At 60.5% G+C, this 45,032-nt stretch carries 37 protein-coding genes and 3 pseudogenes; 27 read left to right on the top strand and 13 right to left on the bottom strand.

Going from position 1 to position 45,032, the window contains the following annotated elements; genetic code table 11:
• Window positions 1-691: 691 nt before the first annotated feature.
• Entirely contained in the window at window positions 692-1,783 is a 1,092-nt protein-coding gene (locus tag AAGW05_RS17200) for an IS110 family transposase (protein ID WP_411805781.1), read from the bottom strand.
• 338 nt (window positions 1,784-2,121) lie between these two features.
• On the opposite strand from AAGW05_RS17200, the gene AAGW05_RS17195 reads away from it, so the two are divergent.
• Window positions 2,122-3,549, top strand: a complete 1,428-nt coding sequence (locus AAGW05_RS17195) for an IS4 family transposase (RefSeq protein ID WP_411805780.1) — start codon at window positions 2,122-2,124, stop codon at window positions 3,547-3,549.
• Between the two features lie 216 nt (window positions 3,550-3,765).
• Here the strand turns inward: AAGW05_RS17195 and AAGW05_RS17190 are convergent, their stop codons facing one another.
• Window positions 3,766-4,773 carry an AsnC family transcriptional regulator gene (locus AAGW05_RS17190; RefSeq protein WP_411805779.1) on the bottom strand — a complete coding sequence of 336 codons (1,008 nt, stop codon included), beginning with the start codon at window positions 4,771-4,773 and terminating at the stop codon, window positions 3,766-3,768.
• 164 nt (window positions 4,774-4,937) lie between these two features.
• On the opposite strand from AAGW05_RS17190, the gene AAGW05_RS17185 reads away from it, so the two are divergent.
• The 4 genes from AAGW05_RS17185 to AAGW05_RS17170 all read left to right on the top strand — a co-directional run bounded on the left by AAGW05_RS17185 (window position 4,938) and on the right by AAGW05_RS17170 (window position 8,925).
• Window positions 4,938-6,314: an MFS transporter gene (locus tag AAGW05_RS17185; protein ID WP_411805778.1), complete on the top strand. Its 1,377-nt coding sequence runs from the start codon at window positions 4,938-4,940 to the stop codon at window positions 6,312-6,314.
• Window positions 6,315-6,396: 82 nt separating this feature from the next.
• Window positions 6,397-7,626 carry a M20 family metallopeptidase gene (locus AAGW05_RS17180; RefSeq protein WP_411805777.1) on the top strand — a complete coding sequence of 410 codons (1,230 nt, stop codon included), beginning with the start codon at window positions 6,397-6,399 and terminating at the stop codon, window positions 7,624-7,626.
• Between the two features lie 71 nt (window positions 7,627-7,697).
• A complete protein-coding gene (locus tag AAGW05_RS17175; RefSeq protein WP_411805776.1) occupies window positions 7,698-8,345 on the top strand; it encodes a nitrilase-related carbon-nitrogen hydrolase in 648 nt (215 codons plus the stop codon).
• Window positions 8,346-8,367: 22 nt separating this feature from the next.
• Complete coding sequence (locus AAGW05_RS17170) at window positions 8,368-8,925, top strand: IS3 family transposase (protein ID WP_411805775.1); 558 nt, start codon at window positions 8,368-8,370, stop codon at window positions 8,923-8,925.
• Window positions 8,926-9,020: 95 nt separating this feature from the next.
• Here AAGW05_RS17170 and AAGW05_RS17165 read toward each other — a convergent pair.
• The 6 genes and pseudogenes from AAGW05_RS17165 to AAGW05_RS17140 form a co-directional block, all read right to left on the bottom strand.
• A pseudogene (locus AAGW05_RS17165) lies at window positions 9,021-9,557 on the bottom strand (IS3 family transposase); the annotation flags it as partial.
• Window positions 9,558-10,091: 534 nt separating this feature from the next.
• Entirely contained in the window at window positions 10,092-11,858 is a 1,767-nt protein-coding gene (locus AAGW05_RS17160) for an acetyl/propionyl/methylcrotonyl-CoA carboxylase subunit alpha (RefSeq protein ID WP_411805784.1), read from the bottom strand.
• A gap of 22 nt (window positions 11,859-11,880) precedes the next feature.
• The gene (locus AAGW05_RS17155; protein WP_411805774.1) at window positions 11,881-13,476 is read right to left on the bottom strand and encodes a 5-oxoprolinase/urea amidolyase family protein; all 1,596 of its coding nucleotides are present in this window, start codon (window positions 13,474-13,476) and stop codon (window positions 11,881-11,883) included.
• Window positions 13,473-14,231: a LamB/YcsF family protein gene (locus AAGW05_RS17150; RefSeq protein ID WP_411805773.1), complete on the bottom strand. Its 759-nt coding sequence runs from the start codon at window positions 14,229-14,231 to the stop codon at window positions 13,473-13,475. Before AAGW05_RS17150 ends, AAGW05_RS17155 begins: the two co-directional genes overlap by 4 nt.
• Before the next feature lie 31 nt (window positions 14,232-14,262).
• Complete coding sequence (locus AAGW05_RS17145; RefSeq protein WP_411805783.1) at window positions 14,263-15,024, bottom strand: amino acid ABC transporter ATP-binding protein; 762 nt, start codon at window positions 15,022-15,024, stop codon at window positions 14,263-14,265.
• 126 nt (window positions 15,025-15,150) lie between these two features.
• A pseudogene (locus AAGW05_RS17140) lies at window positions 15,151-16,677 on the bottom strand (ABC transporter substrate-binding protein/permease); the annotation flags it as partial.
• Window positions 16,678-16,838: 161 nt separating this feature from the next.
• On the opposite strand from AAGW05_RS17140, the gene AAGW05_RS17135 reads away from it, so the two are divergent.
• Complete coding sequence (locus AAGW05_RS17135; protein ID WP_411805772.1) at window positions 16,839-17,537, top strand: GntR family transcriptional regulator; 699 nt, start codon at window positions 16,839-16,841, stop codon at window positions 17,535-17,537.
• Window positions 17,538-17,546: 9 nt separating this feature from the next.
• A complete protein-coding gene (locus tag AAGW05_RS17130) occupies window positions 17,547-18,395 on the top strand; it encodes an urea carboxylase-associated family protein (RefSeq protein WP_411805771.1) in 849 nt (282 codons plus the stop codon).
• A gap of 545 nt (window positions 18,396-18,940) precedes the next feature.
• On the opposite strand, the gene AAGW05_RS17125 is transcribed toward AAGW05_RS17130, so the two are convergent.
• From AAGW05_RS17125 to AAGW05_RS17115, 3 genes are read right to left on the bottom strand one after another with little or no spacing between them, the layout of a single operon-like run.
• Entirely contained in the window at window positions 18,941-19,129 is a 189-nt protein-coding gene (locus AAGW05_RS17125) for a hypothetical protein (RefSeq protein WP_411805770.1), read from the bottom strand.
• Between the two features lie 53 nt (window positions 19,130-19,182).
• Window positions 19,183-19,317 (bottom strand): hypothetical protein, encoded by a 135-nt coding sequence (locus AAGW05_RS17120; RefSeq protein WP_411805769.1) that lies wholly within the window; start codon window positions 19,315-19,317, stop codon window positions 19,183-19,185.
• A gap of 9 nt (window positions 19,318-19,326) precedes the next feature.
• Window positions 19,327-20,613: an ROK family protein gene (locus AAGW05_RS17115; protein ID WP_411805768.1), complete on the bottom strand. Its 1,287-nt coding sequence runs from the start codon at window positions 20,611-20,613 to the stop codon at window positions 19,327-19,329.
• Between the two features lie 98 nt (window positions 20,614-20,711).
• Here AAGW05_RS17115 and AAGW05_RS17110 point away from each other — a divergent pair, with 98 nt between their 5' ends.
• The 9 genes and pseudogenes from AAGW05_RS17110 to AAGW05_RS17070 form a co-directional block, all read left to right on the top strand.
• Window positions 20,712-22,001, top strand: a complete 1,290-nt coding sequence (locus AAGW05_RS17110; RefSeq protein ID WP_411805767.1) for an ABC transporter substrate-binding protein — start codon at window positions 20,712-20,714, stop codon at window positions 21,999-22,001.
• Between the two features lie 85 nt (window positions 22,002-22,086).
• Window positions 22,087-22,983 (top strand): carbohydrate ABC transporter permease, encoded by an 897-nt coding sequence (locus tag AAGW05_RS17105; RefSeq protein ID WP_411805766.1) that lies wholly within the window; start codon window positions 22,087-22,089, stop codon window positions 22,981-22,983.
• Window positions 22,976-23,881: a carbohydrate ABC transporter permease gene (locus tag AAGW05_RS17100; protein WP_411805765.1), complete on the top strand. Its 906-nt coding sequence runs from the start codon at window positions 22,976-22,978 to the stop codon at window positions 23,879-23,881. Before AAGW05_RS17105 ends, AAGW05_RS17100 begins: the two co-directional genes overlap by 8 nt.
• A 32-nt stretch (window positions 23,882-23,913) precedes the next feature.
• Window positions 23,914-25,257 (top strand): alpha-L-fucosidase, encoded by a 1,344-nt coding sequence (locus AAGW05_RS17095; RefSeq protein ID WP_411805764.1) that lies wholly within the window; start codon window positions 23,914-23,916, stop codon window positions 25,255-25,257.
• Window positions 25,254-26,126, top strand: coding sequence for an ROK family protein (locus AAGW05_RS17090; RefSeq protein ID WP_411805763.1), 873 nt, complete (start codon window positions 25,254-25,256; stop codon window positions 26,124-26,126). Before AAGW05_RS17095 ends, AAGW05_RS17090 begins: the two co-directional genes overlap by 4 nt.
• Window positions 26,127-26,164: 38 nt before the next feature.
• Complete coding sequence (locus AAGW05_RS17085) at window positions 26,165-27,583, top strand: sulfatase family protein (protein ID WP_411805782.1); 1,419 nt, start codon at window positions 26,165-26,167, stop codon at window positions 27,581-27,583.
• The gene (locus tag AAGW05_RS17080; protein ID WP_411805762.1) at window positions 27,580-29,154 is read left to right on the top strand and encodes a M81 family metallopeptidase; all 1,575 of its coding nucleotides are present in this window, start codon (window positions 27,580-27,582) and stop codon (window positions 29,152-29,154) included. The genes AAGW05_RS17085 and AAGW05_RS17080 overlap by 4 nt, the downstream gene beginning before the upstream one ends.
• Window positions 29,155-29,170: 16 nt before the next feature.
• Window positions 29,171-29,884 carry a copper homeostasis protein CutC gene (locus AAGW05_RS17075; RefSeq protein ID WP_411805761.1) on the top strand — a complete coding sequence of 238 codons (714 nt, stop codon included), beginning with the start codon at window positions 29,171-29,173 and terminating at the stop codon, window positions 29,882-29,884.
• A 166-nt stretch (window positions 29,885-30,050) separates the two neighbouring features.
• Window positions 30,051-30,413, top strand: a pseudogene (locus AAGW05_RS17070) (transposase); the annotation flags it as partial.
• A gap of 569 nt (window positions 30,414-30,982) precedes the next feature.
• Here the strand turns inward: AAGW05_RS17070 and AAGW05_RS17065 are convergent.
• Window positions 30,983-31,642, bottom strand: coding sequence for a GntR family transcriptional regulator (locus tag AAGW05_RS17065; protein WP_411805760.1), 660 nt, complete (start codon window positions 31,640-31,642; stop codon window positions 30,983-30,985).
• A gap of 160 nt (window positions 31,643-31,802) precedes the next feature.
• Here AAGW05_RS17065 and AAGW05_RS17060 point away from each other — a divergent pair, with 160 nt between their 5' ends.
• From AAGW05_RS17060 to AAGW05_RS17010, 11 genes are all read left to right on the top strand, one after another.
• Entirely contained in the window at window positions 31,803-32,855 is a 1,053-nt protein-coding gene (locus tag AAGW05_RS17060; RefSeq protein WP_411805759.1) for a Rieske 2Fe-2S domain-containing protein, read from the top strand.
• A 9-nt stretch (window positions 32,856-32,864) separates the two neighbouring features.
• Window positions 32,865-33,308 carry a hypothetical protein gene (locus AAGW05_RS17055; protein WP_411805758.1) on the top strand — a complete coding sequence of 148 codons (444 nt, stop codon included), beginning with the start codon at window positions 32,865-32,867 and terminating at the stop codon, window positions 33,306-33,308.
• The gene (locus AAGW05_RS17050) at window positions 33,305-34,354 is read left to right on the top strand and encodes a succinylglutamate desuccinylase/aspartoacylase family protein (RefSeq protein WP_411805757.1); all 1,050 of its coding nucleotides are present in this window, start codon (window positions 33,305-33,307) and stop codon (window positions 34,352-34,354) included. Before AAGW05_RS17055 ends, AAGW05_RS17050 begins: the two co-directional genes overlap by 4 nt.
• Window positions 34,355-34,415: 61 nt before the next feature.
• Complete coding sequence (locus tag AAGW05_RS17045; RefSeq protein WP_411805756.1) at window positions 34,416-35,342, top strand: ABC transporter substrate-binding protein; 927 nt, start codon at window positions 34,416-34,418, stop codon at window positions 35,340-35,342.
• A gap of 15 nt (window positions 35,343-35,357) precedes the next feature.
• Entirely contained in the window at window positions 35,358-36,302 is a 945-nt protein-coding gene (locus tag AAGW05_RS17040; RefSeq protein WP_411805755.1) for an amino acid ABC transporter permease, read from the top strand.
• Window positions 36,303-36,307: 5 nt separating this feature from the next.
• A complete protein-coding gene (locus AAGW05_RS17035) occupies window positions 36,308-37,090 on the top strand; it encodes an amino acid ABC transporter ATP-binding protein (protein ID WP_411805754.1) in 783 nt (260 codons plus the stop codon).
• 24 nt (window positions 37,091-37,114) lie between these two features.
• Window positions 37,115-38,080, top strand: coding sequence for a PDR/VanB family oxidoreductase (locus tag AAGW05_RS17030; RefSeq protein ID WP_411805753.1), 966 nt, complete (start codon window positions 37,115-37,117; stop codon window positions 38,078-38,080).
• A 266-nt stretch (window positions 38,081-38,346) separates the two neighbouring features.
• Window positions 38,347-39,357, top strand: a complete 1,011-nt coding sequence (locus AAGW05_RS17025) for an alkaline phosphatase family protein (RefSeq protein ID WP_411805752.1) — start codon at window positions 38,347-38,349, stop codon at window positions 39,355-39,357.
• Between the two features lie 290 nt (window positions 39,358-39,647).
• Entirely contained in the window at window positions 39,648-40,109 is a 462-nt protein-coding gene (locus tag AAGW05_RS17020) for a hypothetical protein (RefSeq protein WP_411805751.1), read from the top strand.
• Window positions 40,110-41,447, top strand: coding sequence for an MFS transporter (locus tag AAGW05_RS17015; protein WP_411805750.1), 1,338 nt, complete (start codon window positions 40,110-40,112; stop codon window positions 41,445-41,447). It abuts the gene before it with no gap.
• Window positions 41,440-43,143: a TIGR03767 family metallophosphoesterase gene (locus AAGW05_RS17010; RefSeq protein WP_411805749.1), complete on the top strand. Its 1,704-nt coding sequence runs from the start codon at window positions 41,440-41,442 to the stop codon at window positions 43,141-43,143. Before AAGW05_RS17015 ends, AAGW05_RS17010 begins: the two co-directional genes overlap by 8 nt.
• 802 nt (window positions 43,144-43,945) lie before the next feature.
• Here the strand turns inward: AAGW05_RS17010 and AAGW05_RS17005 are convergent.
• Entirely contained in the window at window positions 43,946-44,806 is an 861-nt protein-coding gene (locus tag AAGW05_RS17005) for a universal stress protein (protein ID WP_411805748.1), read from the bottom strand.
• Between the last annotated feature and the right edge of the window lie 226 nt (window positions 44,807-45,032).

Genomic DNA, 45,032 nt, shown 5'->3' with positions numbered 1-45,032 from the left:
ACCCTGCTATATCCGGAGTCCTGGGCTTTTGGATACCAAAGCGGCGGCACTGCGGAGCCCAACCTCGATATAATTGATGCAAGGTCATATATCCCACTGGGCACGATGATCCTCTACATATCGCGGTTCGTGCGCCTCGAATTCAAGACCGACTCATTGGAAATTCATTAAATTGGCTGACAAGTGGGGAGTCTTTAGTACCATTCATTGTCTTGACACTGCCCTGACAACGAGGGTTAAGAACGACTTTTTGACATCTCAAAACTGTGGAGCGCGTCGACAGCGGGGCTAACCCCAATACCAGTTACTTAGCTTTTTTGGGTAGGCGTTTGAGTGGCCGTCGCCACCGGCGCTCCTCATTGACGGAGCCATGGGCGTGGCCGTCATCAGGACTGATGGCCTCGAACGGCGCGACGCATCGCAGTTTAGCCCACGGTCTTGGGCTGGGAATGATGCCCCGCCGGCGGACTCGTTCATCACTGAACCACACCAAAAAGTCGCCATAGTGGCCCGGCTAGTCCCAATGCCGTGAAGTTAAGCGATCACTACCGTTGTCAACTTCGCGGCGTCGTCGGGTGATTGGCTGCCTTTGAGCGTGTTCGGTGCCGGGCATCTGTAGTGCTGCATTGTTCTGTCTTAAGATGTGGAACGCCCTTTTAATGCAGCGGAACTCCTGACTCTTCTATGTCTGTCAAGCCGCTTCCTGAACCTTTTTTGCCTCGGCTGCAGTATTCAAGATTCTGAACACACGTCGGGCTAGGTAGCGCTTGACGCAGCGGCGGATCTCCCTGTCGCTTTTGCCCTCGGCGCGACGCTTCTCGGCGTAGTCGCAGGTTTCAGCGTCATAGGTCATCCTGGTGATCGCAGCCATGTGTAAGGCGCTGTTGAGCCGCCGATCACCCCCACGGTTCAATCGATATCGCACGGTATTTCCTGACGAGGCAGGGATGGGATTCACGCCGGCCAGACAAGCGAAGGCAGCCTCGCTACGGACCCGTCCCTCATGCGACCATGCCACCAAGCACTTCGCTGCGGTCACCGCGCGAAAGCCCTTGATCTCAAGTAAAGGCGCTGCCTCGCTGACCTCGACCAGCTCATCCAGCTTCTGCTCATTAGACTTCAGCTGCTCGCCGAGGTCCTGTATGTGTTTGGCGAGGCGGACGGCCTCGGCACGGGCGATGCTCAACGCCAGTTCTTCCTCGCGTTCGCGCCACCGGGAGATCTCCTCGATCTGGACCGGGGTGAGCTTCTTGCGGGCATCGATACCGAGGCCGTTGCTGCGCACCAAAGCATTCAATGCGTTGATCGACCTGGTCTTGTCCTTGGCCATAGATTCACGGGCCGTGACCAGGATCCGTAAGCCCTGTCGGATCCCTTCATTCAGGCGCGGGCGGCGCAGTTTCTCAACCGGCAACGGCAGCACGGCCATGGCCATCCGATGGGCATCCAAGGCATCAGTTTTACCGACTCCGCGGTTCTTCTTCGCATCCATGCGGGGAGCCTCCGCGACGGGGAAGCCGTGGGTGGCTACGGTGCCGGCAAGGATCGCCCCGTAGGACGCAGCGCCTTCGATCACCCAGAGAGTATCGGCGTCGGCGTTGGTGCGACGGGCGACCCATGTGATGGCCCGGTTAATGCCGGCTCCGGTTGTCGGGAATGACTGGGTATCCAGCAAGGCGCCGTTGGTTGCGTTAAGGATGGCGTAGACGTGGTTGCGGGCGTGCGTGTCGACACCTACGACAAAGGGGTGGCAATGGGAGACGATAGACATGGCGGTCACCATACTTTTCCTCTTGTGATGGACTTGGTTAGTGGCCGTGAAGGCCGGTACCAGCCCGGGTAGGAATCACAACGGAACAGAACTGTGATGGGTCACGCCCGTAAGGGTGGACAATCTTCTAATCAGGCTACCGTCGTGGGCCGGATTGGTACCGGCCGACCACACATCTGAACGGACAAGTCAGGAGAATGACACCCTGAGGGTCAGTTAAACATTGAGTCACGTTCTTGGCGTGGTGCGGCCGGTATCTATCCTGCCAGCTAGTCCCAGACCAGCTACCAACAACTCTCACAGTTAAACATGTGAATGTTCAAGCCCACATGTTGCACAGGAGTTCCTACGTGCCATCGTCTCATTCCCTGACCGTCCATGACCAATCCATGCCTGGCCACGCACAGCCCACACCATTGACGCCTTGGGTACGAGGGACCATCTGGTCCCCGGGGCACCTAGGTGAGCTCAGCGGGCACCTGCCTGTTGAGCTGGTGGATACGGCTTTGGAGGCGACTGGTAAGCGTGAACGTCGCACCCGGGCCCTGCCCTCGCGTGTCATCGTGTATTTCGTGTTGGCACTGGCTTTGTTCCCCGAGCTGGGGTACAAATCGGTGTTCAGCAAACTCTGCCTGGGCACCGGGGTGCTGGGCACGGTCACCGCCAGCGCGTTGGCCCAGGCACGCCGGCGGATCGGCAGTGCACCCCTGCGGTGGATCTTCGAGCTGCTGCGCGGGCCGGCACCGACCATCACCGGTGAAGGGTCCTGGTTCGGTGCCTGGCGAATCTGCGCGCTGGACGGCACGATCCTGACCCTGCCCGATACCGAGCCGATCCTGACCAAGTACACCAAACAGGCCGGATACCATGGTGGCACCGGGTACCCCCAAGCCCGGGTGGTGGCATTGATCGCCTGCGGCACCCGCAGCATTATTGATGCCGTATTCGGGCCCACCAGTGTTGGGGAAACGACCTACACCCCGGCCCTGCTGCCAAGCATGGGGGCTGGGATGATCATCCTGGCCGACCGGAACTTCGCCGCCGCGGCCCTGCTGCACCGGATCAGTGACACCGGGGCGCACTACCTGGTGCGGGTGAAGAACGCCCGCCACCTACCCATCCACCAGATCCTGGCGGACGGGTCCTACCTCTCGGTGCTGGCCGGGCACAGGATCAGGGTCATCACCGCGACCATCACCTTGCACACCACCAACGGGCAACGCACCGACACCTACCGGCTGGTCACGACCGTGACCGACCCGGCCCAAGGCACAGCCGGGGAGTTGATGGGCCTCTATCACGAACGCTGGGAAATCGAGACGGCCTTCCGCGAGATCAAATCCACCATGTTCCGCGGCAGGGTGCTGCGATCGCGCACCCTGGAGTTGGTCGAGCAGGAAATCTACGCCCTGTTGATCGCAGAGCAGCTGCTACGCACCGTCATGAGCGAGGCCACCAACGCCGAACCCGGACTGGATCCGGACCGGGCCAGCTTCACCATCGCACTAACCACGGCCAGAGACACCATCATCCTCGGACCCGAACCCCGTGCCTGCCCCGGGCCCGGCTGGCATGCACTGGCAGGACGGATCGGAGAACACCTCCTGGCAAACCTCCTACCCCCACGCAGGCTACGCACCGGCCCAAGGACCGTAAAACGAGCCATCTCGAAATACCAGGCCCGCGCCACCAAACCCCACGGCCCCACCCAACCAGCCCGCCTGACCATCCAAGTCATCCACCCCAACAAAGGATTGACAACAGAACCCACTGCTTAACTTCACGGCATTGCGGCTAGTCCACCTCTGCTTGGGGCATGTGGAAAGCCAATTCGAGGGCGATGTACTTGCCTTGCTTCCCGGAAAGCACCAGCGCGAAAAGCGCAATTGTAGACACAGCAGACGCGATGATTCCACTTGAAAACCGTTGACGCCCTCGCGCATATGACGAGGCCCCGGCCTCATTGGCTGGGAACTCAATGGATGCTCGGTCTTCTATGGCCGCACAAGCCCAACAATCTCACCCGTCGCGCAACCGCTGGCATCCAGGAGGTGTCCCAAATGCTTGTAAACGCGGATAACAATGGATCTGTCCACTACGCACGCCCCCTTGAGCTTGCGCTCGAGCTCGGCCTCAAGACGCAGGGTGTCGGACTTACTGCGGGCTGTTAGGGCCACGATGAGGTTGTACTGGCCGAAGGTCACTGCCGCGAACTGTAGCTCTGGCATGGATAGCCAACTGTTATCGGTGTTGAGCAGCGAAATACTCGGTACCTGAAGAAAATACCAGCTCACCACCGGCCAATTCGAGTAGTTTTGGGAGACATGCACCCGGAGGTCCAACATACCCTGCATCCGCATGGTTGCAATGGAATCACCAACCCGCTGCTGGCTGATGCCCAGTGATCCCGCCAATTCCGTCTTGGTCATACGGACATTCCTCTCCAAAAGACTCACAATTTTGGAAGCCGTGGGGGTCGGAACAATCTTTGCCGCAGCGGATCGAGGTGGCCTATATCTTGGTACGCGTTCGGCTTGCGAGGTGGAAAGCGCCCGCAGCGTCCATTCCGAGCCAAGCTTGAGTGTTGAGTTCAAGATGTACGTTCTTATGGATCGCACTCCCGGCAGCTTCCCAAGACGATTCAAGATGAAATCAGCCAACTCATCATCGTCCTTGGCCTTTAACGTCATGACAATGTCGCGCATTCCGCTGGTGAGGTCGATTGAGGAGATCGCCGGGTCCTGACTTGCGCGCTGTGCGGTGGTGAGCACCTCACCGGGACGGCATTCGACCTCAACAATGGCCACGCTGTTGCTTCGGAAGTCGTACAGCATAGCAACGGGCCACGCGAGGCCATGCGCCACGATTCGATCCCACCGGCGCGCCAGGGTCAGGGAGTCAAGCCCGATTATGGTGCTCAATGAGGTCCATGAAACCCTGGGCTCGATCTGGAGCGCGTTGATAATTTGCAAATCTACGTCGTCCAGTTCGTTTTTTCTCATATATGTGCTCATTCCAATGAAAATTTTTCGTTTTTTCACACGTTTTCATGCCACGTGTCACTGTAATACAACTCACCGCTATACGAGCGTTGCCGAAGGAGATACGCATGGATGCAGTACTGGAGTGGCCGGTTAAAAGCCCCCGCACAAGTTTAAGACTGCTTGTGCCCATTCTGATTGCCTTGGAATTTTTTTCAGGGCTTGCCCAGGGCTGGATCATTCCGCTCTTGGGCCAGATCTCGAAGGCCTATGATGTGCCTATTGGCGCCACCAGCTGGGTCTTGGCAGTAGGCCTGCTTTCCTCTGCTGTTTCGGTACCTCTGCTCTCGGTGATGGGGGATCGTTTTGGTCACCGTAAGCTCTTGATCGTCTCGGTTGTACTCGCCGCGGCGGGCTCCATCCTGATTGCGCTGGGGTCCAACTTCGCATTGGTCCTTGCTGGCGCGGCCATTCAAGGTCCCGTCGCAGCGTTCCTTCCCTTGGCGATGGCCCTATTGAAAACTCATCGGGCGCATTCGGCAAACAAGGATGTGGGGTTGATTGTTGGAACCCTGACCTTTGGTGTGGCCGCGGGAAGTATCTTGGGCGGGTTCGCGATGGATGCCATTGGTCAGCTTCACCTGGTGCAGCTGATCCCTGCGGTGGCCCTCACCGCTTTCATTCCCTTGGTGGCACTCGTAGTTCCCAAGAGCAACCCTGATTCCGCACGCAGCGTTGACTGGCTCGGGGCCGCCTTGTTGGGCGTTGCTTTGGTGGGAATCATGTATGGACTCTCCGAAGCACCCCACAAGGGCTTGCTTTCGCTATCCACCTTGATCCCTCTGCTAGTGGGTATTGCTGCCTTGCTGGCGTTTTTGAAGGTTGAACGCCTAGCCAAAGACCCGCTCGTCGATATTCCAGCCATGCGCTCGGCGCGACTTACCAGCCCGCTCATTATCGGATTCCTCGTCGCTGTGACGATGTTCGGCAACCAATCCCCCCCGGTCCTATTTCTTACCGCCTCCCCCGAAACGCTTGGGTACGGTAACGGCTTGGGCGCTTCCGGTGTGGGAGTCGTGGTGGCAATTTCCTCAGCCACCCTCACTCTCGGCGCTTTTTTGTCCTTTGCCCTGTCGCGAACACTAGGCCGAACCCGCGCATTGGTGATTTCCTGCCTGCTTTCGGCCGCAGCGATGCTGTGCATGGCTTTTGTGCCCTCCTCAACCGTGCTTTTCACGGTGTGGCTGGCGGCTAGTGGCATCGGGACAGGCGTCGTGTTGGGTGTTCTTCCCGGCATGGTGATCGAACGCTCATCCGAGTCCGCGGCAGCTTCCGTTGCAGGGGTCTACAACACGGCGCGCACCATTGGCGGTTCGCTGGCCGGGGCGTTCGTCGCCTCAATCACCACCTTGCTTGTTGTCTCATCGAACGGCGACCAGAACAGCGCTGCTCCTTCGTTTGAGGCGTTCCAAACCATTTGGGTCACCTTCGCCGCAGTCAATATCCTCGCCGCGGTGGTCTCGGCCCTCACCGCACGCAAAACCAATGGTGTGCACAACTAAGAACCGTGGATCCCGGACTGCCCGGATACCCGCTAAAACTGCCTCCCGACTTGAACAAACTGAACCATTCTAAGGAAGATACGTGAACACGCAGCAAAATATTCGTCTTTCCATTACCGATAACATGATGGTGCACGAGGATTCCTTGCTCGCCTTGAGTCGTCGAATCAGTGATCGGCCCGAGCTTGCCTTCGAGGAGCATTACGCTTCGGCCGAGGTGGCGAAGATGTTGGAAAACGAAGGTTTCGCTGTGACCCGTGGCGCTTATGGGCTGCCCACCGCACTGGAAGCGGTATACGGGCGCGGTGAATGCACCGTGGCCATCGTTGCAGAATACGATGCGTTGCCTGGCATCGGTCACGGTTGCGGACACAATATCATCGCCGGGGCAGCGATGGGTGCGGCCCTTGCCCTGAAGCCGGTGGCGGAAAGCCTCAATTTGCGCATCAAGGTCTTGGGGACCCCGGCCGAGGAAAAGGGTGGCGGAAAGATCCTCATGCTCCAGCGCGGCGCGTGGGACGACGTTGACTTCTCGCTGATGGTGCATGGAGCCACAGGCCAGCAATACTCTTGCTCCGCTTCTATCACCCAGGCCTATGAACACTTGGATGTCACTTTCACCGGTAAGAGCGCCCATGCCGCGGCGGCACCTCACCAAGGTGTGAACGCAGGATCCGCCGCCACCCTGGCGCAGGTTGCCATTGGATTATTGCGCCAGCAATTGAAGCCAAGCGTGGTGGTCGCCTCGTTCATCGTCAGTGGCGGGGCGGCAACCAATGTGATTCCCGGGGAAGCGAACCTGCAGGTGGAAATCCGCGCTCTGGATAATGAGGATTGGGCCGATGCCAAGGAACGGGTCCGTGATTGCCTGCGCGGCGCAGCACTGGCCACGGGGTGCCAACTTTCAATGGAACAGACAGAGGAACCCTACGCTCCAATGCTGCAAGATGAAGCAATGGCCGGATACTGGGACCGGAACCTCGAAGGGCTGGGGTATAGCATTGCCGCTCCGGAAGGGGCAATGGGTGGCTCAACGGATATGGGCAATGTTTCCCAGTTCCTACCCTCGATCCATCCCATGATTGCACTTCGCGATTGCAAAGCGGTGATGCATACCGCAGACTTCGCGCAGGCTGCGGTTTCCTCGGCGGGGGATGAAGCCTTGCTCAACGGCGCCCTGGGTCTGGCCCTGACCGTTGCCGACGTTGCCAACAACAAGGAACTGGTCGCCCGGTTGCGTCAGCAACGCCAGACTCGCCTCTCTGCAGGGACCCCCGCCCAGCATTTGCTGGCCGTCGCCGCAGGCGACTAGCCATGCCGAATATTGGTTTGCTGCCGGAGTCAGGATTGAGAATCGCCGTAATGTAGGCATCCAGTCGGGTCTTGGAGCTGGAGTCCAACCTTGAGATGCTCAAACGCGCAGCACGTGAGGCCTCAGCTGCCGGAGCCGACTGTCGGGTCACGCCCGAGCTTTTCATCTGCGGATACGCCCCAGCCATGCTGCAGGAACACTTGAGTCCGGAATTTGTGCAGAAAATCGATGCCGGGGCCCAACAGATTGCCCGGGAATTTTCGATGGCGCTGGTTTACTCGGTGCCAAGACGCAGATCGGAGGGTTGGCACATCGCAGCAATACTGCTCGATGGCCACGGCAAAAAACTGCTCGAATACCTGAAAGTGCACCTTTACGGGGAGGAAGAACGCTCGGTCTTCCTCCCCGGGAGCCAACCCCCTGAGGTGGCTTCACTGCATGGATACGGAGTGGGACTGCTGGTCTGCTACGACGTCGAGTTTCCCGAATCGGTGCGTCGGCTGGCCGAAGCGGGTGCTGATGCCGTGTTGGTTCCCACCGCCCTTGGTGCCGGTTATGACGATGTGCCTCAAGTGCTCTTGCGTGCCCGAGGGCTGGAAAACCAGGTCATGATCGCCTACGCAAACCACACCGGATGCGCGCCGAGCTTCGATGGGACGGAGCTGGCTCTGGGCGGGGGCAGCGTATTGAACCGCCCCGGGTTTAGTGGAGGGTGTTGATTCCTTAAAAGGATGAGCCCTCATGGCACCACCTAAGAAGTATCCTGATGAGCTTCGCCAGCGAGCAGTCCGCCTCGTGATGGACGTCCAGAAGAACCCTGTTGACCGGCGTAGAGCTGCTACTCGTATCGGCACGCAGTTGGGTATCCCGGCTGACACGATCCGTGGATGGGTTCGCACGGTGGAGATTGATCAGGGTGTGCGTCCTGGTATGAGCACCGATGATGCCACCCGGTTGGCCGAGTTGGAGCGTGAGGTTGCTGAGTTGCGGCGGGCGAATGCGATCTTGAAGTCCGCATCTGCTTTCTTCGCGGCGGAGCTGTGCGCCCCTTCAAGCTACCCCGCAGCGAAGGCACGCCCCGAGTCGAAGCGGGCCGTCAGCGACGCCGTGACGACCGAGAAAATCAAGGCGGTGCACCAGGAAAACTACAGTGTGTACGGGGCCAGGAAGATCTACGCCGCCCTGAACCGCGCCGGCCACAAAGTGGCGCGGTGCACGGTAGAAGGGCTGATGCGCCGGGCCGGGCTTCATGGTGTGCGTCGGGCCAAAGGGCCACGCGCGACCGTACCAGGGCCCTAATCCGATCGGCCGGCAGATCTGGTCCGCAGGCAGTACATTGCTCCGGCACCGAACTGCCTCTGGGTCGCAGACATATAGTGCCGACGTCGGCGTTATATGTCGCCGACAAAGTTGATCCCTGGGCGGTCGGCGGTGAAATCCCGTCTAACCAGGTCTTTCTTGGCGGCTGCCGCTTAGGAGTCAGCGACCGTCGTAGTGCTGAAGGGTCGTGGCTGGCACGGAACCGGGCCCTCTTGCCCTCATGATTTGGCGCACGAGCTCCGGGGAGCATTCGGTTTCCTCAGCCTGAGGGTCGGCGTGGATCCGGCGCTACCCGTGCGTCCTCTTGGATTCCTCAAGGAAATGCTGCACCCGGGCAGCCAACGCCTGCCTGCGGGCCGTAGCGGATGAGACCGGGCGGGAACGCCAAGGGTAGAAACCCGAGCGGGAGACCTCCAACCACCGGCACATCTTCAGCACTGCCGGGGCCTTTGGAACGCGGCCTCATCTTTCAGCTCCTGGTTTTCGCGTTCGAGTTCCTTTAGCCGGGCACGGTCAAAGACTTTCGACTCCGGCTCCGTCTCGGTGCCCACGCCGTAATCGGTGGCCACGGTCTTAATGAGTTTGGACGAGTCGATGACTTCGCGGCACAGTTCATACTAAAATTCTTGGCCGAACCTGCGTCGGGTTGATGACCTTTCGGTGATTCCTCATTCCGGTAGTCCCCATCATTTCATGGGGTGCCGCTGTCCGAAATCTCCAAAGCAGCCCAATGCCCAGCGGTGCCCGACTGAAGGAGTTCTCATGCCTATTCAGATTACCCACGTTCGGCCTGCGGCCAACGGCGCCGTGTACGAATCCATCACGCACTACAAGTAGTTCAACGATGCTGATGGGGCCATCGGCCACATGGACAAACCCGCGTTGGTTACGTGGGGTGATACGGCTGGCATGTAGGCCTATGTCGGCAGCGGATCATCACAGGCTGCGGTGGGTGTTGTTCGTCCGCAAATCGGATTGCCCAACCTCAAGACGCATGCCAACGGCGGGTGGACGGAGAACCTCCTTGCGCAACTATCCACCTGGAACACGGCTGCCATTTCACACTCTCCACACGCCTCTATGGACATCATGTCTCCACACTTGATATGCGTGCCGATGCTCCGCCGGGCCGTGCCCGGCCCGAATCAGCTGGCCGGGTCAGCAATCATGGCTAGAACCAGTCCGGGAACAGTGGATTCCCCGACCTGAACCTGGTAGCTGCCCAGGATTCCAGAGCGGTGTGCGGCCACAGTTGTTTCCATTTTCATGGCTTCCAGGATAACCACCGGCTCGCCATCTGAGACGGCGGACCCCGCATCAACCAGCCATTTGACCACTGTGCCGGCGATGCCCGATAGAAGGGCATCCTCTGGCACTTCCGCCGAAGTGGCTGGGTCCGGAACCAGCGGGCTCGTGGGCGGGTGTTGTCCGGCGCCAAAACCGATCAGAGTGCTCAGGAGTTCCGTGGGCATCCCCAATTGAACCCGGCGCCCGTCGACGTCGATGAAGAAGCTGTGCCGCTGCGCCTCCGCGAGCGGAATTGGAAACTGTGTGTCGGCGGGGATGTCATTGACGAATTCCGTCTCTATCCAGTTCGTATGAACACCAAAGCGTTCTGAGCCCGTAAAATCTGCGCTTTCGACGACGGCACGGTGGAAGGGCAGCACCGTGGCAACGCCCTCGATCCGGAACTCGGCCAGCGCCCGCCGGGCACGGCGCAGCGCCTGTTCCCTGTCAACCCCCGTGACGATGAGTTTTGCCAGCAGAGAGTCGTAGTGCCCGGGCACCGTGTCCCCGGCGGTATAGCCGCTGTCTATTCGAACGCCGGGCCCGGTCGGGGTGGTGAAAACTGACAGTGCACCTGGTGCGGGTAGGAAGCCGCGGCCAGGATCTTCGGCATTGATGCGGAACTCGAAGCTGTGGCCGCGGGGCAGGCAGTCCTGGGTTGAAGCAAGTTTTTCTCCGGCCGCAATGGCAAGTTGTGCCTGGACCAGGTCGATCCCCGAGGTCTCCTCTGTAATGGTGTGTTCCACCTGCAATCGGGTGTTGACCTCCAAAAATGACATGGCGCCGTCCTGAGCCACCAGGTACTCAACGGTCCCTGCGCTGGTGTAACCGGCTGCACGGCAGATGGCCTTCGCGGAGGAATGGATCCGCTCCAGCTGAGCCTCTGTCAGGAAGGGTGCCGGAGCCTCTTCGACAAGTTTTTGGTTGCGGCGCTGCAGGGAGCAATCGCGGGTGCCGGCAACTATGACGTTGCCGTGGTTGTCCGCCAGCACCTGTGCCTCAATATGTCTGGGATTGGCCAGGAACCGTTCCACGAAGCATTCGCCGCGGCCAAAGGCCACCACGGACTCACGCACGGCGGAGTCGAAAGCCTCCTCGATGGCGTCCTCCTCCCACACCACCTTCAGCCCGCGCCCGCCGCCGCCAAAGGCTGCCTTAATAACGATGGGAAGGCCGTGTTCCGCGGCGAATTCACGCACCTCAGCAGCATATTCAACGGGGCCGTCGCTGCCGGGAACCATGGGCGCCCCTACGCTTTGGGCAATCGCCCGCGCCGAGACTTTGTTGCCCAGAATTCTGATGCTTTCGGGGGAAGGGCCAATCCAGGTCAGCCCGGCAGCCTGGACGGCCTCGGCAAAGTCGGCATTCTCAGACAGGAAGCCATAGCCGGGATGGACGGCGTCGGCCCCGGAGAGGCGGGCCGCCGTCAGCAGCTTGGGAATGTTTAGGTAGCTCTCTGCCGGGCTGTTTCCCTGCAGGGCGTATGCTTCGGTGGACCCCCTGACGTGGAGGGCGTCGGCATCGGCGTCGGAATACACGCCTACCCAGGCTATGCCCATGTCCTCGCAGGCTCGGGCGATCCTGACGGCAATTTCGCCGCGGTTGGCGATGAGCACCTTTTGCAAGCGCATGGACTGTCCTTACTTCTTAAAAATGGTGGGGGAGGTGTTGCGGGAGCACGGGCACTGGCCCGGCATCTGGAACGGACTGGAAACGGATCTTTGCCCCCGGACCCAGTTGGGCGGCTTTATCCAGATCGGAGTCGATGACCACACCGATGACGGGGTAGCCGCCGGTGACAGGGTGGTCTGCCAGGAAGAATACGGGCAGCCCGGAGGGCGGTATTTGAATGGCCCCGTTCACCGTGCCTTCGCTGGTGAGTTCGCCTTTCTTGGCCCTCTCGAGGGGGTTCCCGTCCAAGCGCAGCCCAATGCGGTTGGAGGATGGTGAGATGACCCAGACCTGCTCGGCTAAGGATACTGCCGCTTCCTGAGTGAACCAGTCGCTGCGCGGTCCCGGGACGAAGCGGAAGACCGTGATGTCGCCGGGCGGTGGAACGGGCGCTTCCGGGTTGCCCACCACGCTGCTGCGTGACGGGCGTCCAACCAGCAAGGCTGTGTCCGGCCCCAGAGGTGCGGGCCCCGTTCCGGAGAGCATATCCGTTGACCGTGAGGACACAACCTGGGGGACGTTGAGCCCGCCGCGGAAGGCCACATAACTGCGAAAGCCCGACGTCGGCTGGCCCAGTGACATCCGTTCGCCGGCCATGAGCGCGAACGGTGTGTTGCCGGCTTGCCGTCGCTGTTCGCCGGTGGCGGCGGTGATGGACACCGGGGCCGGGGCGCCGGTGACCGCCATGACCTGGTCCTGGACGGCAACAAGTTCCAAGCCGCCGAGCACTGTTTCCAGGCCCGCGTCCCCGGAGCCATTGCCAACAAGCCTGTTTGCCCGGCGAAGCGCGGCGCGGTCCAGCGCCCCGGATCCCGTCACGCCAACTCCGGCAAATCCGGGCCGTCCGAGGTCCTGGATGGTTGTCTGCAACCCGGGGGAGCGGACCACGACGGCAGGGGAGACTGGTGCCACGGCGCTAGGGGCGGCCTGCACAGCCACGATTTCCCGGACGGGACGGAACTGGACCCGGTTGCCGGGATTGACCAGGGCCGGTGATGAGCGTTCAGGCAGCCACATGGGGGCGCTTGTGCGGCCGATCAGATGCCAGCCGCCGGGTGATTCCCCTGGGTAGATGGCAGAATAGCGTCCCGCCATGGCCACGCTGCCGGCGGGCACGCTGGTCCGTGGTGACGAGCGGCGGGGGATGGGTGGATATTTTCCATCGGAGACGAGATAGGCAAAACCCGGGGCGAAGCCGGTAAACGCGGCCGTCCATAACTGTTGGGAATGCATGGCCACCAGCGCCTCCGGTGTCAGCCCGGCCAGGGCGGCGGCCTCGGCGAGGTCAACGCCGTCGTACACGGCGTCAATGACCACGACGGCATCGTTGCGGGCGTGGTCGGTGACAAGTTCCGCCTGGCGGATCCGCTGGGAAATCCGGGTCGCAGCAGCCTTCGAGGAGGCGGTGACAAGGACTGTCTCAGCGGCCGCAACTACGTCCACCTGACCTTGGTCCGGCTTCTCAAGGAGGAAGGCCTGGAGGCTGAGAACCTCGTTCAGGCCGGGGAGTTCAACCAGGATGGAGCGCTCGCCTACCGCCCGGATCCCCACTATTTGCAATGCGCTGCTCACACGAAGCTCTGAATCTGCACGCCGGCATCCACGAGGGCGGCCTTGACGGCGGCAGCCATGGCGACGGCCCCGGGGGTGTCGCCATGGAGACAGATGCTTTCCGCAGTGACCTTGAGGATACTGCCGTCAATGGCCACGATCTCCTGGCGGGTGGCCAGGCGCAGGCTTTGCGCTACGACGGCGTCCATGTCCTTGAGTACGGATCCGGGCAGGGTGCGTGAAACGAGGCTGCCGTCCGGGTTGTAGGCGCGGTCGGCGAAGGCTTCAGTGACGGTGCGTAGACCCGCGTCCATGGCCACCTGGTGGACCACGGAATTTGGCAAGACCATCAGGGGCAGGGTGTCATCGACCGCAAGGATGGCATTGACGACGGCGAGCGCCTGCCCGGGGTGCTTGGCAATGGTGTTGTACAGGGCACCGTGGGGCTTCACGTACGCCACGGTGGTGCCTTCCGCTGCGGCCAGCGCCTGCAGGGCTCCGATCTGGTAGATCACGTCATTGGTCAGCTCGGCCGGTTCCATGTCGATGAAGCGCCGGCCAAAACCGGCCAGGTCCCGGTAGCCGGGGTGCGCCCCAACGACGACGTTGGCACGCCTGGCTGCGGCGACTGTTGCCCGGATGGTGCTCGGGTCCCCGGCGTGGAAGCCGCAGGCAACATTGACGCTGGAGGTTGATGCAATGATTTTGGCGTCGTCCCCAAAGCTCCAGTTGCCGAATGACTCGCCGACGTCGCTGTTCAGATCGATGGTTGGCATGATTTCCTCCCGAGTTGGTTGATGCGCTAGCTTAGTTGGTTGCCATGACACGGGTCAGGAACCGCTGGGTGCGCTCGTGCTGGGGATTGTCGAAGAGTTGGGCTGCTGGGCCTTCCTCGACCACCACGCCTTGATCCATGAATACCACCCAGTCAGCCACTTCGCGGGCAAACCGCATCTCGTGGGTCACCACCACCATGGTTAGACCTTCCGAGGCCAACCCGGTCATGACCTGCAGGACTTCATCCACCAGTTCCGGATCCAGTGCGGACGTGGGCTCGTCGAAGAGCATGACGTCGGGGGACATTGCCAGCGCACGGGCAATCGCCACGCGCTGCTGCTGACCGCCGGAGAGCTGGTGCGGGTACTTCTGGGCATGGGCAGCCATGCCAACCTTTTCCAGTTGTGCCATGGCGTTTGCCGTGGTCCCTGCCGCGTTGGCCTTGCGCAGCTGGGTGGGGGCAAAGGTTACGTTCTCTAGGGCCGTCTTGTGGGGGAATAAATTGAACTGCTGGAAAACCATGCCAATGTTCTCGCGGGTCCGGGACAGTTCCTTGTCCGAAACAACTTTGCGTGCCCCGGAGGAGGTGACCTTATAACCAACGGGCACGCCACGGTAGAGTACGTCGCCGGAGGTGACCGATTCCATGGCGTTTAAGGTGCGGATCATGGTTGTCTTGCCGGAACCGGACGGGCCGATCACGGCGACAACTTCACCCTTGTGGACCTTCAGGTCAACGCCCTTGAGGACCTCGGTTGTACCGAAGGACTTGCGTTCATTGACAACCGTCATCACGACTTCCCCGGAATGCGGGGTGGACACCCGTGTCTTTGGAATGGACAACTCGGCGGTGGCCGGGGCCTGCGAGGGTGCCACCTTGGCCTTGAGCCCGCGGCGGCGGAAGTCCAAGCGACGCTCGAAGATCTTTAGCGCCTGGTCAAAAACGGTCACCAGCAGCACGTAGTAGATTGCGACTGCGGCCAAAGTTTCCAGGACCTTGAAATTTTGGGTATAAAGCCGCTGACCCACCAGGAGGATTTCCGTCAGCGAGATGGCCGAGACCAGTGAGGTCAACTTGATGATGGTGACCAGCTCGTTGCCCAGCGATGGCAGAGCAACACGGAAGGCCTGGGGAATCACGATGTGCCGCTGCACCCCACCCCACGGAATTCCCAGAGCCCGGCCGGCTTCGCCTTGGCCGCCGGCGACGGAGGAAAGCCCGCCGCGGTGGATTTCTGAGATGTACGCAGTTTCGGAGAGCACCAGCGCAATGAGGCCCGCCATGAACGGGGAGCCCACAATGGTGCGCAGTTCCGGAATGACCTGCGGGGCATTGTAGACAAAGATCAGCAGGACCAGCAACGGCAAGGAGCGGAAGAACCAGACATAAACATCAAGAATCTTGCGCAACCACAGCTGGCGTGACTGCCGGCCCAGTGCCACGGCCATGCCCAGCACCACGGAGATGCCCCAAGCCAGGGCGGACAGGGCAATCACTGTAATGGTTGCCTGCCAAAAATCCTTCTGAGCAAACAGGCTGAAGAAGTAGCCCCAGTCGAAGCTGAATGACGCCTTCTTGGCGATGGAGTTACTTGTGGAGCCGTTGCTGTTTCCCAGTGCCGCGGCGATTTGATCGCTACTCGGCGCCGCTAGGTTGTACTTTGTCAGCAGCTCCTGGTAACTGCCATTGTTTTTCATGGCCTGGAAAGCTGTCGTGATCTTATTGGTGAGCTCCGTGTTACCTTTGGCCACGGCAAGTCCCACGGGAACCGGGAAAATAAGGGCTTTACTGGTGATGGCCAGTCGGCCGCTGGCGCTGTCGACGGCGGTCTTGGCAACTGCCGCATCGGTCACCTGGGCATCGACTTGGCCGGACATGACGGCCTGCGTGCCTTCGGAATCAGTGGTGAAGTCTCTGACATCGATGGACTTCCCGCCATCCGCGGCACAGGCAGCACTGGCTGCGCCGCGGAGCTGTGTTGCCACTTCCCCGCCTTTGATGACGGCAACGGACAAGCCGCACAGACCAGATGTTCCATCAATCGGTGCCCGGGTTGAGGGGACGACGATGGAATTTCCCGTGGTGAAGTATGGAATGTAGTCGACCTGCTTGGCGCGCTCGGGCGTGATGTACAGGGCAGAGGCGATGACGTCAAAGTGGTCGGACTTCAGGCTCGTAACCAGCTGCTCAAAGCGAGTGTCGATAAATTCCGGTGCCAGACCCATCTCCTTGCTCAACGCCCTCATGAAGTCTGGGTCAAAGCCGGAAGGCACGCCGTCCTTCATATAGGCGTAGGGAGGGTATGTCAGGTCTGAACCGACTTTCAGCGTGCCGGAATCCGAGGGGGCGGCCTGGGCCGAGGGTGCGGCGACAAACAGGAAGAGCGCTGCAATTAAAAGTGCCAGCACCTTGCGGAGGCTTCGAGCCGATGTGGTCCATGTCATGTAACGAATATACGGATTGTTCAACGATCCTGTCAATGAGCTGTCGATACTTCGGATCATTTTTGCCCTAACAACTGCTATATCCCGGGAATTCTCGGCCTCATGGAGAGTTTTTTACCCAAGCGTGTCTGAGAATTGTTCAACACTGCTACTGTTGGGGCATGGATATCGATGCAGTCATTGAGGCGGGGTCCGCTGCTTCCGCCGCGGAAGTGGTTCAAGCTGCCTTGCGCAAGAAGATTGTTGAGGGACGGTTACTGCCCGGCACCCGCCTGGTGGACCATCTATTGGCCACCGAGTACGACGTCTCGCGGAACACGGTGCGGGACGCGCTGCGGCTTTTGACCACGGACGGCCTGGTCGTTTCCGTGCGCAACGCCGGAAGTTCGGTGCGCATGCTCAACGCAGCAGACATCCATGACATCTATTCCGCCCGCTGCTTGATTGAGACCGGAGCCATTCTGCAGAGCTCCTCCGCCCCGGACGCGCTCCTGGACCACGTCCGCCGTGCAGCATCGCTCAGCGAGCAACACGTGGCGGCCGGGGACTGGAACAAGGTCGGCACGGCCAGCCTGAATTTTCACCGCAGCATCGTGGGGTTGGCCCGCTCCGAACGATTGGGCAACTTCTTCGGCAATCTGGTGGCCCAGCTGAGGCTGGCCTTTGCGGTCATGCCGGATGAAAGCGCGTTTCAGGTCTCGTGGGTTTCCCGTGACCGTGACATTGCGGAACTGGTCCTGGCGGGCCGGCGCGAGGAAGCCGCGGCCATGCTGGTTGAATACCTCAACGATTCCGAAAGCCAAATCATTGACGGCGTCCGGGCCGCCGAGTATGCAAATATCGCTCTAGCAAGCAACTGAAAGGACACTATGAACCAGCACAAGCAGGCCTCCCTGACCGATGCCGCGTATAAAGGCCCGGCACTCGAGGTCGACAAGGAATTCTACGCCGGCATTGCCAGCGCGCTGGATTCACGCACTTTGGTGGACTCCTTTGAAATCCCGATTCGTTCCGGGAAAGCCTGGAAGGTTCCGGCCGGGCACGTGTGCAGGCTCGTCACCGTGGACGGCCCCCAGGTGGGGGACCTGAATATTTGGAACTTCAACAACCCGCGTGAGCGGTTCTGGGCGGCCCGGACCCGCCAGCTGCAGGCCGCACACGTGACCACCTTCGACCGCATGTGGTCCAACCTGCCATTCCTTCGCCCCCTGGTCACCATTACGGCCGACACGCTGGAAGACTACGGACAGGACAGCGACGGCGGACGCGTTCACGACACGCTCGGCACCCGCTGCGACCCGTACGTCAACCGGATGCTGACCGGAGAGGATTTTGACTACCACTGCCACTCCAACCTGACCCGGGCGGTCCGCCCCTTTGGATTAACCGAGTTCGATGTGCACGACGTGCTCAACGTCTTCCAATGCACTGGGCTCAACGACAATGACCAATACTTCATGAAGACCTGCCCGGCGAAGGTAGGGGACTACTTCGAAATGTTCGCCGAGCAGGACCTGCTGATGGCTCTCTCCACCTGCCCCGGTGGGGACCTTTCGGTGCCCATGTGGGGCGAAGGCGCCCACGACCCGGTGGAAGTGTGCCGGCCGATCGGCGTCGAGGTCTACAAAGTTGCCGACGAGGTGCTCGGAGACTGGACCTCCCCGCAGCTGCCTGAGTACGCCGGTGGCCACGGACTCAAGGAGCAGGCCTGGGCCTGATGTGGATATCTGCGCCATAGACCGGTCACTACCGGGCATGGTGCGCGCGCTGGACTCCCAACGCAGGCCAGCACCCGGAATTCCGAGTGCTGGCCCGCGGCCGTTCATGAAGTTCCCCATGCAGCCCTGGATGAGTCACCGGCATTTGTGCCGGAGGGCTTTGGCCATGCGCGCCCGTCCCTCACAGCTTCGTTGAGGAAACCCACCAGGATCATCGACGTTTCAGGAGTGGTACGCGGTGCGCATGCGGTTTCGCAATGATGAGCATGAGATTTGCCTTGCTAGCCTACTGCCAGGGAGAAATACCACGTTCAGTAACATTAGGGACTGACTAGTTGGCGGAAGTGATTTCAGCGCCTCCACAGGACGCAGCCTAGAGCTGAAGTCTGAAAAGCGGGCGGAAAGTCATGTATTGAGTGTCTAGTGATATCGACAGCAGTGTTGGTTGGTTGGCTACGCTCGACGTCCGTCAGAAGTCGGGTGGGAGTTCCCACCACGTCATACAAAACTCATCCTTATCCATGCAAAGTGGAGAGTATTTAGTATCACTCGTTGTTGCAACCCTGCCATGCAGAAACTGGCAACTCCAGCACAAATTGGATGCTGAGGATCCAGGCGGCGTTCAGCAGCGGTGAGGCTTCCGCAGGGTAGCCGAGCAGCCGATGGCGGATTGCCGTTTTTTGTGGGGGCAGGAACTGCCACACGGCGCAGGCCATCAGGCCCAGATAGATCACGCTCCAGATGGTGAAGGCCGTGCCGTCGGGGGCAATCAGGGTGGCGTCGGCAGTCAGGGCACCGTTGGAAGCGTTTTGGACTTGTTGGCCGCCCCGGAGCCACTGAAGGATCCACTCACGGCAACCACCGCGCCGTCCGCCACCACTTCTTGGCGCACCCGGTCGTTTGGCGATGGGTTCTGGCTCATGCCGACACCCTAAATACTGTGGGGGGACTCGGCTGCTGACGTCTTCGGCGCCTGCTGGTGCGCCTGGATTTCCGGTGGGACGTGCGCTGGCCACGTCTGCAAAGGGACATTGAGGCTGATGGCGTTGTGTAGCGCAAGGCCAGCAGCCCCTACTGCGCCTTCGGCGTCGGTCCACGCCTTGATAGTGATATCTAAGGGGCGAAGAAAATTCAACACCGACTCCGCCAATCCACGCTGGAATCCGCCAGCTAATGCATCCCACAATTCGGTGGTTTCTCCGGTCACCATGATGGTTCCAATGCCCAGAAGGTTCACCACCCCGCCCACGGACCGGCCCAGCCGGTGGCCAATATCGGCCAGGAATGCGTGGAGCTCCCCGGTATCTGTTGCTAGAGCCGCTTTGAGTGCGGAGATGGTTCCTTCTGCCTCACCAATGGCAGAGTTGCGCAGCATTTCAGCCAAGCCCGCGTAAACCTGCAGGCAGCCACGGTTCCCACAAACACACAGCGGGCCCTGTGGATCCACAGACATGTGGCCAAATTCAGTGGACGAGCCGCCTGAGCCGCCAAAAACTTTACGGTGATTCACGATCCCCAGACCTACACCATAGCCAAGTCCCAACAGCAGGAAATCGTCTTTGTCATGGCCCAACCCGAAGCTGACCTCACGGGTGGCCAGCGCAAAAAGGTCGTTGGAGACAAAGACGGGAATATTGACTTGCCGTTGCAGTTCCGCACCGAGATTGAAGTCCTGCCAGTTCAGCGTGGTGGAGATGCGAACGGTGGAAAGTGCCTGGTCCACCGCACCTGAAACGGAAATTCCAATGGCAACCACGCGCTGGGGATGTTCCAACGCTGCGCGCTGCGCGCCCACCACCGCGCAGAACTGGCTCACCACTGCCTCGGAGGGGTCAAAGTCCACGGTCGCGGCGTTCGTTATGGTCCCGTCGATGAGCATGGTCACGGCCAGCAGGCTTGTGGGTCGCACGCTGATGCCAATTACGAACGCTGCATCAGGGATCAACTCCACCGGAACGCGTGGACGCCCAGCTCCTGCCCGGCTGTCAGCGGCCAGTTCTCGCACATAGCCGTCCGTCATGAGTTTGCGGATTTGGGCTGTGACGGTTGCCGGGCCAAGCCCCAAACGTTTGGCTATTTCACTGCGGCTAAGTTGGCCTGCCTGACCCAGCAGGCCCAGTATTTCGGCTCGACTGACAGCGTCACGGGTGGCTGTGATGTGGGGACGAATGTGTGCGGTTGAGATTTCTCCCCCTCCGGGAAACGTGTTGACTATCACCGGCAACAGTGATTAGTATGACATCACGCCATTAATTCGGCGCCGAATTAATTATATACACAAGGCCATCGAGCCTGGGGTCCTGACGAAGGAATGACATGAAATTAGCAACGAAGCTAACAGCAATCGCACTCGGTAGCGCCCTGGTACTTGGTGCCAGCGCCTGTGGTTCACCCGCCCCGGCGGAGAGCGGGAAGGCTGGCGGAGACGTCACGCTCGACTGGTCTTTCTGGTCGCAGGGCGACGAGGGGAACAAGACGTGGAAAGATCTGGCCGCCCAGGTCACGAAAGAATACCCAAACATCAAGGTCAATCTCACCACTGCGCCTTTCTCCGATTACTTCACCAAGATGCAGTCGCAGCTGGCATCGGGCACCGCTCCTTGCATTGTCAGCATGCAAAGCCTGAGGTTGCCAGCTTTCGCCAAGGCCATGACCCCCATTGATGGTGACCTGGCAAAAGCTGCCGGCTTCACTGAAAGTGAATGGGAATCCGGGGCGCTGAAGGCCCTGCAGAACGGCGGCAAGCAGTTCGCGCTGCCTTACGGTCTCTCAACCATGGTCATGTACTACAACAAGGATGCCTTCAAGGCCGCCGGTGTGGCAGAGCCCAAGGACGGCTGGACCACCGATGAGTTTGTCGCTGCAGCCGAGAAGATCACCAAGGCAAGCAACAAGCCCGCTTTTGGTCAGACGTTCTCCGATCTGCACATGTCTGCCCAGCTATTGGCGTACAACGGGGCGAAGCCGGTCTCAGCCGAGGGTCAGTTGCAGATGACTGACCCGGCTTTTGCATCAGCATTCTCCTGGTACACATCCTTGGCCACAGAGAAGAAGATCAGCAGCATTCCGGCAAGTTCCTCCGATGTGCCGTGGGGGGAGCAGCAGTTCGTAGCAGGCAACGTGGCCATGGCGGTTGACGGCTCATGGAACATCAAGAGCAACGTCACCGATGCTGCAGGCTTTAAGGTGGGTGTGGTGTCCTTGCCGCAGGGCAAGGATGGGGGCGGAACGTTCTCGGCCAACTCCGGTTTCGGCATCTCTTCCACGTGCAAGAACAAGACCGAGGCTGCCAAGGCCATTGGTGTGTTGACCAATGCTCAGTCGCAGCAAGCTTCCGCGAAGGCAGGAAACCTGCCGGCTCGCACCGCTGCCGTTCCAGCGTTCATTGAAGGGTTGAAGGCTGATGTTGACCCCAAGAACCCCGGCTACTCCGAGCAGGTTGCGGCAGTTACCAAGAAATCCTCAGAAATGGCTGTTCCCTTCATCAGCACCAACAACTGGGACAAAGTCACCAAGCTCATGGCCCAGCAGTTCCAGCTAGCCTTTGGCGGCAAGAGCACCCCGGCAGAGGCTTTGAAGAACGTACAGGACAGTGGAGCGAAGTAACCCTTGCAAACATTTCCGCTAATCCTGACAGCAGTAGAAAGGTGCCAACGTGACGGCAGTAACTACTAAAGGCGCGCCACAAAGGATGACCAATCCTGTTGGGTTGAAGAAGCGGAAGAATCCTGATTCCCGTCCGGCGCTGGGGTTTCTTACCCCCAGCGCCGTGGGGATGACCGTTTTCATCCTCTTCCCCACCATTTTGGCCATTACCACCAGCTTCTTCCACTGGCCTACTTTTGGGGAAGTCACTTTTGCAGGGCTGGATAACTACCGCAACCTCTTTGCCCCAGGCAACCAGTTCACCGCAGCCCTAGTGAATACCTTCGTCTTCACCATCATTGTGGTTCCACTGAACCTGGTTCTGACGCTATCCACAGCGTTCTGGGTTGCCACCAGCCGTTTCAGCCGTCTCTACAGGGTCCTCTTCTTCCTTCCGGTAGTGACTCCCACCGTGGCAACTGCCGTGATTTGGAAGCTGATCTACCAGCCCAACGGACTTGTTGATTCGACGCTTCAATCCTGGTTCGGCATCCACATGCCCAACCTACTGGGTGATAGCAGTACCGCCTTGATAGCTGTTGTGATTGTTATTGTGTGGCAGGGCTTTGGCTACAACATGCTGATTTTCTCGGCGGCGATTGACCAGCTTCCCCAAGACATCATTGACGCTTCCATGCTGGACGGGGCGCACGGCTTCACGCAGTTGCTGCGTATCAAGATTCCGCTGCTGACTCCGGCCATTTTCTTCGCCTCAACGGTGACGATGATTTCAGCGTTTCAGATCTTCTCCGAGCCGTTCGTCATGACAGCTGGCGGGCCGGGAACTTCCACGGTGACCGTGGTGATGAACGTGTACCAAACCGCATTCCAAGATGGCGAACTTGGTGCCGCTGCAGCACCTGCCATCATCCTCTTTGTCTTAATCCTTGTAGTCACAATGCTGCAGTGGGTAGGACAGAAGAAATGGGTTCACTATGACTAACAACCAAGTCCAGACCAGATCATCGCGCCATGCGCAGACACTGGCAAAGGACGGCTTAAAGAAATCCCGCACGCAATTGAGGCCTCTGAAGTTCGGTAGCGAGATCCTGCTCGCTGTGGTGGCGCTGCTCTTTCTCTTCCCCATCATTTTCACGTTCTTCTCGGCGTTCAAGCCCAACGGTGAAATCTTCTCCCAGCCGCCCTCCCTGATTGGCTCGGAGTTCCGCTGGCAGAACTTTGTCGAAGTCTTCAACTACACCCCTTTCCTCCGGTTCATCATCAACGGATTGATCGTCTCCGTGGCCGGGACCATCATTGTGGTGGCTGTTTCCTCCCTGGCCGCCTATAGCTTCGGTATTTTGCGGTGGCGCGGACGTGACAAGTTCATGTTGCTCTACCTGGCCACAATGATGATCCCCCAGGAAGTCCTTGTCATTCCCATGTTCTTGCTGATGCAAAAACTTGGCTGGATCAACACCTGGCAGGCATTGATCCTGCCGTGGGCCTTCGGCGCTTTCGGCGTCTTCTTGCTGCGACAGTTCTTTGTGGGTATCCCCTACGAGTTGGTGGAAGCCTCCCGCATGGACGGCTGCAGCCAATGGCGTACCTTTACCCGGATCATCCTGCCCCTGGCCAAGCCGTCGTTGGCTGTGCTGGGCGTGTGGACGTTCATCACTTTCTGGAACAGCTTCCTCTGGCCATTGATTGTGGTCAACGACGTCAATGAACTGGGCAACGTTTCATTGGGTCTCCAAACGTTCTTCGGCGAGCACGGAAGTTCCTGGAACCTGGTGATGGCAGCATCAGTGATAGCCATCTTGCCCACACTGATCATTGTGATTGCCCTGCAGAAACACCTGGTCAAGGGCATCGCGACTGTCGGCCTGGCCGGACGCTGATCACCACTTTTTACTCACACAAAAGGTATCAAATGATTAACTTTGAGGATCGTGTTGGGCCGGACTTTGGCGAACACAACCCCATCTACCCGGACTGGGACTTCCCCACCTGGCTGGCCGACGCCAAATTCGGGATCTTTGTGCACTGGGGCCTGTACTCCGTGCCGGCCTGGGCAGAGGTTGGTGACGCCCCCACCGCTGTGGAGGACGCCTACCGCGACCACAAGTATGCAGAGTGGTACGGCAACACCGTGCGTGTTGAGGGCAGCAGCGCTCAGGCCTACCAGCGGAAAACCTTCGGCGCCGGAAGCAGCTACGAAGACCTGGCTGATGAGTGGAAAGCTGAGAAGTTCGACGCCGATGACTGCCTTGCGCTGTTCCGCCAGGCCGGTGCCAAGTACGTTGTGCCGACCGCCAAACATCACGATGGATTTTGTCTGTGGGCCACCGAAACTACTCCTTTCAACAGTGCAGCACGCGGACCCAAACGCGATCTCATGCAGGAATTTGCTGATTCCACCCGCGCGGCCGGGCTAAAATTCGGCAGCTATTTTTCCGGGGCCCTGGATTGGCACGTCAGCGATTTCCCTGCGATTGATTCGGACGCCGACGTATTCCGTCTGCGCCGTAACGACGAACATTTTGCTCGCTACGCACACGCACAGGCAACTGAACTGATCCACCGTTTTTCCCCGGACATCTTGTGGAATGACATTGAATGGCCGGACGCCGGGAAGTCGGATGCCGACTTCGGTGTGGCAGCACTTTTTGGCGAGTATCAGAAGTCGGTGCCCGGCGGGATCGTCAATGACCGCTGGGGGGTTCCCTCCCACGGCTACCTGACGCGCGAATACAGTGATATTGGTGGTTTGGCCGACAAGCATTGGGAGAGCTGCCGCGGGCTGGGCCGGTCCTTTGGTGTGAACCAGCAGGAAACGGAAGCAGATGTGCTTAGCATCGCTGAACTCGTTGCCCACCTGGTTTCGGTGGTTTCGCGCAACGGCAACTTCTTGCTGAACATCGGCCTGGCAGCCGACGGCACGGTCCCGGACATTTACCGCGAGAGGTTGTTGGGTCTTGGTGCGTGGCTGGAGACCAATGGTGATGCGATCTACCACACCCGCCCCTGGTCAGGGACGCTTAGCGATGAGCAACTTCGCCACTACGCCGTCACGGTCTCGGCGGAGGCGAGCTATTTGTGTGTGCTGACCCCGAATGAGCGGTTGCCAGCTGCCCCGCTCCCGGTTGGTGGCGGTTCATGGCTGGGAACCGACACAGTTTCAGCGCAAACCCTCGTGGTGCCGGAGGCGTTGCGGAGCCAGCCTGTGGCCGTACTGCGTATCCCGCATGACGTTGCCGACGTTGATCCGGCATGAGCGAGCTCTGGATTGGCGTGGACATCGGCGGCACGAAAATTGCTGCCGGTCTGGTTGATTCCCACGGACGGGTGGTGGCGCGTGTGCAAAAGCCGACCCCGCAGGGTGAGTCTGCCATTGCCGATACGGTGGTGGCGGTAATCCTTGAACTGATGCCCGAACCAAATGGGCTTTTGGTGGGCGTGGCCGTTCCGGGCTATGTCTCCACTGATCACCGATCGGTGCTTTATGCGGCCAATCTGGAATTGGAAAACACCATGTTGGCGGACCTGTTGGAATCCCGGCTGGACATCAAATGCCTGGTCATCAACGATGCCAACGCAGCCCTCTGGGCGGAGTACCGTTTTGGTGCTGCCCGGACAGCGCAGGATGTTGCCATGGTCACCGTCGGTACCGGAATCGGTGGCGCGCTGCTGGTCAACGGCCAACTAGTGGTGGGGGCTCATGGCTTTGCCGGGGAGATTGGCCACATGGTGGTTGATCCCGGTGGGCGGCCTTGCGGTTGCGGCAGTCGCGGCTGTCTGGACCGATATGCCAGCGGCAGCACTCTGACCACCGTGGCCCGGACCGCTGAGGATTTTGCCGACATTGCCCACTGGTTGGGATTGGGGCTGAGCCAGGTGGCGATGTTGTTTGACCCGGGACTGATCCTTCTGGGCGGAGGTGTCAGCGCCGTCGGTGATGCGCTCACACAACCAACCCAAGCCAGATTGAACGAACTTCTTGCCGAACACGGGCGTCCGTCGGCGCCGCGGATCCGTACGGCGGAACTGGGGCCCGATGCTGGATTTATTGGGGCCGCCGCCTATGTGGCGGACAACCTTGCCACTGCCCAGGCACCGTCGATATCACAGGGTTTATTAAACTAGGAAAGTAGGGTAGCTCCTTGGTAGCTCAACCAAATGTAGTGGTGGTCTTGGCTGACGATCTTGGTTGGGGAGATCTGTCGTGTTATGGCGCGGAAAAGATACACACCCCGAACCTGGACAGACTAGCCCGCGATGGTGTGCGCTTCACTGACTCGCACGCGTCCTCGGCTGTGTGCACGCCCAGTCGATACAGTTTGATGACCGGGTCGTACCCGTGGCGCAGCCCCTTGAAAAGTGGAGTCCTTGGTGGTCTTGACCCGGCCATCATTGATGCCGACGCTCCCACCCTGGCACGGGACTTCAAAGACGCCGGTTACGCCACTGCTGCGTTTGGCAAATGGCACATGGGCTTGGACTGGACGGCCCACGACGGTACCAAGCGCAACGCTTTCGCTCCCGGGTTCGCATCCCAGATGCAAGGCCACGGCCGGGAGATTGACTATGCGGTCCCGTTTACCGGCGGTCCGGTGGCGCTTGGTTTTGATACGTACTTTGGAATAGCCGGATCATTGGACATGCCGCCGTACTGCTTTTTGGAGCAGGACCGGGCCGTTGGGCTGCCGCTGGAAGAGAAGACCGATCTCGTCTCCTCCCAGCGTCCGGGCCTGCAAAGCCCGGGGTGGCAGGACGATGCCGTTGACACCACCGTCGTGGCGAAGGCTGCGGACTGGATACAGGAGCAGCGTGGCCGTGCCGAGCCCTTCTTCGCGTATGTTGCCACCGCCGCGCCCCACCGTCCGTGTGTTCCGCCGGCATTCATTCAGGGGCGTTCCAACGCCGGATTGCGCGGAGACGGCGTGATCTTGGTTGATTGGATGGTTGGCGAACTGATGAAGGCCTTGGGCGATGACTATCAAAACACTGTCTTCGTTTTTACCTCAGATAATGGCGCCCCCACCATGTTCCCGGAAGACGGCGACGTGGTGGTGCACCGTCCCAACGGGCCGTGGCGAGGCCAAAAAGCTGATGCTTGGGAAGCTGGTCATCGGGTGCCGTTGATTGTGGCTGGCCCAGGCATTGCCCAGGATCAGGTTCGTGATGAGCTGGTAAGTCTCATGGACATTCGTGCTACTTTGGCCGATCTGGTCTCCGGTGCCCATGCCGGACCGGGGGGAATCAAAGAGCCAGGCACACTCAATGACGGCGTTTCCTTTGCCCCGCTGCTGGGGTCAACGGAGCACGATGCGGGTTCTGCTAGGATCCTGGGCCACCAGGCCTTCGACGGCACGTTGGTTTTGCGCCATGGGTTGGGCAAGGCAATATTTGGCAGCGGATCCGGGGGTTTCTCGGAACCTGTGGGTGTCCCGGATGATACGGGGCGCGGACCCGGCCAGTTTTATGATCTGGCCAGGGATCCCGCTGAGACCACCAACCTTTGGGCGCAGAATGCGTCCGAGGCGTTGGAAATGATTGAAACTTTTGAGCACAGCACAGGATTTAAGCGAGGCACACGATGACAGCACAGCACAAACTATTAGACCTTCCAGACCAGTCTGAGGTGTGGTGCCCGCCGCTGTCACCGGTGCAGGACGGTGGATTGGTCCGCCCCAGAATTGGAATTGCCGGGATATCGATTGAATCCAGCACATTCTCACCCCATATCAGCGGCGCCGAAGCGTTCACCGTTCGGCGCGGTGCAGAGCTGACCGGCTATTACCCCTTCTTAAACGACGGGAGCGAGCTCAAGGAGGCCGCCGAGTGGGTGCCGTTGATGCATGCACGCTCGCTGCCCGGCGGCGCCGTGGACCCCGATCTCTACGTGGCTTTCCGGGACGAAATTGTGGAGCGCATCAAAAGTGCAGGGCCCCTTGATGCCTTGTTCTTTGACATTCACGGGGCCATGAGCGTGATCGGGCGCCAGGACGCCGAAGGAGATTTGGCACACCACGTGCGCGCTGCCCTAGGTGACGCCGCACTTATTTCAACCTCGATGGACCTCCACGGAAACGTCTCCTGGAAACTGCTCGAAAGCGTTGATCTCATCACGTGCTACCGGATGGCGCCGCACGAGGATGAAATGAACACGAAGGAGCGCGCTGTCCACAACCTTCTGGGTCGGCTGCGGGCATCCACCGGCTCGGATGTGCACAAGCGCCGCCCGCTTAAGGCATGGGTGCCCGTGCCGGTCCTCTTGCCCGGTGAAAAGACCAGCACGCGACTGGAACCTGCCAAGGGAATCTATGATCAGGTTCCTGCCGTCACCGAGCTGGCCGGTGTCACTGACGCCGCCATTTGGGTGGGGTACGCATGGGCCGATGAACCTCGCTGTCAAGCGTACGTAGTGGTCACCGGCGATGATGAGGCCGTCATCACCCGTGAGGCCGAACGCCTGGCGCACCTGTACTGGGATGCCCGGAACGATTTTGTGTTTGTGGCCGAGACAGCCACCCTGACGGAGGGCATCCAGGCGGCAACTGCCCCCGGTGCCCCGCGGCCATACTTCCTCTCCGATACCGGTGACAACCCAACAGCTGGCGGAGCCGGGGACGTTACCTGGACACTGGCCCAGTTGCTGGACAGCCAACAACTGGCGGCGGCCGACGTGAAGCTGGTGCACGCATCGATCTTTGATCCCGGTGCGGTTGCCCAGGCGGTGGCTGCCGGAGTAGGCGGTGCCGTGGATGTGGAAGCTGGCGCCCGGGTTGACCACAACGCCCATGGTCCGGTCAGACTGCAGGGGACGGTGTATTCGATCACCGATGGTGATGCGACGGCGGGAACCCAGGCCGTCATCCAGGTAGGAAATGTTTTCTCCATTGTGACGCAGCGCCGGAAACCGTTCCACCATGTCTCTGACTTCACCCAGCTGGGTCTGGACTTGAAAGAGTTCGGCATCATCGTGGTCAAGATTGGCTACTTGGAGCCAGAGCTCTTTGACGCGGCGGCAGGATGGAAGCTGGCCCTGACCCCTGGCGGTGTGGATCAGGACTTATTGCGTCTGGGACATGCACATCTGGCCGATGGTGTATTTCCTTTTGCCGCGGCAGACAACACCCCGCCCCTGACCGCCGTCGTGCATCGCCGATAGATTGTTGAAATCATTGATGGATTTGGAAATTGCCGTCCAGGATGCAGCGGGAGCACATGCAGCCATTGCGGGTGGAGCCACCCGGGTGGAGTTGTGCACTGCGCTGCGCCTGGGCGGTCTGACGCCGTCGAACGGCACCGTTGAGGCCGTGCTGGCACAGTCGCAGGGCAGACCCCATTTCTTACAGGCACTGGTGCGTTCCCGCGGGGGAGGGTACGTGTACAACCGCGAGGAAGTGGCGGCGATGGCGTTGGAAATCAAGCATTTGAAAGCTGCCGGTGTTCATGGTGTGGTGGTTGGTGCGCTAACGCCCGAGGGGGACATTGACCTGCGGGCGTTGGAGCAGTGGGTCGACGCCGCCGACGGACTGAGCGTCACGTTCCACCGGGCGCTGGACGCGAGCATTGATCCGTTGGCGCAGCTCATGCGCCTGACGGCTTCAGGAGTCGGTAGAGTTCTCACCTCCGGAGGTGCCGCACGGAGCATCGACGGGCTGGCCGTCCTGGCAGACATGGTGGCGCACCGCCCCGCGGGCATTGAGATCACGGTTGGTGGGGGCGTTCGGATACAGGACATTCCCGCGTTGGCTGGGGTTGGCGTCGATGCTGTGCACCTGTCGGCACGGACGGCATTCGTTGACAAGTACCCGGCCGGACCCGGCGGTGGTACACAGGAACTGGATGCCACAAGCACCAGCCTCGTGGCACAGGCCAGAGCTGCGCTGGGCTGAGCCACCTGTTTGTCATCCTCGGCAGTTCGCCATCGGCCCTTGACGAACAATGGAACAGTATTTTGCGCCAGGGGCTCGTGAACTGGCCGTCGTTGGAGAACATGGACAATATTTTCGGCTGAGCATTCTTGTAATCCACGGGCTTTGATGCACTTGGGTTTTTCATGGTGCGAGCTGGCAGCGGTGCCGGGTCCATCTCATGCGTGACGTGCTCTCGATCGTGCCAAGGGATCCCAGGACATGGTCGCCTCAATCATCCGCTGCCTTAATCATCCGCACCGCCTTCGCCCAGCCCGACGCTGCACAGGTGAACACCCAGTTCGACGACGTCCTCGCGTTCACCGGCTTCCCGGCCAGCCACTGGCGGCAGATATGGTCCACGAATTCCATGGAACGAATCAGCAAGGAGATCAAACGGCGCACCGATGTTGTCGGCGTCTTCCCCAACCCGGCAGCCTTGTTGCGGCTTGCCGGCGCGGTTCTCGTCGAGCAACATGACGAAGGGGAAGCCGGGGACAGCCGCTACCTCTTGCGAAGCGTCCATGGCAGAACTCAAGGCCATGAACACGACACCCGCCGAACCCGTGGAGGAGGCGATTTTGCTCCCAGAACTCACAGCAGCACAATCAAAGAACTGACCCGCACGGTGTCGAGGCAAACTGCACCACTCAGCGGGACGTAACCCGCGGTTTGTAATTCCTACTGGCCAGCCCGGGCAGTTTCGGTTCGAATGTCCCGGGTTCCTCGCCCGGCAACAAAGGCAAAACACTAAAAAGGAAGCTGCTGCGTAGGGGGTGGCCTCGTAGAAAGCTAAGCGGGAGATCCCGGACCGGTTGGTGGCCGAGGTTGGTTGGTCCCGGGCCAACGGCCGCCGCCCGCCCAGCAACGCCTCCAAGTAGTGTGGTTCTCCCACAGAGGCCCCGCTTGGATTTGTACGACCTCCTCGTGCGTTCCGGTGTTTGGCGGACACTGACGAACTGCCGCACGCGAACACGTAGAATGTGGGCGCCAAGGACATTGCGCAAGCGAGAGAGGGGTATCGCACCGTCCGCGCAAGCGGCCCCCCTTTTGTGTGAGAGCAAGCTGTCGCCGGTCCCCCTACGCGTCCGGCCCCAGTTGGTGGTCGGACGGGTCGTGGCAGGTGCGAAGGACCTCAACGATGGCGTCGGGGTCGTTGGCCTTAAGCGCTTCGATGATGCGCCGATGGTCGGCTGCAAGCTTTGTCTGGTGGGAGGGGCCCTGGGGGTAGGTCATGTTGATCCGGCGCTGGATGGGGTGGCCCCACATGGTGGCCAAGGTGGAGCGCAGGTAATTGTTGGGGCATGGTTCTATCAGGGCCGCGTGAAACTGCATGCCCATCAGGAACAGCCCCTTCGCATCGGCAGGGTCCAAAGTCTCAAACTCGTCAACCATGGCCCGCAGACGCACCATCTGGGTGGGTGTGTGTTTGCCGCAGGCTTGTCGAGAAGCGATGGATTCCAGGGCGTAGCGGACCTCGTAGACGTCCCGCACGTCCTGATCACTGAGCTCGTTGACGATGTACCCCTGCCCGGGGACGAGCGTGGCGAGCCCTTCCTGTGCCACGAGGGTCAGCGCGTCCCGGACGGGGGTGCGGGAAACGCCGTATTGGACAGCCACCTGCTCTTGGACCAGCGCCGAGCCCGGCGGGAACTTCCCATCGATGATGTCGGAGCTGATGCGCTCGTGAACCTGGACCGCGAGCGGTCGCACATCGCCGATCTTGGTCGTTCTGGTCACTGATGCCATTGCAAGTCTCCGTAGATGGTGGACAGTTGTCACAGTCTAATATGCCGGTGAAGGACATCACGACTGGAAATGTGGGCAAGTTCACATTAATGCTTGACCCCATAGTATCCACGGTATACGTTGTATTCAACCGAACCGGAAGGCTTGAGAGATGTTTGTTTTGAACACATGGTACGTGGCTGCATGGTCCACCGAAGTGACGCGCAAACCCATTCGCCGAGTGATCTGTCAGCAGCCGATCGTCCTCTTTAGGACCCAGGACGGCGGCGCCGTCGCACTTGCAGACCGTTGCGCTCACCGGGCGTTCCCGTTGTCGCAGGGGCGCACCGTCGGTGACTCCGTGGAGTGCGGCTATCACGGCTTTACCTACGGGCCCGACGGCGTTTGCACCAAGGTTCCGGCCCAGACCACCATTCCGGAACGGGCACGCGTGCGGAAATACCCGGTGGTGGAAAAAGATGGCTGGATTTGGGTGTGGACCGGAGATGCCGAGCTTGCCGACCCCCGGGACGTGCCGGACACGCACTGGATGGTTGATCCGAAATGGGCCACCGTCACGCATTCAGTGCATTTCAAGTGCCGCGCCGACCTGATTCACGACAACTTGCTGGACCTGACCCATGAGTCGTTCCTGCACAAGACGACCGTGGGTGACGACTACATCTACCAGCACGGGATCACGGTGGAGGTCGACGGCAATGTAGTCAGCGTCGACCGGCTGATGCCCTCGGTGGAAGCCCCGCCGCTATATGCGGAGACGATGGACGCTCGCGGCCTTTTTGACCGTTTCCACTGCACCGAGTTCTTTGTCCCCAACCTTCACGTGCTGCACTCTGGAATCACGGGCGAGGGGCGCCCCCGTGAGGAGGGCTATCTGATCAAGGTGCTCAACGGCATCACCCCGATTGACGAGCACAATTCCTGGTATTACTACGCTTTTAGCCGGAATTTTGGTCTTGACAATGCCCAAGCCACCGAGGACCTGCAGATTGGCCTGGGCACGGTGCTGGATGAAGACGCCGCAGCATTGGAGGCACAGGAGATCGGCATGCAGGACCGTCCTGACGGGGAATTTGACGTGCTAATTTCGCAGGACGGGGGAGTGGCGAAGGCCCGCCGTATCCTCACAGCCCTGCTGAAGAAGGAGCAAGCCGCAACAGTCCCGGCCCGCGTTCCGCAGCCCGCCGCTTCGCGGTCAGTTTAGGTAGCCGGGATGTGGATGTTAATCAGGGCCAACGCCCTGGGAAGTGTCACGGAACCGGAGCGTGGGACTCGGACACTTGCAGCCTGCCCGGACACGGCCGAGCGCGGTGATCCCTGGCGCTGGACGGTCAGCCTCGACGCGGACCAGGCGGGGGTGGATGTGTCCGTGGACGAGGACTACATCGCCGCCGAGGTCACTGACTTCACGGATGGCCATACGGGACTGTTGCACCGTCTCGGGGGACACCAGCTGGTTGTCGCCGGGCTCGCAGGCGAGGCCCTTGTGGCTGCCGAAAATGGGCCCTGGGAGAGATGGCTGAAGCCCGGTGATGCGTTCATTGTTGAAGGTGAAGAGGATGAGACCCTGCGGTTGAGCCTTGCTGCGGCGCAGTCCAAGGTCTCCGTCGTATCCTTGGCCCCGAAACGTGCCCATGCCCTGAGGTGGGTGCCATGAGCCAGGCCGCCGCTGTCGTCCAAAATGCCGTCAGCGCGCGGTTTACCGGAATTGAGTTCGGCAAGCCGGGCAAGCAACTTGGCTACGGACACGTGGTGCATTCTGACAATGTGCACGACGGTTCGGTGATTCCAGTCCCAGTTGCCGTCATCAGCTCCGGTCCGGGCCCCACGGCGCTGCTCGTGGCTGGCACGCACGGCGACGAATACGAGGGACAGGTGGTGCTCCACGAGTTGATTCGCGAGACCCAGCCGCAGCACCTCGGCGGAACGTTGATCATTGTTCCCGCAGCCAATTCCGCGGCCGTCCGCGGCGGGATGCGGGTATCGCCGATCGACGGCGGCAACCTGAACCGCAGCTATCCCGGCACGGGGGACGACGGGCCAACTTCGCAGATGGCCAGACTCGTGGCGGGCGCCCTCCTGCCGCGTGCCGACGTCGTCCTTGACCTGCACTCCGGCGGGTCAAACTCAAGCTACGTGCCCAGCACCTTCATCTACCGCGGCCCGGACGAGGCACTCTGGGAGCGAAAGGTGCGGGCCGCCCGCTTACTCCGCCTGCCGTACGCGATCGTCGTCCCTCCGCGTTTGGAGCCGGGCTCGCTGAGCACCGCCGGGGACGACGCCAGAATCCTGACCCTGTCAACCGAGCTGGTGGGTGGCGGCACGGTGTCCCGCGCAGCACTGGCCATGATCCGTCGTGGACTTCCCGCACTGCTGTGCGACGCCGGGGTCATGAGGCCCGGCGCCAACCCGGAGCCTGAGGATTCCAACGTGGGCGAGCCGGTATGGCTGGAACTCGTGCCGGAGTCGACGGTCACGTCCCTTGTTACCGGGATTTTTGAACCTCTCGTTGATCTGGGGGACCGGGTCCGGGCCGGTGAACCGGTAGCCCGTGTGCACTTCATTGACGAACTCGACCGTGCCCCGGTCGAATACGTTGCCCGTACTGACGGGATTGCGGCCATCGTCCGCCGCCAGTCCCTGGTCAGTGTGGGAAAGCATCTGGTTTATATCGCACCGGAGATCCCGATTGAAAAGCTGTAAACAAGCCCTGTAGTTAGATCTGGCGCGACAGAGACGTCGCTGCCTCACGAAAGGTAAGTTCATGCGCATACAACACAAACCACTCTTGATTGCGGGGGCCCTGGCCCTGACGCTCGCTGCGTCCGGTTGCACCACGGTGGACACTCCGTCAGCGGCCGGCGGGCCGTCAGACCAGGCATCCCCTGTGGCCGCCGCACTGACCGTCAACGTCGAGGCCCGAGCCCTTGTGCCTGCCAAGATCCTCGACGCCGGCGAACTGAAAATCGCCTCGGACCCGACGTACCCGCCGTTCGAGTACTTCGACACAGACAACAAAACGATGATCGGCTGGGACGTCGACATGGGCAATGCAATTGCCGCCGTGCTGGGCCTGAAGGCCGTGCATGTCCCTGCCACGTTCGACACCATCCTGCCGGGCCTGACCTCGCACAAGTATGACCTCGGCATGTCCGCCTTCTCCGTCACCCCTGAACGGGCGAAGGCAGTGGACTTTGTGCCCTACCTGGACAGCGGGACCGGACTGGCCATCACTCCCGGTAACCCCCACAAACTTGCCATGGACAGCTCAAGCTTGTGTGGGTATGGGGTCGCAGCCCAGAAGGGGTCGACCCAGAGCATGGACGTCCTGCCCAAGCTGTCGAAGGGATGCACGGACGCCGGAAAGAAGGCTATCAACATACAAAACTTTCCCACGCAAACCGACGCCAATCTGGCCCTGACCTCAGGCCGTGTGAACGCGGTAATGGCCGACAGCGTATCCCTTGCCTATCAGGGAAAGCTGGCCGAGGGCCGTTTTGAACTTGCCGATGGCCCGGACTATGAACCCCAGCTCACCGGCACGGCACTGGACAAGGGATCGGACCTACTGCCAGCCATCCAAGCGGCCACAAAGCTCGTCGCCGAAAGCCCGGCGATGGCCCAGATCAACGCCCGGTGGGGCATGCCGGCCAGCACGGCGATCACTGTCGACAAGATCGTCATGAAGTAGCAAGCCATGGTGGACATGACGACAACACCAGAAGAAACAATCGCGGCACCACGCGCGCGGATCAAGGATCACTACACGGTGGTGAAGGCCAAGCATCCTGGACGATGGGTTTCTGCTGCCATCATCGCCGTATTTGCGGTGTTGATGGCCCGCTCCGTGGCTACTAACCCTCGTTTTGGCTGGGAGACCGTGGGCCTGTACCTGCGCGAAGTCAGCATCGTCCAAGGGATCGGTGTGACGCTGGAACTCACGGCAGTGTGCATGTTGATCGGCATTGTGCTTGGTGTTCTGGTGGCGGTCCTGCGACTCTCACCCAACCCCGTGGTCCGCACGGCGGCCTTTGGATACGTGAACTTCTTTCGCGGCACACCGGTACTGGTTCAGTTGTTGTTTTGGTACAACCTGGCCGCACTGTACCCAACGATCAGTTTTGGGATCCCGGGTGTTTCGCTGGATGCCAACGCGATCATCACGCCTATGTTTGCCGCAATCCTGGGACTGGGGCTGAACCAGGGCGCCTACATGTCCGAGATTGTGCGGGCCGGGATTCTCTCCGTTGACAGCGGCCAGGTGGAGGCCGCCGGAGCACTGGGCATCAATAAGCTTCAGACGATGCGCAGGATCGTTTTACCGCAGGCGATGCGGGTCATCATCCCTCCCACCGGCAACGAAACGATCGGGATGCTCAAGACCACGGCCCTGGTCAGCGTCATTTCCGTCCCGGAACTCCTCTATTCATCACAGATCATCTATGCCCGGACATTCCAGACCATCCCGCTTCTGATCGTGGCGAGCATTTGGTACATCGTGGTGACGTCGATCCTGAGCGTTGGCCAGTACTACCTGGAACGGCGATTCGCCAAGGGCGGACAGCGGAACCTGCCACTCACCCCGATCCAGAAACTCAAGTCATTTTTCAACACCCATGACCGGCTAGCTCGGAAAGGCGGATTATCGTGACTGCCATGACAAAGGAAAAAGGCATGGCCGTGCCCATGGTGCGCGCCGACAGGATCGTCAAGAACTACGGCAAGCTCAACGTGCTGGACGGTCTTGACCTGGAAGTCAATGCCGGTGAGGTTGTCTGCCTCATTGGCCCCTCGGGATCAGGCAAGAGCACCTTCCTGCGCTGCATCAACCACTTGGAAAGCATCGACGGCGGCCGGATGTGGGTTGATGGGAAAGTGATGGGTTATGACATCAAGGGATCGCGGTTGCATGAACAGCGGGAAAGCCAGATATGCAGAAATCGCACCGAGATTGGCATGGTATTCCAACACTTCAACCTGTTTCCCCACATGACGGTGCTGGAGAACCTTATCGAAGCACCGCGCCTGGTGCTGAGAGAAAAGAAATCTGTCGTCACTAACCGTGCCCGGAAACTTTTGGGGATGGTGGGCTTAGCAGACAAGGAGCACGCGTTCCCGCGCCAGCTCTCAGGTGGCCAGCAACAACGGGTAGCCATAGCCCGCGCATTGTGCATGCAGCCTAAGCTGATGCTCTTTGATGAGCCCACCTCGGCACTGGACCCCGAGCTGGTGGGGGAGGTGCTGAAGGTTATGAAGGACCTGGCCCTTTCGGGGATGACCATGGTCGTGGTGACCCACGAGATGAATTTTGCCCGCGACGTCGCCGACAGGGTGGTGTTCATGGCTGATGGACGGATCGTGGAAGAAGGGCCCGCCCGTGACGTGATCTCCAATCCCCAACACGAACGCACCAAGGCGTTCCTGTCATCCGTACGCTAGGCCCAGACCTGGAAGGCATTGACCATGAATCCCAACGAGTTCTTTGACGTGTCCGTCACCACTGTCACCCGAGAATCCGATTGTGTGCTGTCCCTGCAGCTCGAACACCCCCTTGAAGCAGCGCTGCCAGGGTGGGAGCCCGGCGCCCACGTGGATGTGCTGTTGCCTAACGGGCTGGTGCGGCAATACTCCCTTTGCTCGGAACCAGACCAGGCTCACTGGCGACTGGCCGTGCTGCGCGAACTGTCCGGGCGTGGCGGTTCCGCCTACGTCCATGACGAGCTTCAACCCGGCACTAAGGTCCAGATCCGGGGTCCCCGGAATAACTTTGCACTGGCGCCGGCGCCGGAATATCTGTTCATCGCTGGCGGAATCGGCATCACCCCCATCCTGCCGATGATCCGCCAGGCCGAGCGCAGCGGTGTGCCGTGGCGGATGGTTTATCTGGGCCGCAGTCGCGAGAGCATGGCGTTCCTGGCCGACCTCGAGGAGTATGGCGAGAAAGTGCACATCCATGCGGATGACGAAAGTGGACGCTTCCCGTTGGCCGAGCTGTTGGACCGGCCGAATCATGACTTCCACCTCTACACTTGCGGCCCGGGGCCGCTGTTGAAGGTAATTCAGGACTTCACCGCCAGCTGGATAGACCAGTCGCGCTTCCACTTCGAGCGTTTCGTTCCAGACCCCGCCGACGCGGGTGTCGCCACAGCCCCCGTGGCCGGCGACCATGCCTTCGAGGTGGAACTCAGCGACGGACGGGTGGTTGATGTCCCCACGGGCACCACCATCCTCAAAGCCCTCGAGAATGCTGGCGTATCAGTCCTCAGCTCCTGCCGTGAGGGCATCTGTGGCACGTGCGAAACAGGCGTGGTCTCAGGTGAGATCGACCATCGCGACAGCCTGCTCTCCGAGGATGAACGGACCGCAATGGACACCATGATGATCTGCGTCTCACGCTGCAAGGGGCGACTGTTGGTGCTGGACCTCTGAGCTAGGGGGCTGACAAGCTGCGGCACGGAGTGCAGTGCAGGGGGTAAGTTGCCCAGCAGACCATGGCCAGCAGTTTTTCCAGCCTTGCCAGCCTACGCAGAGGGTGGGTCAGCTGAAGTAACCCTCACGGGCAAGGGCGGCCTAGTTGCCCCCGTTGTCGAATCAGCGTCGGGGCTCAGGCCGGGACAAAGACCACACCGGCCCGGACAGACCCGGATTCGAACACCGGCGTTCAGTTGGCTGCCCCGCGGTTCAAGGGCAGTTTCATGCTCGACGCCCAAGGCGAGCAGCAGCTGATCGTTGCCGGCAACCGTGGCACTGGCAGGCAGCCCGTGCAGGTGCTCACGGTCGCTCAGCCGCTCGATGACACCGTTTTCGCTGCAAGGTCTGGCCAGACTTTGTGGGTCAGTGATCCGTCGAACACCAAGGTCTACTCGCTTACAGCTCTGTCCAGGTCCGGACAGGCAATTTCCACGGCAGGTTCAATCCAATGCAGGGCTGCCTGCGGGGCCCGCACCACTGATCGACGCTTCGAGAACAACAGAGAAGAGTTGAAGGCGCTGTTCGTCAACGAGAAAATCGGAGCGGGAAAACGAGTTAGAGCCGCTGGGACGACGGCACCTCAGGGCCTTCACTACTTCGGCTGCCGTAGCGGCAGGGTCATCCGCACTATGCCGAGGTCTTCGGCGTTCAGCTTCTCTCAATGGCGGGGTGTGATAGCAATGTCACGCTGTGATTGTGGATGGGCTGGGTGCCGTGCAAGCGAAGGCCGGGGCGACGATCCGGCACCCATCAAGCACGTGGTGGTGATCTTCCAGGAAAACGTTTCCTTCCACCACTACTTCGCCACGTACCCCAAGGTCGACAACACGCCGGGTGAAACCCTGCAGGGCAGTAGCGCCGCTGCACCTGCATTCACCGCGGCGAAGAAGACACCGCACGGCATCAACACCCTGGCCAACGCGGGCCTGCTGGCACCGAACAACCCGAACTCGATCCAGCCCGCACGGCTGACCCCTATGCAGGCCGTCACGTGCGATCAGGACCGCGGCTACACCGTCCGCCAGTCTGATGCGAACGGCGTGGGAACTGTCATCGGTGACCCGGACCGTATCCCGGGCCTGGTTCCAGTGCGGTTTCACGCCAACCACCCCCGCAACCGCCACCGGCCCGGCGTCGTGCCTGCCCACCCCCTGGCACCCGCGTCCCCCGCGGAGAGCGGCCACGCCGCCTACTCCGACCCGGTTGATGAACAAAACTTCATCCCGCCACCGTGAACAACATCGAAAAGTCCAAGAACTGGGACAACACGGCACGGTCGCCTCCATCACACATGCCAGCCACGGAAACAGCGACGACACGGACAGGCAGGAAGGCCGACTGACCCAACCCCGACGCTGACCCCAGGCAGTCCCGCAGCTCACCTCAAAACGCCTCCCGGCCGCACCGGAATGCGTTTTGGGGTGGATTGCCGCGGTGTGCCGGAAAGTTTAATTTCACGGCGTGTTCACCCGGTCTTCGGATGCAAGCCCCCGGTTCGTCACCGCCTGGTTTTACCGTAGGAGTCGTGAAAAAGAAAACTATTCCGGTTATCGCGAGCCCATTGTTACAGGCCCACATTGCCGTCGCCGCCGTAACTACCGTCGCTGGACCGCAGAACGACGGAACCGCAGTTACGCCGGCCGGGATGCGAGGCACCCCGGCCGGTCGACAAACCACGCTGGGCGGCCTGCCCCTGAATTCCGCCATCTCACCCGGCGGCGGGAAGCTTGCCGTCACCAATGACGGCCAGGGCCCCCATTCGCTGCAACTGGTGGACTTAGGCAGCGGCAATGTCGCGATGACCCCGGTCGGACACCGTCCGCTGTCCGGCACCGTCTCCCAGGACGGGGCCACGGCGTACGTGACCAACCCAGGCGCCTCCGACGAGTCGGCCGTGGACTTCACCGGCGCCGAACCGAAGGTGGTCCGCCCCATCCCCGCGGACCTGCACTTTGTGAAAGCTATGCACTACCAGGAGGTGTTGTAAATGTCGCTCACCGAGCTTGACAGCCCACGCGTCAGGCGTTTTCAACGCAAAGTGACACTGCTGTCGGCAGGTGGAACATTCCTGGACGGGTTCGACCTCACCGTCATCGCCGTCGCCCTCCCGTTGATCAGCAAGCACTGGTCGATCACGCCGCTCGAACAGAGCCTTGTTGTCTCGTCCGCCATTATCGGTTCGTTCATTGGGGCGAGCTGGCTTGGCAGCTTGACTGACAGGTTCGGCCGCAAGGCTATGTACGTGATCGATCTGCTCGCGTTCGTCGTATTTGCGGCTCTCACGGCATTCTCGCAGGACGTTTGGCAGCTCATTGCCCTGCGTTTTCTGTTGGGCGTGGGCATCGGTGCCGACTACCCCATCTCGGCGACGCTGGTCTCCGAGTTCTCCTCCAACAAACGCCGCGGCAAGCACATCACCTCACTCGGTGCCATGTGGTTCGTCGGGGCCGTGGCCGCATACGTCTTCGGATTGGCCCTCGCCCCGCTGGGCGACTGGTCCTGGCGTGCGCTGCTGCTGCTTGGTGCAGTGTTTGCGTTGATCGTGTTCATTTTCCGAGTCAAACTCCCTGAATCGCCCCGCTGGCTCATCCACAAGGGCAGGATCGATGAGGCACGCGAGGTACTCCGGTCCATCACCGGCGAAGAACCCAACGAGTCAGACCTCCAGGTGTCCAGGAACCCCAAGGTTCGGTCGAGCATCCTGTTCTCCAAGACCCTGCGCAGGCGGACGTTTTTCGTCTGCGGATTCTGGTTTTGCTACGCCACCGCGTACTACGGCATCTCCATGTACACGCCCACCATTCTTGCTCCTTTCGCCAACGGAAATCGGACGATCGTCATCATCGGCTCCGGCTGCGTGGCGTTACTCGGCTTGGTGGGCGCCATTATCGGCATGAACCTGGTAGACCGCTGGGGGAGACGGCCACTGATCGTCATGTCCTTCACCGGGTTGACCGTTGCGCTCGTGATTCTTGCCTTGGTTCAGGAGCCGACCCTGTTCGTCCTGGTCGCGCTGTTCAGCGTAGCCGTCCTCTTTGCAAACTCGGGCGCCGGAATCTTGAATTTCGTGTATCCCACTGAGCTGTTTCCCACAGCCGTCCGGGCAACAGGAGCCGGCCTGGCCACGTCCGTCAGCCGCATCGGCTCAATCCTGGGTGTGTTGGTGTTTCCCAACTTCGTGGCGACCTGGGGCACCAACGCGGCCCTGTGGTTCTTTGCCGCGGTGGGCCTGTGCGGTCTCGTTATCTGCGTGCTCCTGGCACCCGAAACCAAAAACAAGAGCCTCGAGGAGATCAATGTCGAAAGTGAGAAGGCCCTTGTCTAGTTCAGCTGACTCAGCGCCCCAAGGTTCCGTTCGCCCGGGCAAGGACACCACCGAACGAACCATCGTCAAGGCCGCTCCTAACGCGCTTTCCTACCGGCGGCTGGAGCTAGGCCCGGGTGAGCCACACCTCGAGCGACGCGAACTCCTGGGCCGCAACACGGAAGGTTGGGATGCCGACGGAGAACGCCTTGCCCGGCTCCTGCACATCACCGACTTCCAGTTGGCCGACCTGGCCTCACCCAGCAGGGTGGAATTCCTGCAACGTTTCACCGACGTACCGCAATGGCGCCGGATGCTGCCGGCCTACCGCCCGCAGGAGTTCATGCTCACGCAGGCCGTGGAGGCGATTGTCCGCACCGTCCGCCGCGAGGCGGAGGCCTATCCGGCTGCCGTGGACCTCGTGGTCACCACCGGCGACAACACCGACTCCGCCCAAGAGAACGAGCTTGACCTCTACTTGGCGCTCATGAATGGCGGCGGGATCAACCCTGGGAAGGGCAATGGGAGCCTGGCAGACACCGTCACGTGCTCGGGCGACGCCGCGTACTGGAATCCGGGACTGTCCTCCCGTGATGAATGGAAGGAACAGCGCGGCTACCCGGACTACGCCGGGGCCGTTGATGCAGCGGCCCAAAAATTTACCGGTGTGGGCTTGGGCGCACCATGGCTGACGTGTTTTGGAAACCATGACTGCCTAATCCAGGGCCGGGCCGAGGCGCCCGCAGGTTATGACGCATTCCTCACGGGCGACAGAAAACCGGTCAGTCGGCCGGTGGACCGTGAGCCGGGGGCGGACGCACTGGACGAGTACTGCGGGGATCCGTTCTGGGTTTCCAGCGGCCCATCCATCCCGATCGAATCCCGCACCGACCGCCGCATCGTGAGCAAGCAGGAGTATATCGAACGGCACTTTGAACCGTCAGGTACACCGCTTGGCCACGGGTTCACGCCGGAAAACCGTGAGAATGGGTCGGCGTACTACACCTACGACGGGGTGCCCGGTGTGCGCGTGATCAGTCTGGACACGACCAACCCCGCCGGTCACGTGGACGGCTGCGTAAACGAGGTGCAGTATCGCTGGCTGGAAGCCCGCTTGCAGGAGGTGCATTCAAGCCATAGCGCTGAGGATGGCAGTGAAGTCCACCCCGGCAACGAAGACCGCCTCGTTGTACTGTGCTCACACCATGGTCTGTCCACGATGAACAACGCCACGCCGCAGGCTGACGGCCAACGCCTCTACCTGGCCGACGCCGTCGAAAAGCTACTCCACCGCTACCCTAACGTGATGCTCTGGCTCTCTGGCCACACGCACGTCAACCGGGTAACCGCCCGGCCACGGACGGACGGCGGCGGGTTTTGGGAAGTTTCTTCGAGTTCAGTTGCCGAATGGCCTGTCCAGCTTCGCAGCGTCGAGCTTATCGTCGTCGACGGTACGGGTGTGCGCATCCGGAACACAATGATTGATTCGGATGTTCCCATCAGCCCCACGGGTGGCACCGATCTGGCCGAGTTGGCCTCACTGCACCGCGAGGCCGCCGCCAATGACCCCAATTCGGTGGGCGGGCTCGAGGCCCACGGTTTATCGACGGACAGAAATGTTGACCTGCTGGTGCCGTTGTCGCCAACGGTGATCCGCAATGTTTTGAAGGGGATGCGGGAGACCCCAGCCGCCGGGAACCTCTCAACCCCGACCTGACATGTCACTACCGTCCACTAACTGCCGATTTAGACACAGCAGGGGGATGAGCCCTGGCGCATCTATAGGTCTCGGAATGAGTGAAACATCCGACGCTAGTCAACCCGGGCTGCCTGCTGGTAACAGACAGGGGCCTGGGCTCGGCTTGTCCCTTCGACGGGCTTTCTAGCCGACGTGGCGATCCGCTTTCGGAATGGTGAAGCGTCTTCGGTGGAGGTCCCCGTGCGGCACGGTGAGGGCCGGGAGTCCTGGCGAGTGGGGATAGGGCGATATCCGGCCGTCGGGGGGCACACAAACGTCCCACCTTTTTTGCTTTCTGAAGCAGCAGGCGGTGTCAAGCCTTCATCTACGGGCCCGACGACCACGACATCTAAAACCGCACGAACCTCCACCATGCCGTTTTCGCACATCACATCCACCTGCGCCAGCATCAGCATCCAATCCCATCAAATGAACCATAGCTGGGACATCCATCAGCCACTCCTCGGCGTCGACAGTTCACCCTGTTAACCGCCGGATACGTGCGGTTCGTGTGGGTGCTGAGTAGTCTCAGTAATGTGCCTCATTTCTGAAATTCTTATCAATCCAATAGGCAGGCTTTGATGGGGTGCAGGAACCTTATATTCGTGCATATGGATACTGGAAGTGACATCAGGCGGGGCCACCGAGATTTGGAGTTGCCCTCATGGGGTCCTTATTTGGGGGGCTGACTATTTACTCTCTCGGTCTGCCAGTAAAAGCAACGGCTTGATATATCATCGTGGGTCTCTGAGTCGAGTATCTTCGTTGAAGTCAGTAAAAATCAGAGGTTAAGCCCATAGTCACGAGGGACGACTATCATGGGCACTGGTAGTTCGTGGAGCATCTTGTACGCCGTCCTGCCGAGGAACAATTTTCGCCCTTCTGCCAGGCGGCTCGAACCGATCAGAACAATCTCGTCATCGTTCCATTGAAGGTTTTCGATCGCGTCCTCAATGGTCGATCCCTGTGCTAGAACCGAAGTGACGTCCGTGTTGGCTGACGCGGCTGCTGTTGCCACCAGTTCCTCTATCCGGTCCTTGGTTTTAGCAAACTGGAACTGGTTGGCGTCCTTTGCATGGGACTCGTCCACGGCGAGCAACGAAATCAGCCGCAGCGGGACGTGGCGTCGTGACGAGGAATCCACGGCTACTTTGAGCAGTTCACTTGCGCCCTCCCTGCCGCCGACAGCACAAGTGATCCGAGTGATCGATGATGAGGATTCATATCCGGAGGGTGCCAGGGCCACGGGCACGGGGGATGTATGCAGGAGAGTGTTGGCTACTGTGCCGATAGTAAAATGCTTGAGCACCCCGCGTTTCGCTGCACCAATGACTATAAGCCCAGCGTCCACTTCCGCTGCAACCTCCATCAGTCCCTCCGCGAACGATTCGGCATAGCGCAGATGGGTTTGGGCGGCTACATCCGGGGGGAGCATTGCCAATGCTTCTTCCAACCACACTTTCGCGTTGCCGGTGAGGATTTCTTGGACACCTCGCTCAGGGAATCCAGCATCCTCAGGGCGTGGATTGTCCAAAACATGAACCAGATCCAAGTGGGCATCCTGGGTGCGGGCAATCGAGGCGGCGAGGGCAATGGCCTCTGCACCGCGTTGATCGGGGGTGTATCCAACTATGTAGCGCATGAAGTGTCCTTTGAGTCTACTTTGAACCGGCTGCCGGCTGGCCGCCGTACGTATTTCTACCTGTGTGCAACTGTTTCTTGTGCGGCCCCACGCAGTGACTAACCCACCGGCGGGAGCCGCATCTCCGCCCTTGTCGAGCCCATTGTCGTAAGCGAGGCCGTTTGTGGTTTAGTTCACATCAATGTCAATATCCTCTTGCGGCCGATCCACTGTGATCTCACCGCGC

Origin of the sequence: Arthrobacter sp. LAPM80 (assembly GCF_046736435.1) — a bacterium.
Taxonomy (GTDB): Bacteria; Actinomycetota; Actinomycetes; order Actinomycetales; family Micrococcaceae; genus Specibacter.
The sequence above is the reverse complement of the archived record's forward strand: the minus strand, read 5'-3'. Positions and strand labels throughout refer to the sequence as shown.

Coding starts and splice junctions, on each gene's coding strand:
- AAGW05_RS17200 (WP_411805781.1), bottom strand. CDS start 1,783: ATGGTGACCGCCATGTCTATCGTCTCCCATTGCCACCCCTTTGTCGTA.
- AAGW05_RS17190 (WP_411805779.1), bottom strand. CDS start 4,773: ATGAGAAAAAACGAACTGGACGACGTAGATTTGCAAATTATCAACGCG.
- AAGW05_RS17170 (WP_411805775.1), top strand. CDS start 8,368: ATGGCACCACCTAAGAAGTATCCTGATGAGCTTCGCCAGCGAGCAGTC.
- AAGW05_RS17150 (WP_411805773.1), bottom strand. CDS start 14,231: ATGCCAACCATCGATCTGAACAGCGACGTCGGCGAGTCATTCGGCAAC.
- AAGW05_RS17145 (WP_411805783.1), bottom strand. CDS start 15,024: ATGACGGTTGTCAATGAACGCAAGTCCTTCGGTACAACCGAGGTCCTC.
- AAGW05_RS17135 (WP_411805772.1), top strand. CDS start 16,839: ATGGATATCGATGCAGTCATTGAGGCGGGGTCCGCTGCTTCCGCCGCG.
- AAGW05_RS17130 (WP_411805771.1), top strand. CDS start 17,547: ATGAACCAGCACAAGCAGGCCTCCCTGACCGATGCCGCGTATAAAGGC.
- AAGW05_RS17120 (WP_411805769.1), bottom strand. CDS start 19,317: ATGAGCCAGAACCCATCGCCAAACGACCGGGTGCGCCAAGAAGTGGTG.
- AAGW05_RS17110 (WP_411805767.1), top strand. CDS start 20,712: ATGAAATTAGCAACGAAGCTAACAGCAATCGCACTCGGTAGCGCCCTG.
- AAGW05_RS17105 (WP_411805766.1), top strand. CDS start 22,087: ATGACCAATCCTGTTGGGTTGAAGAAGCGGAAGAATCCTGATTCCCGT.
- AAGW05_RS17100 (WP_411805765.1), top strand. CDS start 22,976: ATGACTAACAACCAAGTCCAGACCAGATCATCGCGCCATGCGCAGACA.
- AAGW05_RS17095 (WP_411805764.1), top strand. CDS start 23,914: ATGATTAACTTTGAGGATCGTGTTGGGCCGGACTTTGGCGAACACAAC.
- AAGW05_RS17090 (WP_411805763.1), top strand. CDS start 25,254: ATGAGCGAGCTCTGGATTGGCGTGGACATCGGCGGCACGAAAATTGCT.
- AAGW05_RS17080 (WP_411805762.1), top strand. CDS start 27,580: ATGACAGCACAGCACAAACTATTAGACCTTCCAGACCAGTCTGAGGTG.
- AAGW05_RS17075 (WP_411805761.1), top strand. CDS start 29,171: ATGGATTTGGAAATTGCCGTCCAGGATGCAGCGGGAGCACATGCAGCC.
- AAGW05_RS17060 (WP_411805759.1), top strand. CDS start 31,803: ATGTTTGTTTTGAACACATGGTACGTGGCTGCATGGTCCACCGAAGTG.
- AAGW05_RS17055 (WP_411805758.1), top strand. CDS start 32,865: ATGTGGATGTTAATCAGGGCCAACGCCCTGGGAAGTGTCACGGAACCG.
- AAGW05_RS17050 (WP_411805757.1), top strand. CDS start 33,305: ATGAGCCAGGCCGCCGCTGTCGTCCAAAATGCCGTCAGCGCGCGGTTT.
- AAGW05_RS17045 (WP_411805756.1), top strand. CDS start 34,416: ATGCGCATACAACACAAACCACTCTTGATTGCGGGGGCCCTGGCCCTG.
- AAGW05_RS17040 (WP_411805755.1), top strand. CDS start 35,358: ATGACGACAACACCAGAAGAAACAATCGCGGCACCACGCGCGCGGATC.
- AAGW05_RS17035 (WP_411805754.1), top strand. CDS start 36,308: ATGACAAAGGAAAAAGGCATGGCCGTGCCCATGGTGCGCGCCGACAGG.
- AAGW05_RS17030 (WP_411805753.1), top strand. CDS start 37,115: ATGAATCCCAACGAGTTCTTTGACGTGTCCGTCACCACTGTCACCCGA.
- AAGW05_RS17025 (WP_411805752.1), top strand. CDS start 38,347: ATGCTCGACGCCCAAGGCGAGCAGCAGCTGATCGTTGCCGGCAACCGT.
- AAGW05_RS17015 (WP_411805750.1), top strand. CDS start 40,110: ATGTCGCTCACCGAGCTTGACAGCCCACGCGTCAGGCGTTTTCAACGC.
- AAGW05_RS17005 (WP_411805748.1), bottom strand. CDS start 44,806: ATGCGCTACATAGTTGGATACACCCCCGATCAACGCGGTGCAGAGGCC.